46 protein-coding genes (1 of these 46 running past the window's edge) are annotated in these 57,671 nt (G+C 67.1%); 21 read left to right on the top strand and 25 right to left on the bottom strand.

Going from position 1 to position 57,671, the window contains the following annotated elements; genetic code table 11:
- Window positions 1–985, top strand: partial view of an Ig-like domain-containing protein gene (locus D187_RS45045; RefSeq protein ID WP_002628361.1) — the 3' end only. 1,178 nt of this gene lie to the left of the window's left edge; the window shows 985 of its 2,163 coding nt (coding positions 1,179–2,163); its start codon lies beyond the left edge, outside the window; the stop codon is at window positions 983–985.
- 98 nt (window positions 986–1,083) lie between these two features.
- Here the strand turns inward: D187_RS45045 and D187_RS45040 are convergent, their stop codons facing one another.
- Window positions 1,084–3,831: a choice-of-anchor A family protein gene (locus D187_RS45040; protein ID WP_245591992.1), complete on the bottom strand. Its 2,748-nt coding sequence runs from the start codon at window positions 3,829–3,831 to the stop codon at window positions 1,084–1,086.
- Between the two features lie 533 nt (window positions 3,832–4,364).
- Here D187_RS45040 and D187_RS57305 point away from each other — a divergent pair.
- From D187_RS57305 to solA, 3 genes are all read left to right on the top strand, one after another.
- Window positions 4,365–5,177, top strand: coding sequence for a hypothetical protein (locus D187_RS57305; RefSeq protein ID WP_211241656.1), 813 nt, complete (start codon window positions 4,365–4,367; stop codon window positions 5,175–5,177).
- A gap of 293 nt (window positions 5,178–5,470) precedes the next feature.
- Entirely contained in the window at window positions 5,471–5,893 is a 423-nt protein-coding gene (locus tag D187_RS45030) for an iron chaperone (RefSeq protein ID WP_002628364.1), read from the top strand.
- Window positions 5,894–5,944: 51 nt separating this feature from the next.
- On the top strand, window positions 5,945–7,066 hold the full coding sequence (solA, locus tag D187_RS45025; protein ID WP_020918711.1) for an N-methyl-L-tryptophan oxidase: 1,122 nt from the start codon (window positions 5,945–5,947) through the stop codon (window positions 7,064–7,066).
- A gap of 12 nt (window positions 7,067–7,078) precedes the next feature.
- Here solA and D187_RS45020 read toward each other — a convergent pair whose 3' ends face one another.
- On the bottom strand, window positions 7,079–7,525 hold the full coding sequence (locus D187_RS45020) for a hypothetical protein (protein ID WP_002628366.1): 447 nt from the start codon (window positions 7,523–7,525) through the stop codon (window positions 7,079–7,081).
- A gap of 218 nt (window positions 7,526–7,743) precedes the next feature.
- On the opposite strand from D187_RS45020, the gene D187_RS45015 reads away from it, so the two are divergent.
- From D187_RS45015 to D187_RS45005, 3 genes are all read left to right on the top strand, one after another.
- Window positions 7,744–8,964: a cytochrome P450 gene (locus D187_RS45015; protein ID WP_002628368.1), complete on the top strand. Its 1,221-nt coding sequence runs from the start codon at window positions 7,744–7,746 to the stop codon at window positions 8,962–8,964.
- Between the two features lie 221 nt (window positions 8,965–9,185).
- The gene (locus tag D187_RS45010; protein ID WP_002628369.1) at window positions 9,186–10,010 is read left to right on the top strand and encodes a TrmB family transcriptional regulator; all 825 of its coding nucleotides are present in this window, start codon (window positions 9,186–9,188) and stop codon (window positions 10,008–10,010) included.
- Between the two features lie 20 nt (window positions 10,011–10,030).
- Window positions 10,031–10,552, top strand: coding sequence for a GNAT family N-acetyltransferase (locus D187_RS45005; protein ID WP_076606352.1), 522 nt, complete (start codon window positions 10,031–10,033; stop codon window positions 10,550–10,552).
- A gap of 13 nt (window positions 10,553–10,565) precedes the next feature.
- Here the strand turns inward: D187_RS45005 and D187_RS45000 are convergent, their stop codons facing one another.
- The 3 genes from D187_RS45000 to D187_RS44990 all read right to left on the bottom strand — a co-directional run bounded on the left by D187_RS45000 (window position 10,566) and on the right by D187_RS44990 (window position 13,946).
- Window positions 10,566–12,356: a carbohydrate-binding protein gene (locus tag D187_RS45000; protein ID WP_043434976.1), complete on the bottom strand. Its 1,791-nt coding sequence runs from the start codon at window positions 12,354–12,356 to the stop codon at window positions 10,566–10,568.
- Between the two features lie 161 nt (window positions 12,357–12,517).
- On the bottom strand, window positions 12,518–13,099 hold the full coding sequence (locus tag D187_RS44995) for a regulatory protein RecX (RefSeq protein ID WP_002628372.1): 582 nt from the start codon (window positions 13,097–13,099) through the stop codon (window positions 12,518–12,520).
- Window positions 13,100–13,166: 67 nt separating this feature from the next.
- The gene (locus tag D187_RS44990; protein ID WP_002628373.1) at window positions 13,167–13,946 is read right to left on the bottom strand and encodes an N-acyl homoserine lactonase family protein; all 780 of its coding nucleotides are present in this window, start codon (window positions 13,944–13,946) and stop codon (window positions 13,167–13,169) included.
- 197 nt (window positions 13,947–14,143) lie between these two features.
- Between D187_RS44990 and D187_RS44985 the strand changes: the two genes are divergently transcribed.
- On the top strand, window positions 14,144–14,959 hold the full coding sequence (locus tag D187_RS44985; RefSeq protein ID WP_002628374.1) for an SDR family NAD(P)-dependent oxidoreductase: 816 nt from the start codon (window positions 14,144–14,146) through the stop codon (window positions 14,957–14,959).
- 44 nt (window positions 14,960–15,003) lie between these two features.
- On the opposite strand, the gene D187_RS44980 is transcribed toward D187_RS44985, so the two are convergent.
- Entirely contained in the window at window positions 15,004–15,636 is a 633-nt protein-coding gene (locus tag D187_RS44980) for a TetR/AcrR family transcriptional regulator (protein ID WP_002628375.1), read from the bottom strand.
- A 66-nt stretch (window positions 15,637–15,702) separates the two neighbouring features.
- Here D187_RS44980 and D187_RS44975 point away from each other — a divergent pair, with 66 nt between their 5' ends.
- Entirely contained in the window at window positions 15,703–16,443 is a 741-nt protein-coding gene (locus tag D187_RS44975) for an SDR family NAD(P)-dependent oxidoreductase (protein WP_002628376.1), read from the top strand.
- A gap of 137 nt (window positions 16,444–16,580) precedes the next feature.
- Entirely contained in the window at window positions 16,581–17,843 is a 1,263-nt protein-coding gene (gene guaD, locus D187_RS44970; RefSeq protein WP_043434972.1) for a guanine deaminase, read from the top strand.
- 65 nt (window positions 17,844–17,908) lie between these two features.
- On the opposite strand, the gene guaB is transcribed toward guaD, so the two are convergent.
- Complete coding sequence (gene guaB, locus D187_RS44965; RefSeq protein WP_002628378.1) at window positions 17,909–19,372, bottom strand: IMP dehydrogenase; 1,464 nt, start codon at window positions 19,370–19,372, stop codon at window positions 17,909–17,911.
- A gap of 330 nt (window positions 19,373–19,702) precedes the next feature.
- On the opposite strand from guaB, the gene D187_RS51350 reads away from it, so the two are divergent.
- Together D187_RS51350 and D187_RS44955 are read left to right on the top strand one after the other, a co-directional pair.
- Complete coding sequence (locus D187_RS51350) at window positions 19,703–20,650, top strand: methyltransferase domain-containing protein (RefSeq protein ID WP_076606350.1); 948 nt, start codon at window positions 19,703–19,705, stop codon at window positions 20,648–20,650.
- Between the two features lie 125 nt (window positions 20,651–20,775).
- Window positions 20,776–22,020 carry an MFS transporter gene (locus D187_RS44955; protein WP_002628380.1) on the top strand — a complete coding sequence of 415 codons (1,245 nt, stop codon included), beginning with the start codon at window positions 20,776–20,778 and terminating at the stop codon, window positions 22,018–22,020.
- A gap of 66 nt (window positions 22,021–22,086) precedes the next feature.
- Here D187_RS44955 and D187_RS44950 read toward each other — a convergent pair whose 3' ends face one another.
- From D187_RS44950 to D187_RS44920, 7 genes are all read right to left on the bottom strand, one after another.
- Window positions 22,087–23,460, bottom strand: coding sequence for an STM4012 family radical SAM protein (locus D187_RS44950; protein ID WP_002628381.1), 1,374 nt, complete (start codon window positions 23,458–23,460; stop codon window positions 22,087–22,089).
- 519 nt (window positions 23,461–23,979) lie between these two features.
- A complete protein-coding gene (locus D187_RS44945) occupies window positions 23,980–25,647 on the bottom strand; it encodes a CocE/NonD family hydrolase (RefSeq protein ID WP_162159764.1) in 1,668 nt (555 codons plus the stop codon).
- 218 nt (window positions 25,648–25,865) lie between these two features.
- The gene (locus D187_RS56600) at window positions 25,866–27,887 is read right to left on the bottom strand and encodes a hypothetical protein (protein ID WP_002628383.1); all 2,022 of its coding nucleotides are present in this window, start codon (window positions 27,885–27,887) and stop codon (window positions 25,866–25,868) included.
- Between the two features lie 55 nt (window positions 27,888–27,942).
- Window positions 27,943–30,876: a TonB-dependent receptor gene (locus D187_RS44935; RefSeq protein ID WP_002628384.1), complete on the bottom strand. Its 2,934-nt coding sequence runs from the start codon at window positions 30,874–30,876 to the stop codon at window positions 27,943–27,945.
- A 212-nt stretch (window positions 30,877–31,088) separates the two neighbouring features.
- Window positions 31,089–32,633 (bottom strand): aldehyde dehydrogenase family protein, encoded by a 1,545-nt coding sequence (locus D187_RS44930; protein WP_002628385.1) that lies wholly within the window; start codon window positions 32,631–32,633, stop codon window positions 31,089–31,091.
- Between the two features lie 236 nt (window positions 32,634–32,869).
- A complete protein-coding gene (aroQ, locus tag D187_RS44925; RefSeq protein WP_002628386.1) occupies window positions 32,870–33,322 on the bottom strand; it encodes a type II 3-dehydroquinate dehydratase in 453 nt (150 codons plus the stop codon).
- Window positions 33,323–33,409: 87 nt separating this feature from the next.
- Entirely contained in the window at window positions 33,410–33,904 is a 495-nt protein-coding gene (locus tag D187_RS44920) for a MarR family transcriptional regulator (RefSeq protein WP_051256818.1), read from the bottom strand.
- 80 nt (window positions 33,905–33,984) lie between these two features.
- Here D187_RS44920 and D187_RS44915 point away from each other — a divergent pair, with 80 nt between their 5' ends.
- On the top strand, window positions 33,985–34,383 hold the full coding sequence (locus D187_RS44915) for a nuclear transport factor 2 family protein (protein ID WP_002628389.1): 399 nt from the start codon (window positions 33,985–33,987) through the stop codon (window positions 34,381–34,383).
- A gap of 65 nt (window positions 34,384–34,448) precedes the next feature.
- Here the strand turns inward: D187_RS44915 and D187_RS44910 are convergent, their stop codons facing one another.
- Window positions 34,449–36,719, bottom strand: coding sequence for a site-specific recombinase (locus D187_RS44910; RefSeq protein WP_081714100.1), 2,271 nt, complete (start codon window positions 36,717–36,719; stop codon window positions 34,449–34,451).
- A 509-nt stretch (window positions 36,720–37,228) separates the two neighbouring features.
- Here D187_RS44910 and D187_RS44905 point away from each other — a divergent pair.
- Complete coding sequence (locus D187_RS44905; protein WP_002628395.1) at window positions 37,229–38,494, top strand: chymotrypsin family serine protease; 1,266 nt, start codon at window positions 37,229–37,231, stop codon at window positions 38,492–38,494.
- 171 nt (window positions 38,495–38,665) lie between these two features.
- Here D187_RS44905 and D187_RS56110 read toward each other — a convergent pair whose 3' ends face one another.
- On the bottom strand, window positions 38,666–38,839 hold the full coding sequence (locus D187_RS56110) for a hypothetical protein (protein WP_155894028.1): 174 nt from the start codon (window positions 38,837–38,839) through the stop codon (window positions 38,666–38,668).
- A 109-nt stretch (window positions 38,840–38,948) separates the two neighbouring features.
- On the opposite strand from D187_RS56110, the gene D187_RS44900 reads away from it, so the two are divergent.
- Complete coding sequence (locus D187_RS44900) at window positions 38,949–40,856, top strand: M4 family metallopeptidase (RefSeq protein WP_002628397.1); 1,908 nt, start codon at window positions 38,949–38,951, stop codon at window positions 40,854–40,856.
- Between the two features lie 81 nt (window positions 40,857–40,937).
- On the opposite strand, the gene D187_RS44895 is transcribed toward D187_RS44900, so the two are convergent.
- The gene (locus D187_RS44895; RefSeq protein ID WP_020918710.1) at window positions 40,938–41,651 is read right to left on the bottom strand and encodes an alpha/beta hydrolase; all 714 of its coding nucleotides are present in this window, start codon (window positions 41,649–41,651) and stop codon (window positions 40,938–40,940) included.
- A gap of 333 nt (window positions 41,652–41,984) precedes the next feature.
- Here D187_RS44895 and D187_RS44890 point away from each other — a divergent pair, with 333 nt between their 5' ends.
- The gene (locus D187_RS44890) at window positions 41,985–42,266 is read left to right on the top strand and encodes a hypothetical protein (RefSeq protein WP_002628401.1); all 282 of its coding nucleotides are present in this window, start codon (window positions 41,985–41,987) and stop codon (window positions 42,264–42,266) included.
- Between the two features lie 227 nt (window positions 42,267–42,493).
- Window positions 42,494–43,141: an isochorismate family cysteine hydrolase YcaC gene (gene ycaC / locus D187_RS44885; protein WP_002628403.1), complete on the top strand. Its 648-nt coding sequence runs from the start codon at window positions 42,494–42,496 to the stop codon at window positions 43,139–43,141.
- Between the two features lie 15 nt (window positions 43,142–43,156).
- On the opposite strand, the gene D187_RS44880 is transcribed toward ycaC, so the two are convergent.
- The 4 genes from D187_RS44880 to D187_RS44865 are packed head-to-tail and all read right to left on the bottom strand — an operon-like array spanning window position 43,157 to window position 46,099.
- Entirely contained in the window at window positions 43,157–43,732 is a 576-nt protein-coding gene (locus D187_RS44880; RefSeq protein ID WP_002628405.1) for a biotin transporter BioY, read from the bottom strand.
- Complete coding sequence (locus D187_RS44875; protein ID WP_002628406.1) at window positions 43,729–44,340, bottom strand: energy-coupling factor transporter transmembrane component T family protein; 612 nt, start codon at window positions 44,338–44,340, stop codon at window positions 43,729–43,731. Before D187_RS44875 ends, D187_RS44880 begins: the two co-directional genes overlap by 4 nt.
- On the bottom strand, window positions 44,337–45,032 hold the full coding sequence (locus D187_RS44870; RefSeq protein WP_002628407.1) for an energy-coupling factor ABC transporter ATP-binding protein: 696 nt from the start codon (window positions 45,030–45,032) through the stop codon (window positions 44,337–44,339). The genes D187_RS44875 and D187_RS44870 overlap by 4 nt, the downstream gene beginning before the upstream one ends.
- A 44-nt stretch (window positions 45,033–45,076) precedes the next feature.
- Window positions 45,077–46,099: an NADP-dependent oxidoreductase gene (locus D187_RS44865; protein ID WP_002628408.1), complete on the bottom strand. Its 1,023-nt coding sequence runs from the start codon at window positions 46,097–46,099 to the stop codon at window positions 45,077–45,079.
- A 291-nt stretch (window positions 46,100–46,390) separates the two neighbouring features.
- On the opposite strand from D187_RS44865, the gene D187_RS44860 reads away from it, so the two are divergent.
- The 3 genes from D187_RS44860 to D187_RS44850 are packed head-to-tail and all read left to right on the top strand — an operon-like array spanning window position 46,391 to window position 50,110.
- Window positions 46,391–48,565: a PAS domain-containing protein gene (locus D187_RS44860; protein WP_002628409.1), complete on the top strand. Its 2,175-nt coding sequence runs from the start codon at window positions 46,391–46,393 to the stop codon at window positions 48,563–48,565.
- A 12-nt stretch (window positions 48,566–48,577) separates the two neighbouring features.
- On the top strand, window positions 48,578–48,898 hold the full coding sequence (locus D187_RS44855; RefSeq protein WP_002628410.1) for a DMT family transporter: 321 nt from the start codon (window positions 48,578–48,580) through the stop codon (window positions 48,896–48,898).
- A gap of 27 nt (window positions 48,899–48,925) precedes the next feature.
- Window positions 48,926–50,110 (top strand): aminotransferase class I/II-fold pyridoxal phosphate-dependent enzyme, encoded by a 1,185-nt coding sequence (locus D187_RS44850; protein WP_002628411.1) that lies wholly within the window; start codon window positions 48,926–48,928, stop codon window positions 50,108–50,110.
- Here D187_RS44850 and D187_RS44845 read toward each other — a convergent pair.
- The 3 genes from D187_RS44845 to D187_RS44835 form a co-directional block, all read right to left on the bottom strand.
- Entirely contained in the window at window positions 50,095–50,565 is a 471-nt protein-coding gene (locus tag D187_RS44845; protein ID WP_002628412.1) for a MaoC family dehydratase, read from the bottom strand. The two genes, D187_RS44850 and D187_RS44845, sit on opposite strands and share 16 nt — an antisense overlap.
- Before the next feature lie 54 nt (window positions 50,566–50,619).
- A complete protein-coding gene (locus D187_RS44840) occupies window positions 50,620–52,863 on the bottom strand; it encodes a sensor histidine kinase (RefSeq protein ID WP_002628413.1) in 2,244 nt (747 codons plus the stop codon).
- Between the two features lie 85 nt (window positions 52,864–52,948).
- Window positions 52,949–55,702: a beta-propeller fold lactonase family protein gene (locus tag D187_RS44835; protein ID WP_002628414.1), complete on the bottom strand. Its 2,754-nt coding sequence runs from the start codon at window positions 55,700–55,702 to the stop codon at window positions 52,949–52,951.
- 206 nt (window positions 55,703–55,908) lie between these two features.
- Between D187_RS44835 and D187_RS44830 the strand changes: the two genes are divergently transcribed.
- Complete coding sequence (locus D187_RS44830; RefSeq protein WP_002628415.1) at window positions 55,909–56,508, top strand: hypothetical protein; 600 nt, start codon at window positions 55,909–55,911, stop codon at window positions 56,506–56,508.
- A 6-nt stretch (window positions 56,509–56,514) separates the two neighbouring features.
- Here D187_RS44830 and D187_RS44825 read toward each other — a convergent pair whose 3' ends face one another.
- Entirely contained in the window at window positions 56,515–56,889 is a 375-nt protein-coding gene (locus D187_RS44825) for a YccF domain-containing protein (RefSeq protein WP_043435028.1), read from the bottom strand.
- Between the last annotated feature and the right edge of the window lie 782 nt (window positions 56,890–57,671).

Genomic DNA, 57,671 nt, shown 5'->3' with positions numbered 1-57,671 from the left:
CCACTTCTCGAACACCACGGGCTCCTCCTACGTGGTGCGCTTCTCCGGCACGCAGGCGAAGCTGTACGGCTCGGCGGCCCCGCACCACGGCATCGCCTCGGTGTCGGTGGACAACGGCACGGCGGTGGACGTGGACTTCTATTCCACCTCCCGCCAGGAGCAGAAGCTGCTGTGGACCAGCCCCGTGCTGAGCGCGGGCTCCCATACCCTCAAGGTCACCGTCTCCGGCCGCAAGAACGCCAGCTCGTCCGGATACGTCATCACCGCGGATCGCGTGGACCTGACGCGAGCGACGCAGGGCGGCGATACCACCGCTCCCAGCGTGACCATCACCCAGCCCACCGGTGGCACCGTGGCCGTGGGCAGCGTGACGGTGCAGGCCTCCGCCAGCGACAACGTGGGCGTGGCGAAGGTGGAGCTGTGGGTGGACGGGGCGAAGCTGGCCGAGGATGGTTCCTCGCCCTACGCCTTCACCTGGAGCGCTACCGCGGGCCAGCACACGCTGGTGGCCAAGGCGGTGGATGCCGCCGGCAACGTGGGCACGAGCGCCACCGTCACGGTGACGGCCTCTCAGCAGAGCGTGGTGGTGCAGCTCAATGACAGCGTGGTGGGCACGGGCCAGGAGCAGTTCGAGTACACCGGCACCTGGGAGGAGGGCACTGGCACCGGCAAGTTCCAGGGCGATGACCACTTCTCGAACACCACGGGCTCCTCCTATGTGGTGCGCTTCTCCGGCACGCAGGCGAAGCTGTACGGCTCGGCGGCCTCGCACCACGGCATCGCCTCGGTGTCGGTGGACAACGGCACGGCGGTGGACGTGGACTTCTATTCCGCCACCCGCCAGGAGCAGAAGCTGCTGTGGACCAGCCCCGTGCTGAGCGCGGGCTCCCATACCCTCAAGGTCACCGTCTCCGGCCGCAAGAACGCCAGCTCGTCCGGATACGTCATCACCGCGGACCGCGTGGACCTCACGGTGCTCCGCTAGGCTCCCCCGAGTACGCCCTTGCCGCGAACCATGCTGCAACACTTGCCAGGATGCTCGCGGGAAGGGCTACACGGAAGGTGCTGGGCACCGTGCGAGGCTCAGGGACAGAGCTGGTGATCTTGCAGGGGGTTGATGTGACCCTCGGCATCACCCGTCAGGGACAGGGCATAGATGCCACCATCCCAAGCGCCATCATTGAACGTGACCCGCGCGTTGGGCGCCAGCACCGTGCCCTGGATTCCAATGCTGCTGGCATCGATGCTCGTCGCATCCACGAAGTTGAAGAGCACGCGGTGCAGATCGATGCCGCCGCTGAAGAGCATGGCGAACCTGGAAAGGGTCGCCGAGGCGCCGCGGACGTTGACCACGACGAAGGAGCCAGCCGGTGCGTGGAGTTCGAAGAGTGTGGCACGGGTGAAGGCGCTGGCGCTCATGTCGAAGACGTTCAAGACGGGGTGGGTGCCGTTCAACATGAGGCCACCCCAGGACTCACGCGACGTACTGCCATTGGCCGGAATGCGGTCGAGCCTCGAGGACAGGTCGCGCAGCTCGTCGAACCGGGTCGCGAAGTCGATGGGCGCGCCCTGGGCCGCGTGGCCTCGGGGGAAGACCACGCTCTGGTTGGTGCTGTAGCCGCCCGCGTACCGGGCGTCACCCCAGACGCCTCCGCGCGAGAGGGTGAGCAGACCGCCCGCGACCAGTGTGTTGGAGATGTCGTTGCCCGGCAATCCCCATCCCACCGAGAAGTTCGTCAGGGTGATGTTGCCACCCGCCGCCACCTTGCCCACGACATCGTGTCCCCCGCTGTAATCCTCGCGCAAGAACAGGTTGTAGTCATTCAGGTCGACGTTCAGGCAGCAGGCGCCCGTCGTGGGCTGGCGGACGACGATATTCGAGGTGGGATGGGAGCAACTCGCTCCCGTGCCGTCGCAGCTTCCGCCACAGACGGAGTCTCCGGCGGCGCACGCGGGACGGTCTCCCACCGGGGCCCCGGTGACCGGCGAACACGTTCCGACCGACCCCGGGACGTTGCAGGCCATGCACTGCTCCGTGCAACTGGTGTTGCAGCAAACCCCATCCACGCAGGAGCCGCTGAGACAGTTAGTCGCGCTCGAGCAGGTGCTCCCCGTGGGAGCTCTGGGCGAGGTGAACAGCGCGGTGAGGACCGTGTCCGCGGTGATGGTGACGTCGCACGGGTTGGCGGAGCCGGTGCAGGCCCCCGTCCATCCGACGAAGGTGTCACCCGGCGCGGCGGTCGCGGTGACACTCACCAGGGTTCCTTCCAGGAATTGCGCGGTCGCCCGGGCGCAGGCCGCGTCGCAGGAGATGGCCGCCGGACTGGTGACCACGAGGCCCGTCCCACTGGAAGCCGGGTCCTTGCTCACGGTGAGCAGATGCAGATTCCCGATCGAGTCCGTGTCGACGCCCTGGTTGTTGGTGCTGTCGTTGTCGATGACTCCCTCGGGGACGGTGACGGAGGCCAGGTTGGAGAGGCGGCCAGTTCCGGAACCGCTGACGACGGTCGCGCTCAAGCTGAAGATGGCCTTGCCGTTGACCGGCAGGTGGACCTTCGCATCGATGTCATCCGTGCCCGTCGGCGTGGCGCAGACGCCGCCGTGGGAGGCGGTGCAAGTCCAGGTGGCGGAGGTGAGCTGGGCCGGCAGGGTATCCATGACGTGCGCGTCGTTCACCGCCGCGGGCCCGTGATTGGTGACCTCGATGAGGTATTGAAGGGTCTGGCCCCAACCGGCTGCGGCCACACCATCGCTCTTGGTGATTGCCAGGTCCGCGAACACCATACCCTGGGTGATGAGCGTCTCGACCAGGGGCCCGAGGAGGGCAGAAGTCCTGTCATCCCGGACCGTGTAGTTGCCGTTGCTCACGGTCCCCGTGGCTCCCGGATCGATCCGCACGGTCAGTTGGAAGGTCGTGCTCGCGGCGGGATTGAGCGTGCCCAGGTCGCAGGAGACCGTGCCCTGAGCACCCACCGCGGGGACCGTGCAGACTGCGCCCGGCGCATTGAGTCCCACGAAGGTGGTATTCGCCGGCAGGGGCTGGTCGACGATGACATGGGTCGCCGTGTCCGGACCCGAATTGCTCACCAGATAGGTATAGGTCAAGGCGTCGCCAGCATTGGCTTGAGAGGGTGCACTCGCGGAGATCGACAGCCCGGGGAGGAAGGCGCCAAACCCATCCACATAGACGTGGCCGAAGTGGCCTCCTTGTGAACACCCGGCGGCGACGACCGTGAGTTCTAGCTGATCTCCGACGTCGATGTCCGCGGCATTGGGAGCGAAATCGAAGATTTTCCAGTCTGTATAGAGCACCTGGCTCGAGGGGTCCGTCTTCCACGGGACACCGGGTTGGTTCGAGTATTCGAACTTCGAGAACAATTGTTTGTTCCTCGTGGTGTTGTGCACCACGACGTAGAAGTAGGGCTGATCACGGGCCAGGTGCCCGGGATCCTCGAAGACCGGCGCGAGCGCGAAGCGGAGGTGGAATTTCCCATCCGCCGGATCGATGTCTGAATTGGTGATCCGGAAGGTCTGGCTCAAGCTGTTGGTGTTGTTGCTCGAGCCGTTTTGATTGACCACCGCCGCCCACTGTCCGTAGCGCGGGTAGCGGAGGGTCGACCCGGCACTGAGGCCCACCGGGATCTGCGTTTCCGGCGCCCCATTCACCGCGAAGGTCAGGTGGGCTCCCGTACCCAGGAGACTCAAATCGGAAAGGCTGGTGGGCGGGACGGCGCTCAGGCCTGGGTTGTAATGGGTGCCCACGGTCCAGTTGCTCAGGTCGCCATTCTCGAAATCGCCATTGCCCACCAGCGGCGCTCGGGTCTGGCCCACCGAGTGTTTTGGGGGAGACCGCTCCTTCTGCTCATCGAGGCGGGTCGTGCACCCCCAATGCAGCAAGCCGAGCGCGAAAACGAAAAAGACAGGTCTGACGACGGAATGGGTTCTTCGCGGTATCATGTGGATGTCTCCTGCTCTTTCGAGCGAGAGCTGGGTGGGGTTGGACTCTATGTATGTAGAGCGTCCCGTGTAATGTGTACCTAGACCGCGGGGTGTATGAGAGCGTTGATATCCGTCGCATTGGCTGTGCCGCGGGCCGAGGGGAGGGGATGCCGTGACAGGCCGTGACAGGTCGTGACTTCATGCAGTCTCTGTTCATGGGATTGTGCCAATCGTCAGACAAGATCGGGCTCAGGGGGACGCGTCGGTCACCGCGCTTTCCACGACGAAGTCGGACGCCCATGGCTTGACCTGGTGATCGTCATTTGATCTGATTGCGGCGCCACCGCCCGGCGCCGCCGAAGCATCAGGTCGGTTTGAGCCAGACGTGGCATACGTCCCGGTCAGTTCACATGGAGGAGAATGAGATGCGAGTCCGAAAGTTTGGTCTAAACGCCGTCTGCGCTTTGATTGTCTACGTGTTCATGGTGCCCTGCTGGGCTGCGGGCATCCCCTCGGGCCAGACGCGTTCGTTGACAGACGCCCTCGGTAGCGAGGGCGCCGAACATGACGTGCGTCAACTTCTGGGTAACCACCACGACGCGTTCGTCGAAAACTTCACGGCCACCGCAAGCCCCGTTCTCCTGAAGGACGGCGGCATCTTCCTGGACGGCTGGCGGGTCGGCCATCCCGGGCAACATGCGGCGGCATTCGTTCACTATGCCGACGGCCGGACCTATGCCGCGTATTTCGACGCGAAGCGCGGCAATGTCATCTACTTCGGTGACCTGGGCGGTCGGACTCATCCTGCCATCGCAGTATGGGCACTGCGTTTCGGCCCGCCTGTGGACGTCATCCTGGAGGCGAACCCGGCGGCCAGGGCACCTGCCAACCTGCCGCAGGTCACCGCGGGTACCCCGAGCCCCAGCGACCAGGTGGAGCTGCGAAAGGTAGCCGCTTCGATCTGGAACGCGTCGCTGGCAGCCAGCTGGGATATGAATGCCGAGGTGGGCGACATCCTGGGAACCGTGACCTACGAAATCATGGAGTGCTCGGCGGCGTTCAGCCTGGTGCCCAAACCGGTGGGTTGGGTTCCGGGATGGTCCTACGTGGCCAAGAGCGTGCAATCGATCGTGGCTTACGTCACCGGTGTCTCGAAGGACCGGCAATACAAGGCATGCGTCAATTCCGCCGCGCTGAACTGGCGAAGCGCGATTGAGTTGGCTTCCGCCGGCATCTGACGGGCCATGCTGGAGCTGCTCGCCATTTCGTGGGATCCTGCTTGATGGCGACCCCTTGGGGGTCCATGCGACCTTGCTCCCGCTGGTCTGCGCTCGGCTCGAGTACACCTCGCGCCGAGCGTGTGTGCCTACGCCGCTTTTGTGGCGGAGCAGACGAGATGTGCCAGACGCATCTGCTGAATCCCGCGAGTAGCGCCGCGGATGGCACACGTGCTATCGCTCGAGGGTCTCAGCCTTCGCCTCGATGAGCAGGGCCAAGCCATCGAGCAGCCGAGCCAGTCCGAAATGACGGCGTGGCTGAAAGAAGGAAGACATGTACGGTTCCTACAACGACCCGCGCGGCGCGCTTCCGGCCGGGAAAGGACGAGCAGGCGCCCAAGTCCTCGACCATCGACGACTACATCGCCTCGTTCCCCGAGGACGTGCAGGTCATCCTCAAGAAGGTGCGCAAGTCCATCCGCAAGGTGCTGCCCAAGGCGGAAGAGAAGATCAAGTACGGGATGCCCGCGCTCATGCTCGACGAGCGGCACGCCGTGTATTTCGCGGCCTGGAAGCGCCACATCGGGCTCTATCCCATCTACCGCTCCGACGACCCGATCGAGGAGGCGCTCGAGCCCTATCGCGACGCCAAGGACACGATCAAGTTCCCCCTCAACGCACCCATCCCGTACGCCCTCATCGAGCGGATCGTCGCCCACGTCGCGAAGCGGCGATGAAGCTCGATCAGCCCCTCCCGGGAGGCCGCGGGCTGGGGCAGGATGCCCGGTATGGCACGGATCGCCGTACTGGGAGCGGGCGGAGTGGGCAGCGCGGTGGCGCGGTTCCTTGCTCGCGAGGGACACGCCGTCACCGTCGTGGAGCAATTCACGCCCGACCATGATCAGGGCAGCTCGTATGGCTCCTCGCGCATCATCCGCAAGACGTACCCGGATGGTTTCTACACGTCACTGATGGGCGAGGCCTACCCGCTCTGGGCAGAGCTGGAGCGCGAGGCGGGGGAGAAGCTCTTCGCGCGCACGGGCGGCCTGTTCTTCGCCCCGGAGGGACACCCGGACCTGAGCGCCATCCGCCGGGCGCTCGCGGACAACCAGGTTTCCTTCGAGGAGTTGGATCCCACCGCGTGCGCGCGGAAGTTCCCCGGCTTCCGGCTGCGGGAAGGGGAGGCGGGGGTGTTCGAGCCCGAGGCGGGCTTCCTCCGGGCCTCCGCGTGCGTGCGCGCGCAGCTCCGCCTCGCGTCGGCGCATGGGGCCCAGGTGCGCGCGGGCACGCGTGTGGAGGCCCTCGAGCCCCGGGCGCGCGGCGTCGCCCTCGTGCTCGCGGGGGGCGAGGTGCTCGAGTTCGACCGGGTGGTGGTCTGCGCGGGGCCCTGGACGGCCCGCCTGCTGGCGAGGGTGGTGCCGCTGCCGTTCACGGTGACGCGGCAGGTGTACTGTCACTTCGAGCCGACGGAGCCGCTCGCGCGCTTCAGCGCGGATCGCTTCCCGGTGTGGATCGACTTCGGCACGAACTTCTACGGCTTCCCACACGACGAACACCTGCCCGGCGTGAAGGTGGCGCTGCATGAGCCGGGTTCGTCCACCGAGCCCCACCGGGTGGACCGGGAAGTTCACGAGTCGGACCGAGAGCCCCTGCGCCGGGCCTGCGCGGAGCACTTGCCCGGGCTGTCGCCGCGCGTGGCGTTCGAGAAGGTGTGCCTCTACACGATGACGCCGGACCACGACTTCGTGGTGGACAGGCTGCCCGGAGAGCCCCGGGTGACGGTGGTGGGGGGACTGAGCGGACACGGCTTCAAGTTCACCGTGCTGCTCGGCCGGATCGCGGCCTGGATGGCCACGGACCAGCGGGTGCCCTGGGATCTGTCGCGCTTCGCCCTGGCCCGCTTCGTGTGAGCCCGCGGGCGGTTACGGGGCCTTCTTCTCGGGAGTTGGAGCGGGGGCCTTCGCCGAGGTGGCGTCCACGCTGATGAGGTGCCGCTCGTTGCCGACGATCTTGTAGGAGACGCGGACCTCGTCACCTTCCTTCAACTCGGAGATGGTCGCGGGCCGGGCGTCCTTGACGATCTTGGACTGCGCGTCCGCCTTGAGGCGGTCCATCTTGCGGTTGGCCTTGCTGGGGATCCGGATTGACAGGCTGTCACCCGACACGGATTCGACCTTCCCCATCACCTCCTGCGTCTTGGCGTCGGACTTGCCCGCCATCTGGCTGTCTTGCGCCTTGTTCTCCGTCCCCGTCGTCTGTTGCTGCATCTGGGCCGCGCCCGACTCCTGCGGCGCGTTCTTCGCCTCCGCCGCCGGGTAGCCCACTGCCACTCCGAGCACCGCCACCGCCGTCACCATCAGCTTGCGCATGTGTCCTCCCTTTCGAGCAACCACCGCATGAGGGTTTGCCAGTCATGCGGAGGGATGTCTTTCGCGCTCGAGGGTGATGCGGAGGTTCCGGGTGAACAGTTCGCCGGGCCGCTCGGCGGGCGGGGAACCATCCATGCGGTCAATAAGATTTGACCGTATGGAAAAACTTCCTCCTCTTCACGCTTTACCCGAACTGCCCCTGGATGGAGACTTCCGCCATGACGACGACCACCGCTTCCACGCTTCCGACCTACGATCTGTTCACGCCGGAGATGATGGCGAACCCGATGCCCACGCTGCATCGGATCCGCGCCGAGAATCCGTTGATCTGGAGCCCCCAGCTCAATGCCTATGTGCTCACGCGCTACGCGGACATCCTCGCGGCGTTGAAGGACCGGCGCCTGGCCTCCTCCAACATGGCGAACTGGATGGATCTGCTGACTCCGGAGCAGCAGCAGGAGTTGCTCCCGGTGCGCCAGTCCATCCAGCTGTGGATGGGCCACACCAACGAGCAGGATCACCTGCGCTTCCAGCTCCTGCTCAAGCGCTACTTCACGCCCGGCACCGTGGATGCGCTTCGCCCGCGCGTGCGGCAGATCACCGAGGAGCTGCTCGACGCGGTCGAGTCGCGGGGCCGCATGGATGTGGTGGAGGCGTTGGCGTATCCGCTGCCCGCCAACGTCATCGCCGAGATGTTGGGCATGCCCACGCGCGACCGGGAGAAGCTGCAGGCGTGGTCGCGTGACATCACCGCGCTCTTCGGGCGCTCGGACATCCACCAGTTGCGCCGCTCCCAGCGCAGCGTCCTGGAGATGCAGGACTACCTGCGTCCCCTGCTCGAGGAGCGCCGCCGCGAGCCCCGTGAGGATCTCATCAGCGTGCTGCTGGCCGCCTCGAAGGAGGGCACCCTGAGCGAGGAGGAGATCGTGTCCAACTGCGTGCTCCTGCTCTTCGCCGGGCACGAGACGACCGCCAACCTCATCGCCAACGGCCTGGTGATGCTCTTCGAGCACCCCGACCAGTTCGAGCTCCTCAAGGCGCGGCCGGAGCTGATGGCCACGGCGGTGGAGGAGATGATGCGCTGCGATGGTCCCGCGAGCATCATCTCCCGGGTGAGCACGGAGCCGGTGGAGGTGTGTGGCCGCTCCTTCCCGGCGGGCAAGACCTTCTACCTGGCCCTGGGGGCGGGCAACCGTGACCCGGAGGTGTTCCCGGATCCGGACCGCTTCGACATCACCCGCAAGCCCAACCGGCACCTGGGCTTCGGCATGGGGTCCTTCTACTGCCTGGGCGCGGCGCTGGCGCGCATGGAAGCGGATGAGTGCTTCCGCATCCTGCTGCGCCGCTTCCCGAACACCCGGCCCGCCTACGAGAAGCCCGACTGGCAGTCGGGGGCGCCCCTGTCCCACAACCTGAAGACCCTCCAGGTGCGGTTCTAGGCGCGTGTGGGAGTCACGCGGCTCGGCCTCGCGGGTCGTGCCGCGCGCCCTTCGGGCGTTGCCGCCACTCACGTGAGAGCAGGCCCCCTGCCTGGGCGCAGCCTGGGGGCGCTTGCTCCGCCCACGTTGACACCACTGATGAGTGGTGTTACTTGGAATGACACCACTGAGCAGTGGTGTTGAGTCGGGGAAGTCGGCGACAACGTCCGGGAGCGACAGCGGTGAAGACAGGGACAGAGGCGGAGGCTTCGAGTACGGACCTGGCGGGCCTCGGGCTCAACGCCTACGAGAGTGGCGTCTACCTCGCGTTGCTCTCTCGGAGCGGCCAGGGCTCCACGGAGCTCGCCGAGCGGGCGAAGGTGCCGCGGCAGCGCATCTACGACGTGCTGCGCTCGCTGGAGGCCAAGGGCCTGTGCGTCGCGCGTGACACCACCCCGCGCACGTTCTTCCCCACGGATCCGGCGACGGCCCTGCCCGCGCTCAGCGCGAAGCGAGCCATGGAGCTCGAGCGCGAGCGCGAGCGGACGGCCGCGGTGGCCCTGGCGCTGGCGGCGCAACTCGGCCCCCTGTTCCAGTCGGGAAAGGGGGAGAACGATCCGCTGCAGTACGTCGAGGCCCTGGCCGATCCCTCGCGCATCGCCGCGCAGGCCATCGCCCTCGCGAGCGCGGCGAAGCACCACGTCCACTCGCTCATCAAGCGCCCCCTCATCCTCTCCTCGGAGCAGAACCGCCGCTTCCTGCAGGTCCCGCTCGAGCGCGGCGTGCGCTACCGCGCGCTCTACGAGCGAGAGGCCCTGGACGATCCGGAACTGCGCGAGTGGATGGGCACGCTGAGCAAGAAGGGGCAGCGGATCCGGATCGTCCACACCCTGCCGGTGAAGATGCAGGTCTTCGACGACGAGGTCGCGCTGCTCTCGATGCAGGACCCGGTGGGCGGTCCGCCCAGCTTCACCGCCGTCGCCCTGCGCCACCGAGGCGCCGTCGCCCTGCTGAACCTCGCCTTCGAGCGGCTCTGGGACGAGGGCACCCCCTACGAGGACCTATGACCCCCATGGGAGATGAGCACATGAGCACCGAGCACATGAGTACCGCGTACGTGGGAACCGAGTATGTCGAGGGCTACCGGCCGGGCCTCCTGGGCCGGATCGCCGAGTTGCACGGCATCTACTACGCCAAGGCCTGGGGCTCGGGCGCCGAGTTCGAGGGAATGATGGCGCAGGAGCTGCGCGAGTTCCTCGCGCACTATCAGGCCGGCCGCGACCTCCTGTTGACGGCCCACCTCGACGGTCGGCTCGTCGGTTCCATCGCCGTCGCGGGCTCGAAGACGGATCAGCCGGGGGCGCGCCTGCGCTGGGTCATCGTCGAAGAGGCGTACCACGGCCGGGGCATTGGCAAGGAGCTCGTGCGGCGCGCGCTGGAGTTCTGCCGTGCCGCGGGCTTCTCGCGCGTCTATCTCTGGACGGTCGAGGGGCTGCCACAGTCGCTTGGGCTCTACCTGAGCGCGGGCTTCCGCATCGTCGACCGCCTTCCCGACGACCGCTACAGCGTTCCGCTCGTGAACCTGCTGTTGGAGCGCGACCTGCCCTGAAGGGTGGAGGGACTCAGGGCGCGGGCCGGTAGCCCTGGAGGACGGAGGCGTCCGCGGGGTTGAAGGCGTCCGCGGGGTCTCCCATCCAGTCGGCACGGGGGGCCCGGAGCGGCACCGGGGTCGCGGTGGCCCCATCGCACAGCCGGCTGTTGACCCACTCCAGGGTGGTGCCGCCCTCCTTGGAGGCCACGCTTCCACAGGCCGTGGCGTCCGTGGCGATCGAGTTCACGATCTTCACGCGCGCCGCGGGGGTGGAGTTGTTCTCGAGCAAGATCTCACTGCCCGCGTTCGCGTAGAACGTGGAGTCGTACACCTCCACGTAGCCCTGGGACCACAGGCCCGCGGTCGAGTAGCCGTCGTGCTTCTGGGCGAACGCGCTCAACACGTTGTTCAACGTCGTGGGCTGGGCGCTGTCATTCCAGAGGCGGAAGTTGCGCTTGTTGCGCAGCGCCACGCAGTTCTCGTAGTAGGCCGCCTGGGACTTGTCATCCCAGCCACCGTCGGTGTTGTCGAGCGCGGCCGAGTTCAAGAAGGAGATGCCGAAGGCCGAGCGCTCCAACGAGAAGCCGTCCCCGTTCTGGTAGTCGCCCGTGGACGTGGTCGTGAACGTGTTGTTCCGGGCGGTGACGCGGTTGAACACCACGTCATGGGTGGGCAGGGTGGGATCCGCGGGATTCTCGATGGAGACGCCGAAGGGGTAGGCTTCCGTCGGCCAGGAGGGATCGCCCAGCGTGGCATCCGCGAGGAAGTCCTCCACGAGCAGGTTGGACACGTCCTCGATGAAGCGGATTCCGCGCTTGGTGTACTTCCGGGCGTCGGACCGCGACACCCTCGAGTCCGAGACGTGGCTCAAGGCGAGACCTTCCCGAATCTGGCTCAGGTGCAGCTCGCTCAACTGGAGGTGGGACGAGGTGTCGGCCCGGACGCCGTAGTAGTAGTTCTCGGCGCTCAGCCGCTCGATGTCCCAGTAGTGCGCGCCCGTGAACCGCAGGAACGCATGGCTCTTGCCGGAGGCTCCCGGATTGGCCGGATTCCACAGCCCCTTGAAGACGGGCAACCCCTGACCCAGGTCCACGCCCACCACCTTCTTGTGCAGCGTGTCCGTTCCGCTCGTCGTGAGCGAGAAGGAGAAGGGCGTACTGCTCTGGTAGACGCCTCCCGCCACGTACAGCGTGTCCCCGGGCTGGAGCGTCTGGTTCAGGGTGGCCTGGAGTTGATCCGCCGAGAACGCCTGGCTCCAACTGGACCCATCCTTGGCGCCAGCACCCGAGCGGCTCAGGTAGAAGGCCCGGCCGACGAGCCGCGCCGAGCTGAGCTGCCTCACGTAGAGATCCCCTCCGACGAAAGCCAGGCGCAGCACGTGCGTGCCCTGGGGGATGTCGATGGGTACCGGCACCTTGTAGCTCTGGAATGTCCCGTGGCCGCCCGTGGCCGGAAGGGTGACGGGGACTTCGTTTGCTCCGTCCCAGCCGATGCGGACCTCTCCCGTGCCGCTCGGAAGCGAGTAGGAGAGGGCCAACTCGTAGCGTCCGCCCTGCGCCACGTTGACCGTGTACTCCAGCCATTCACCCGGAGAAGCGCGGACCTCGTAGGTACCCGAGCCCCGGATGCCGATGTCCACCGCCTCGTTCGGCCGGTAATACGCAGGGGAATTGACCGCGTCGGAGTCGTGATAGGCCACGCCTTCTCCGCCCTGGTCGAAGTCCTGGGCCTTGATGACTCCTGGAAAGCCATTGGCTCCAAACGGCGTCTGGCTCTGCGCGACGCTCGTCGCCCCGGACAGACACAGACACAGGGCAAGCAAGCGGGGGCGGGCCCCCGGAGGAACGCTCCTCGAGACGAACGGCATGGAAGACCCTTTCACACCCCGTGAAATCCAGGAACTCCGCGACAGAATACCGCTCCCGTATTAAACGGAGTACCATGATTTCTAGTTGAAAGGGAATTTTCTTGTACAGACGTCTTCTAGGAGGGAGGGGGAAGCTCGTCCGCGGAGCCGTCGATGATCTTCTTCGCCATGGCGAAGGAGAAGCCCGCGCGGGCCATGGCGGCGAGATCCCGCTGCCGGTTGTCCGGCCGGGTCTTCAGGTCGCGCCGGAAGGGGCCCAGCCGCTTCTTGCGCGCCCAGATGAGCGCGGCCGCCTCCTCGGACACCTCCGCGGAGGCCTCGGCCACCTTCTGTGCGACGACCTCCTTGGCCACGCCCTTGAGCTTGAGCTTCTGGGCGATCACCCGGGCACTGCGGCCCGAGGCGCGCAGCGAATGGGCCTTCGTCTCCGCGTAGGCCTGATCGTTGACGAGCCCGTTGCGCACGAGCTTCTCCACGAGCGCGTTCACCCAACCGAGCGCCTCGGTGCGCTCGCCGCCGTGGAAGCGCAGGGACCTGTCCACCCTGCGCATGAGCACGGTCTTGAGCTGGCTCACCGTGGCCGAGTACCGCTTGAGGTAGTGCAGCGCGGCGTTCTCCAGGTAGCGCGGAGACACCTTCCGGGGCTGCTTGCGCTTCTCCTGGAGCTGGCCTCGCTCTCTTCCCGTCGGCTCATCCATGAGAGGGGATGTAACACCCGGGTCCGACCCTGGATATGGCTCGTTCGCCGGGCGACCCGGCGTGCGGCTACTCGTAGAAGTCGGGGGCCCTGGGTCGTGGATGCACGTCGTTGGGGTCATGGAAGAGGACGAGGTCGCCCCCCGTGGCGTCGCGAAGCGCCTTGAGCTTGCGGATGGAGGCGATGCCCTGCGCGGGGTCCGGACATTCTCCCGGAGCCAGCTCCAGCTCGAAGTTCTCCCGCAGGTCTCCCGCGTCGGCGACGAGGATCTTGGTGCCACCGCGGGGCAACTCGACGAGCAGGGATTGATGCCCCGGCATGTGGCCGGCGGTCAGGAGGCCGCGCACGCCGGGCATCAGTTCCCAGTCCCCGTCGACGAGCCGCCACGGCCGTCCGGGCAGCCGCAGATCGTCGTCGAACACGGCCGGGTTGCCATGCGCCCCCATGGCATGCTCGTACTCGCGCCGCTGCATGTAGAGGGCGGCGCGGGTGAAGTGTTTGACATGGCCCGTGTGATCGTAGTGGGTGTGGCTGATGATGACGGCGTGGACGTCCTCCGGGGCGACCCCCAGCCGCGCGAGCTGGGGCAGCAGCTCGTGCTCTGGCAGGACGATGGGGGCCGACACCGAGCCCGGAGCGGTCAGGAAGCGCTCGCGCTGGACGGGATCCTTCAAGCGCGCGGAATCAATCCCCGCATCGAAGAGCACCCATCCGCGCGTCGTCTCCAGCAGGTAGGCACAGACCGGCTCGCACATGAGGAGCGAGGAAGGGGCACCCCGCACGGAGACCGATTTCGGGAGGATCTCGTAGCCGCACAGCAGGATGTAGAGTCGGCGGACGTCGGTCATCGGTCTCTTCCCCGGACTTGCCTTCAAGGGTTGCCCTCCGGGCGCGTGGGCACAAGCGGGGGCCTCCCCGAGGGAAGGCAGACGGCCGGCCAACCGCCCCCGCGTCCTCGCGCCTCTGGGGACTCTCGCTTGTCCGCGCCTGTCGGTGACCCAACATTGAGCGCGCTGCATGACACCCTGACAATGGAGAGAAGGCCATGGCCAAAGTCGACAAGGCGGGGACTCGTCCCCTGGCGGTCGTGACGGGCGCCTCGAGTGGAATCGGCTACGAACTCGCCAGACAGTTCGCCCAGAATGGATTCGACCTGCTGGTCGCCTCACAGGGCGCGGGCATCGTGGAGGCCGCGCGGGCCTTCGAGGAACTGGGTGCCCGGGTGTGGAGCGTGCAGGCGGACCTCGCCCAGTACGAGGGCGTGGAGACGCTGTACGCGCGGATCCAGGAAGTGGGCCGTCCGGTGGAGGCGATCGCCATCAACGCCGGAGTGGGGGTGGGCGGTGACTTCGTCCGGGACACGGACCTGAAGGCGGAACTCAACCTCATCAACCTCAACATCACGTCCTCGGTGCACCTGGCCAAGCGCGTGCTCAAGGACATGGTGGCGCGGGGCGCGGGCCGCGTCCTGTTCACCTCGTCCATCGCCGCCGTCATGCCGGGCCCGTTCGAGGCCGTGTATGCCGCCTCCAAGTCCTTCCTGCTGTCGTTCTCCGAGGCCCTGCGCAACGAGCTCAAGGACACCGGCGTGACGATCACGGCGCTCATGCCGGGCCCGACCGAAACCAACTTCTTCCACCGCGCCGACATGGACGACACGCGCGTCGGCACGGAGAAGAAGGACAGCGCGGAGCTCGTCGCGCGTCAGGGGTTCGAGGCCTTGATGGCGGGCGAGGACAAGGTGGTCGCGGGCTCGGTGAAGAACAAGGCGATGGCGGCGGCGGCCTCGGTGTTGCCTCAGCCCGCCTCGGCGCAGCTTCACCGGGGCCTGTCGGAGCCGGGTTCGGGCCGCCGTCACTGAGTCCCCGAAGAGGGGGCGCTGACGGGGAGCGAGCCGGGTGGAGCCTATCGGCTCGCTTCCGTCACGGTCTTCCACGCCTTCATGGCGAGCCGAGCCGAGGCCCGCAGGTCCTCGCGAGTCGCACCATCACGGGCCTGGATGGACATCGCCTGCTGGACGCCCGCGTAGAACCGCGCGATGTGCTGCGGCTCCACGTCGCGTGAAAGCTCTCCTTCGGCCATGGCCCGCTCGAGGCGCTCGCGGATGCGCTGGAGGGTATGGGCGCGTAGTTCCACGAGGAGCGCCTTCAGTTCGGCGTGCCCCTCATCCCCCGCGGAGGCCAGCGTCACCATGCATCCCAGGGGTTTTCCACGCCTGGGCAGGACCTCGGCGGAGCTGAGCAGCAAGGCCTCGATCGCCTCGCGCGCGGTCGGAGCCTCGGAGAACCCGCCCCAGACGAAGGGACCAAGCGTCTCCTGGTACTGGCGGATGGCCGCCTCATAGAGGGCTTCCTTGCCGCCGAACGCCGCGTAGAGGCTGGGCGAGTTGATCCCCATGGCGGCGCACAGCTCCGAGATGGACGTCGCGGTGTAGCCCTTGCGCCAGAACAGCTCCATGGCGGCGCACAGCGCCGCCTCCCGGTCGAACTCTCTTGGGCGGCCCCGCTTGGGCGCCTTCTTTTCTGTAGTGGTCGGCACAGAAGCCTCTTGACGTTCGTACCTTCGCCGAGCATTTTGTGTCGACCATCACAAAAAGGGAACACCATGTCGAAGCTTGCTGGCAAGAAGGCGCTCGTCACCGGGGGCAGTCGAGGAATCGGTGCGGCGATCGTGCGAAGGCTCGCGGCGGAGGGTGCGGACATTGCCTTCACCTATCAGCGCTCGGCCGAGACAGCCCAGGCGCTCGCGCGAGAGATCGAGGGGCTCGGGAGGAAGGTCATCGCGCTCCAGGCCGACAGTGCTGATCCCGCGGCTGTTCAGCATTCCGTCTCGGCGACGGTCGAACGGTTGGGCGGTCTGGACATCCTCGTCAACAACGCGGGCATCGCCCGGGGGGGTCCGCTCGAGCAGATGACGCTCGAGGACATCGACGCGCTCTTGAACGTGAACATCCGGGCGGTCGTGTTGGCCACGCGGGCGGCGATCCCGCACCTGCCTCGCGGCGGTCGCATCATCAACATCGGCAGCAATCTCGCCGAGCGCGTGGCCTACGGTGGCGTCTCGGTGTACTCCATGACCAAATCGGCGTTGATTGCGCTGACCAAGGGCGTGTCGCGGGAGCTGGGACCACGGGGGATCGCCGTGACCCTGGTCAACCCAGGCTCGACCGACACGGACATGAACCCGGCGCAAGGACCGAGAGCCGAGATGCAGCGCGGGCTCATCTCCTTGGGCCACTATGGCAAGCCAGAGGACATCGCGGCCGCGGTCGCGTTCCTCGCCGGGCCGGACGCCGCTCATGTGACGGGTACCAGCCTCACGATCGATGGGGGACAGAACGCCTGAACCAGGCGTCCTGGACAGCGGGGGCCGGGGCGCGGAACTCGAGGATGTCTCCGCGCACAGCCGCATGCCGATCCCTGCTTGGCGCCCGTCATTCTGGAGCATAATGAATGCCGAGCCACCATCCAGGAGTCACGCTCTTGTCGGAACCCACACTTCGCACCCTGCGCGGCCGTCTTCTCTGTCCCGAGCAAAACAATGCACGCTTCGAGCTGGTTCCAGATGCGTTGATTGAACTGGATGCGCATGGACTCATCCAGTCGGTACGGGCCGCCCCCAGCGACTGCCGCATCCCGGAAACGCACCCCGGGGCTGTTCTCCTGCCTGGCTTCATCGATACGCACATCCATTTTCCGCAGACGCGGATGCTCGGCAGCGCCAGTGGCCCATTGCTGCAGTGGCTGGAGCGGTCGGTGTTTCCAGAGGAGGCGCGCTTTGCTGAGCGGGCCTACGCCGAGCAGGTGGCAAGAGAGTTCTGTGATGCCCTGATCGCCCAGGGCACCACCTGCGCCGCCATCTTCAGTTCCAGCCACTTCGATGCCACGGATGCGCTGTTCGCCGAGCTGGATCGGCGCGGCCTGCGAGGCCTCACCGGATTGACCCTGATGGACAGGTCCGCTCCGGCGATGCTGCTGCAGGAACCGGCCGCCGCCCTGGAAGCCTGCTCCGTCCTGATCGACCGCTGGCACGGCCGCGACAAGAACCGGCTCCGCTTTTGCGTGACGCCTCGATTCGGGCTGAGCTGTACCCCGGAGTTGCTGCGGGGGGCCGCCCGGCTGGCCGAGCGCCACGGGCTGTGGATTCAAACCCACCTGGCGGAAAACCGGGAGGAGTTGCACGCCACGGCGGCGGCCTTTCCCGCCTCGACCGACTACCTGGGCGTGTACGAGGATCACGGCCTGGTGGGCAACCACTCCCTGTTCGCCCATTGTGTGTGGCTGTCGGAAGGAGAGTGGGATCGAATGGCGCGCCACGACGCCGTCGTCGCGCACTGCCCGGACAGCAACTTCTTCCTGAACAGCGGATGCATGCCGCTGCGGCAAGCGATCCACCGGGGTATCCGGGTGGGCCTGGCCACGGACATGGGGGCTGGGCGGACCTTCTCGATGCGTCGGGTGGCGGCGAGCGCATATGACGCGGCGCTCATCCTCCAGGCACCGGTGTCACCGGAGGCACTGCTGTGGCGCGCCACCACCGGAGGAGCGATCGCGCTGGGGCTGGGTGCACAGGTGGGGCGGATCGCCCCTGGCTACGAGGCGGACCTGGTGGCGCTGAACGTCCCCGCGCACGTAGGGCCAGAGGGACTGTTCGACGCGTTGTTGTTCCAACATGACGCGGGGCCCGTGCGCGCCACCTACGTCCGGGGCCAACGCTTGACGCCGACCCACCGGAGCGAGGATTAGCAGGAGAAGGAGGCAGCGACCGGCCTGCCTCCATTCCCCGCCTGGGTGAGTACACTCCGCGTGCCCTACAGCGGGGTGTAGTTCGGGGACTCCTTGGTGATCTGCACGTCGTGCGGGTGACTCTCGCGGACGCCGGAGCTCGTGATGCGGATGAAGCGCCCGTTCTTGCGCAACTCCTCGATGTTGCGGGTGCCGCAGTAACCCATGCCAGCGCGCAGACCGCCCACGAGCTGGAAGATGGTGTCCGAGACAGGGCCGCGTGACGGCACGCGGCCTTCAATGCCCTCGGGCACCAGCTTGGGGCCCTTCTCCTGGAAGTAGCGATCCGGAGAACCATCCCGCATGGCTCCCAGGGAGCCCATCGCCCGGTACACCTTGAAGGAGCGGCCCTGGTAGATCTCCGTGTCGCCCGGCGATTCATCCGTTCCGGCGAAGACCGAGCCCATCATCACCACATGGGCGCCCGCCGCCAGGGCCTTGACGATGTCTCCGCTGTAGCGCACACCGCCGTCGGCGATCACCGGCACGCCATACTGGCTGGCGGCGCGGGTGCTCTCATAGACAGCCGTGATCTGGGGCACGCCGATGCCCGCCACCATGCGGGTGGTGCAAATCGAGCCAGGGCCCATGCCGACGCGGATCGCGTCCGCGCCCGCCTCGCACATGTCTCGCGCCCCGTCATAGGTTGACACGTTGCCGCCAATCACCTGCAGCTTGGCATGTCTGCGCTTGATGCCAGACACCGTCGACAGCACGCCCTGTGACTGACCGTGGGCACTGTCCACGACCACCACATCCACTCCGGCCTCCACCAGCGCGTCCACCCGCTCCATGTACTGGGGCGTCGCTCCGACGGCGGCCGCCACCAGCAGACGGCCCCGGGCGTCCTTGGCCGCATTCGGATACTTGCGGACCTTCTCGATGTCCTTGATGGTGATCAGCCCCTTGAGCATGCCGCGCGAGTCCACCAAGGGCAGCTTTTCCACCTTGTGCTTGCGCAGGATGTCCTTGGCCTGCTCCAGGGTCGTGCCCTCGGGGGCCGTGACGAGATGCTCCTTCGTCATGACGGCGGAGATCGGCTGATCCCAGTTCTCCTCGAACCGCACGTCCCGGTTCGTGATGATGCCCACCAGCAACCCGTTGCGATCCACCACGGGCACACCGGAGATGTGGTACTGGCCCATCAGCTCCTGCGCCTTGCGGATGGCATCCTCCGGATTGCACGAGATGGGATCCCGGATGACGCCGTTCTCGGAACGCTTGACCTGGCTGACCAGGTGGGCTTGCCGCTTCACGTCCATTGACTTGTGCAGGACTCCAATGCCACCCTCACGCGCCAGGGTGATCGCCATCCGGGCCTCGGTCACGGTGTCCATCGGCGAGGAGACGAGCGGGATGCTCAGGCGGATCTCCCGGGTCAGCAGCGTGCTCACATCGCAATCGCGCGGCAGCACATCCGACTTCGCTGGCAACAAGAGAACGTCGTCGAACGTCAACGCCTCTGGACCGAACTTCTGGTCGAAGTCCACCGATTCACCTCCGAAAAGTAGGGTTCAACATTCCGACGTACCACCCACCACACGTGGTGAGTCGAGCAGCCACGGTCGGCCTTTTAGAGGATGCCGACTGACTCGTCCAAGGACACCGGGAACACCATTATAAATCAAACAGATATCCGATGTGAAAAAATTTAAATTGACAGGTGCCCCTGAGACTCCGAGTGTTCATGATTCGACCCTGAGTCGCGGGCGTTCGTCGCCAAGGCCCCGATGAGCGCCCTGCGCCGGTGGACCTGGAGAGCTTCCCGAGTCGGAGCGGAAGAGATACACTGCCCGTCCTTTTTCAGGAGCCACCGTTAAATGTCAGACCATCGTGAGAAGACTTCCGCTGAGGGGGAGCGCTATTGGGAGGTCGGGTACGGCAATCCCAACGTTTCCACCATGGGAGGGCCCAGCTCTGAAGTGATCGAGGTGGCGGCCGCTCTTCAGCCGGGGGCCAACGTGCTCGACCTGGGCTGCGGAGAGGGGCGCAACTCCCTCTATCTCGCCACCCAGGGATTCAAGGTCACCGCGGTGGATTTGTCAAAGAACGCCATCGCCAAGCTCAATCACATGAGCGAGCGTGCGGGCGTCGCGGTCAAGACAATCGTCACGGATCTGATGGATCTGGAGTTCACCGAGGAGTACGACGCCATCCTGGCGCATGGGCTGCCCGCGTGGATGAAGCGGGAGGACTGGCAGACGCTGTTCGCGCGTGCCAGGGAAAAGACCCGGCCCGGTGGGTTCAACATGAGCTCCGCCAAGTACTTCACCCCCGAGTACCCGGAGGCGGAGGCGTTCAGGAATAGCGGGTTCCCCCATTCGGTGGGCCCCCTGGAACTCAAGCACTTCTACTCGGACTGGGAGATCGTCCGGTATGACCGCTATGTCAAGTGGGAGCGCCACCCCGGGGCGCCAACCCACCCCTATCCCATGGACAAGTTGGTGGCGCGCAAGCCGGGCAACCCCTCCGCGCCCCCCGCCAGGATCCAGCTCGTTCCCATCAAGGACAGACAGCTGCCCGAGGAGATCCTCTCCAAGCTGGAAGTGGGCATGAGCCTCGAGAAGGTGCTTGGCCTGTGCGGCGAGCCGGATGCGGTGGAAACCTTCGTTGCGGAAGGCCTGCAGTACGGCGTCTTCACCCGGGAATCGGCGGGCGGATACAAGATCCACTTCTACTTCTTCGGAAGGACCATGCTCGAGTTCGTTGATGGGCGGATGCGGTCACGCAACGACTATTTGTCGGAGCCCATGCGCATCCATTACTGAGCCCGCGGGGCAGGGGCCGCGGGGCCACTTCCCCGGGAGGGGCCCGGGCTCCTCCCGGGGGCTGCTCCTCCACCACGCGACGGGTCACGCATTGCATCCCGGGGAAGATGATGATACGTGGGGCCATGCAGCCCTCGCACTCCGCCTCGTCACTTCTTGGTAGTAATCGCAACTACCGCAACCTGTTCATCGCGCATACGCTCAGCGTACTGGGTGACTGGTTCAACCAGTTCTCCCTCCTCGCCATTGTCTACCTGAAGACCGGCTCGAGCGCCTACGTGGGACTCACCCTGGTCTCCAGCGCCCTGCCTGCCCTGTTGCTCGGTCCGTTCATCGGGGCGTTGGTGGATCGGAGTGATTGCCGCCGGGTGATGATCATCAGTGACATCGCCCGAGTCGTGCTCGCCGCCACGTTCATCCTCACGGTCGACTGGATGTGGTCCATCTACCCATTGCTGGCATTGATGTCTCTCTTCGAGACGGCCTTCTCCACGGCGCGCAACGCCATCATGCCGAGCGTCGTAGAAAAGCCGCAGCTTCCCATCGCCAATGTCCTGATGAACGTGGCGCGAGGCATGATGGCCTCGGTGGGCGCTGCCCTGGGGCCGATCATCACGGGCTTCATCGGTCAGAACGGCGCGTTCTGGCTGAACTCCGCGTCGTTCGCGCTGTCCGCGCTGCTCATCTCGCGGATCGTCCTGAATGCCCCGGCGCAGGCCCACTCCCGCCGCTGGTCGCGGGCGGACCTGCTCGCGGGGTACAAGTATGTGCTGTCCAACCCGATCGTCCTGGGCGTGTTCATCACGGGGGTTGCCTGGTCCCTTCTGGGCGGAGCCTACTACGTGCTGCTCACCGTCTACGGCGCCGGGGTGCTCAAGGGCGGCTCCTCTGGCATTGGCGTGATGTACGGCGCACAGGGCTTCGGCTCGGTGGTGGGCGGACTGCTGGTCCTGCGCTTCCTCGTGCATGACGAGGTGCGTGCCATCCGCCTCTTCTCCTGGGGAAAGATCGCCCAGGTGGTGGTGTTCTTCGGCTTCTTGTTCGCTGGAGAGCTATGGACGGGTGCTGCCTTGATCCTGCTGATGCGGACCATTGGCGGACTGCTGACGCCCTACGACACGACGTTGATCCAGGCGTACACCCCCCATGAGTTGCTGGGTAAGGTGTTCGCGGCGCGCAGCACCTTCGTGGAGTTCGCCACGCAGCTGTGCACCTTCATCTTCGGCGTCTGGCTCTCGTTCTACAATGAACCCCGCATCACCGGGGCTGTCTTTGGCATGGGCTCGCTGGTGCTGGCCGTTACCGGGTACGTCATCCTCAACTCCCGGGCCTCGCGCAACATGGCCGCCCAGAGGTTGGAACCAGGCTAGGCGGCAACCCCGGCTCCGGGCGGCGACTCGAACTGTCTCCGAGCGCCCCCGGAACCCGGGCACGAATTACTTGGCCTGGTACTCGCGCTCCATGCGCAGCATGCGCTCGGAGAAGAACAGGCTGGCCAACAGGCTGCTGAACTTGAAGCCCAGATCCGTCAGGCTGATGGTCCCGGTGCTGGAGACACGGATGCAGCCCAACTTCTCCATCGCCTCCAACTCCTCCGGGAAGTCCTGACGCAGCGGACGGCCGAAGCGCTGCTCGTAGGCGGGCATGCTCAGGTTGCTGAGCGTGAGGTTCAACACCACGAAGCGGCGCCGCTGCTCCTCTTCGTCCAGGACGATGCCCTGCTCGATGGCGAAATCATCGCCGAAGTCGGTCTTGATGAACTCCTCGATGATATGGTTGGCCTCGGCGCGGCCCACGGCGTAGTCGGTGCTGTAGTGGTAGCGGCCCACGTAGCTGCGAGCGCCCGTACCGATGCCGATCAGCGGGACGCCCTTGAAGTCCAGGCTCTCCTGCAGGTACGCCTCCTGCCCGCTCAAGAGCGTGAAGCGGGTGAACGACTCCTGGCGGTAGCCAAGATCGCGCAGCTTCGCCACGTTCTCGTCGTAGATGTTGTACTTCGCCTCATCGGTGAAGAAGGCCTCCTCGCTCTGGTCCAGTTGTTTCTTGATGTGGGTCAGCGGCCGGGCCACGACCGGATACAGGGAGAGCGTGGTCGGCCTGAACTCGAGAACCTGATCCAAGCTCTGCTTCCAGGTCTCCCGCGTCTGACCGGTCAGGCCATAGATGAGGTCGAGGTTCATGTGATCGAACCGGGCCCTGATGTTGCGAATGGCCTCGACCGCGGTCTCCACGGGGTACGGCCGGCCGGAGTGCGCCAGTTCCCGCGGATGCATGCTCTGCAAGCCCATGCTGATGCGATTCACCCCGGCGGCCTTCAGGCAATCCAGGGTCTCGGGCGTCATGCTGTCCGGGGCGCCCTCGACGCTGATCTCCGCATTGTCCGCCACCTTGGGGAAGTGACGACGCAAGGTCGAGAAAATCCGCTCGAACTGGGCCTGCGTCAGCATCGTTGGTGTGCCACCCCCAAAGTAGATGGAGCTCACCTGCCGCCCGCTAGCGAGCCCGCCATACATCGCGAGCTGCTGACAGACCTTGTCGATGTACCGGTCGATCAGCGTGGGATCATGCCGGGTGGTCAGGAAGAGCGTGCAGTACGTGCACCGGTACCGGCAGAAGGGAATGTGTAGGTAGATATTGACTTCACCCTCCCGCGGCTCGTCCGCCCAAACCTCCTTGATGGGAATGGGCCGCTCGAAGTTCCGATACGTGCGCTTCGACGGGTAGCCGTACACATAATTGGGAAGCACATAGGTGTTGATGCCTTGCGCCAATCGCTCGTGCACGGTGTCGGGTGCTTTCTGCGCTTGCATTGCAAATTCCTCCCTGGAACATCGTTGGGGTCCGATGGTTCGATGTCCGATGATTACAGTCCAGGCTCGCCTGTTCAAGAGCGAAAACCCGCAAATCGAGGCCGGGACATGGTCCGCTTGTCCCAAACTGCTGGATGAAGGCCCCCTCGTCTGCGTCATGGCGGTGTCTCCAGTTCGCCATGGTTCCGCTCATTGACCTGGCCTTGAGCACGGATTGCAGCCCACATCCCATGGATTTGAATAAAAGTAAACCTCTCTTGACAAGGAACTTATGATAGGGCAGGCCCCGTTCACCCAACCGCCAAGACAACCGAGCAGGCAGGAGCTCGAGCGAGGGGCTGGTGCGAGATGTCCAGTGACAGGTCAGCGGGGAGGGGTGACGGACCGCTGAATGACGTTGCCAGACACGCTGAACAAGGGGTGTCGCCAGGAGACGAAGCGCGTCAGTTGGAGCTGCGGCCCGCGAGAGCTGGCTGTCGAAGGCGATGAACAGGCCGCCCTGGAAAGAGATGACTCCCCTCAATGCACGGAAGCGGTGGGCGCTTCGGCCTGGAACTCCACCGGCAGCAGGAGCCTCGACGCCTCCTCCCTTCCACCGAGCTCCACTGTCTGCGCGGCCACCACGGACGACGTCTCCTCGTACCAGGGGCGCGCGGTGTTCAGGTGCGCCGACAGCATGGGGTAGTTCGACGAGGACACCCAGAGCCCGAGCCGGTGTCCCTTCGCCAGCACCCAGGAGGTGGGAAGGAAGTCGATCTCCACCTCGCGCTCGCTGCCGGGTGCGTACGCCATGGGCGCTGGCGTGTCCGCCAAAGGCAGACGCAGGGTCGCCGCTCCGTCGGTGACATGCAGCGCGCGCCCCTTCTCGTCCACGTCGACGAGCTTGGCGACGAAGGCGGTGTCCTCCGCGCTCGAGCGCACGCGAAGACGCAGCCGCGCACGGCCGGCGATGCGCATCTCGGACTGCGCCGGAGGGGCGACGAAGCGCAGCACGTCCTGCCTCGCACAGGGCCAGGTCTGCACCACGGGCCCTGGCGTGATTCCCTGGCGGCCCAACATGGCGAAGGCCAGCCCGCGGGCTCCTCCCTCGCTCCTCCAGGGCTGGGCGGGATCATAGCGGTAGGACAGCGAGGCGGGCATGACCGGTGACTGGCCGCTCAATGACGCCGAGGAACACGCCCCGGGCGCCCCCGCGGCCGGTGCCGTGTCCAGGAAGAGCACCTGCTCCCGGGTCGCCGGAGGCCACGTGGGCAGGACTCGTGAACCGGTATCCCCATGACCAGCGACGACCACGCGGCCCGCCTCATATGGCAGGGGTATGCCTTGGAGCGCATGGCGCAGCCACGGGATGGTGAACGCCCACTGGTTCATGTCGTCCTGGATGCCGGGGGTCTTCACGTCCCCGCTCTGCATGCCCAGGTGGTTCCACGGTCCCAGCACCATCACGCTCCGCTCGCGCGAGGCGAGTGACTCCCAGGTCCGAAGCGTCGCCGGTAGGAAGGGATCGTCGAAGCCACCGACGAGGAGCATCGGAGGAACTCCGGGCCGCTCTGGCATCCGCCGCAAGGCCACGTTCTCTGGCCGCTGCCACAGAGCGCCTCCGGGCTCCAACGCCTTCAACCACTCCCGGTAGAAGGGAAGCGGCGCGCCGAAGGTGGCGACGTCGGCCTCGATGTGTGGGCGGTGCTCGAGCATCATCCGGTAGGCCTCCCCCGGAGAGCGGTTCCCGCGACGGCCCGGCATGTAGGCCGCCCAGGCCGTCAACAGCTCATGCGGGAGCAGCCCCCGCGCGGAGACCACCTCCCGCAGGTCCGTGCCGAAGATGGAAACGACCACCGTCTTCACCTCGACGGGCAGCTCCCCCGCGGCGGCGGCGAGCGCCGTGCCCCCGAGGTACGACATGCCAAAGAGCGCGATGTTGCCGTCGACGAAGGGCTGCCTCACGAGCCAGCGCAGGGTGTCCTCGCCATCGGCGACCTCGTTCACCACCGGCCACCACTCGCCGCCACTGGCCATCCGTCCCCGCACGTCCTGCAGCACGCAGCCCAGGCCGTAGCGGACGAACAGATCACAACTCAGCTCGATGAAGGGGCCCAGATCGTAGGGGTTGCGGATGAGCACCCCGGGAGCGCGCTCCACGCCCTCCGGCAGGAGGATGCGCGTGGACAGCTCCACACCATCCCGCATGCGCACGGCCTCCGTCCGCCAGGAGCCCGGCCGATGGGTGAAGGCCGGGAGTGAGTTGGAGTTCCGCCGGTCTTCCTGGATGGCGTTGCGCACCAGGCCACAGCCGACCGTGCCGCAGCCCAAGAGAAGGACGAATAGCTGGCACCAGGATGAGCGAACACTCCACATGCGTCGAGGATATCCGCGAATACTTCCGAACTTCGAGCGCCGCGCATGCGTCAGCCCGTGCTGACCTCCTCGGCCACGCCCGGTCGTTTGCAGCCGGGCTTCATGCAGAGCTCCACTGCGACCCGGGATTTGGGGAGCTGAAGTCCAAGCGCGTGGGGCCAGAGGTGGAGCAGCGCCGAGGGGTGTTTGCACCTCACGCCGATCTGGAGCTGCTCCGGATCCTCGTAGAGGCCAGCGTAGCCACCCAGTTTGACGGACCGGGGCTCGAGCAGCCCGTTCTGCTCGAGAAACAGACGGTAGCGCTTCTCGTCGAAGCCCTTCTTCACGAGCTTCCGCGCCTCGTGGACATCCGGATAGTCCACGAAGTGCGGGGGTGCTTTCGTGCCCTTGGGGGCGCCCGCTTCCACGCGGACCTGAAGCTTGTCGGACGTGGGTTCCTCGCGAGCACATGCTTCACACTCGTAGATGCGGACCGTCCGAGCACCGAGCGTCTTGCCCAGCGTGGGGATGCGCAGCTCCGCTTTCGGTGCGATGGACGCACCGCACTCCGGGCAGCGCACCTTGGGCGTCTTCACCCGGTGGACGTCGATCGCCCAGGCGTCATGTCCCTCGAGCTCCCTCGGCGCAGCCACCTTCTCCTCGCGAAAGCGGGAGAGCCCCGCTGGAAGCCCAGTCTTCGCGACCTCTTTCAGCGCGCGCTCGAGTTCCTCATCCGGGAGCGGCCACAGCTGCAACTTTCGCCCCTCCTCCTTCCACGCGAGTACCTGCTGGGCGAGCCAGCCGAGTCCCTCGGGAGCGGGCTTCTTCCCGTCCGCCTTCGCCGCTCGCTGAAGGAGGGAAGAGAGGGCGTCCGCGAGGCTTCGACGCTCCACCAGTCGGAGCACATCCAGCCAGCGGCCGAGCCCGACGTTGGAGGAGAGCCCTTCCTTCTCGGCCCGAGCGAGCAGCGCGCGCTTGCGGCTCGCGGGCACGCGCTCGGGTGCCGTGCGAAGGACGGCTCGGAGTTCCCACTCCTCGGTCCCCACAGGCGCCTTGCCCGCCACCGCGAGCAGGACGTTCATCCGAGGGCCGAGGGTCGCGAGATCCACACGTTTCTCGCCCGCCGCGGCAGCCGCGGTGAACCAGCCAGGCTGGGTGAGCTCCACGTCACACAGGGCCCTGAGGGTGTCTTCCCGTTCGGCCACGAGCCGCTCCAGCGTCGGGCGATCCGCGTCTTGTGCCCGTTCCATCGCATGCTCCACCCACTCGCGAAGGTCCTTGCCGCGACCCAGCGGAAACTTCCGGGGCCAGCTCGAGACATCCGCGAAGAGCGTCTTGCGCCGTTCGAACTCCTCGGGGGAGAGCAGGGTGATGCCCACGTCGCGGAGGATCCCGGGCGCTCCCAGTGCCTGCTTCGCGTTCTGGGGATGCAACTCGGCGAGGCCCCCGAAGCTGTCTTCCGGATCCGGATAGAGCCCCAGCTCGTGGAGCCTTTTCCGCGCGGAGGGAATCGCCTCTTGCCAGTTCCGGGGAAGCGCATCCGCGCGGAGGGGCTCCTTGAAGCTTCGTCCGCAGGAACCGCAGCGCGTGGCCGTACGCTGGACCTGCGCGCCGCAGCCGCATTCGAGCCCCCGCTCAGCGGGTGCTTTTGATGGCATGGACGCGAGTTTCTTCGCCTCCTCGCGCAGCCCCTTCTGGATGAAGCGGTAGTCGGCCTGGACGTGCGTGGCCTCGGGCTCGGCCTCGACGAACTTCTTCCGCTTGCCGTCCCACACCTGGCACGCGAAGGCATTGCCCTCCAGGGGGAAGCGGGCCCACTCCGCGTGCGCGCCTTTCGCCGCCGCGGCCGCGGCGAGGCCCTCTACCCGTGCGGCAATGGACTCGATGTCACTCGCCACCACCACGCCTTGCAGCTCCACGAACCAGTCGCTCAAGGCGGCCACCTGGAAAGCGGGTCGCTCCTTGAGCGCTTCGAGGTGCTCCCCGACGGATTGCCCATCCTCGAGCTTCAGCTTCGGCCAGGCCTTGCGCGCCGAGCGTCCAGGCTTGGTGAAGTTCAGCCGCGCCGCGATGCCTTCGTACGCCGTCGCCATGGTCCCTCCAGGAAGAAGAGGGCCACCGCGTCCAGAACTGGAGGTCCCGTCCTCTTCAGAAACTGTAGCCTATGCCGAACTGAACGCTGCGCGGCGGCCCCACCAGGCTCGTGGGCTTCCCGAAATTCGGGTTCGCGGGCTCTGTCCCCGGTGGAATGAACCCGTCGTATCCGCCGAAGTTCCTGGTGTTGAGGAGGTTGAAGCACTCGGCGAAGGCGCTGATCCGGTGGCCCCCCTTGGCGAGCGTGAAGTCCTTGGCCAGTCGGACATCCACCTGGCTGAACTGGAGGAGGCCCTGCGCCCGGCCTCCATTCGTGAGCAGCACGAACTCGGTGGGATCGTAGCCCCTGGACGCATCGGCGATGGTGTAGGGCAAGCCGCTTCCCAGGGTGATCAGCGTGGACAGCTTGAAGTCCAGGGGCAGTCCCACGATGCCGGAGAGCACGAGCCGATGGCGCTCGTCATTCCAGGTGGGGGTGATGGGGCTGTCCTTGACGGTCGGATAGTCGAAGTTGAATTCCGACCCACGCTCCCGAGCGACTCCCAAGGTGTAGGCCAGGGAGGCCCCCCACTGAAAGCCCCCCGCCGAGAGCTCGCTCGAATAGGGCTTCTCCGCCGAGACCTGCACGCTGCTGTAGTCGGCGGTCCGGTCGTCGACCGAGATCATGACGGTGCCGAATCCGCCCGGCACGGGGAGGTAGTCGCGGGTGCCTGTCGACAGGCGGTTGGCGGGATAGAAGCCGATGCCATTCTGGCTACGGATGTGCGTGACCGTCACCGAGGTGTTGATCGGGCCCACCTGTTGCCGGACGCCCGCGCTGAACTGGTCGCTGAACTGCGGTTTGGTGTCGTTCTCGAGCAGGTAGATCTCCGGGGCGGGAGCCACGCCGCTGCTGATCAGCGAATTGAGACCCTCCCGGCTCAGGTACTCGGGCCGCCAGGCGATGGTCGGCTGCCCGTTGCGGGGGGCGCCGTCCGCCGAGAAATAGAACGTGCGGACCTGGTACTGAAGGCGGAGCCGCTCGTCCACGCCGGTGTTGAACAGGGTGCGATCGTAGTAGCGCCCGGCGCCGGCGAAGAGAACCGTGTGGCCGTTGCCCATCACGTCGAAGGCCGCGCCGAGCCGCGGCTGCACCGCGCCCAGGAAGACAGGGCGCTGCTTGCCGTTGGTCAGGTAGTTCTCGACGGGGAAGAAGCCGGGCCCATTCGTCCGCGCGACAGTGTCGGCGAGTTCCTCCACCGCCGCGCGGACCTCCGCGGGCGTCACGTAGTCGTTGTTCAGGGGGTTGGTCTCGATATCCCACCGGAGGCCCACGTTCAGGGTCAGCCTCTTGGCGATCTCCCAATCGTCCTGGAGGTACACACCCACCTGCGTGTTGTTGGCCGCCGCCCTCGGGTCACCGACGCCATAGGCGGCTTCGGCCGGGAAGTCGTAGCTGAGGCCGTTCTCGGCATCCTGACGGAAGCGGAACACGGGGTTGCCGGACTGCGTGCGCTCGATCTGGTAGTGCTGGAAGGAGAGCTTGGCGCCCGCCTTCACCACGTGCTGGCCGGCCCAATCGAAGTTCGCGAACGTCGTGTCGTTGCGCAACGTGAAGGCCTGCTGGCGGATGTCCTGGCTGGTATCGCGGCCGCCGATCCGGATGACGCCCTCGTAGTCCTGCCCGACCGCGCCAGAGTACGTGGCGGTCGGGTGCCAGCGCGAGTCGAGGTACTGAAGCGTGGCCTCGTTCGTCAGCGAGCCCAGCCGCAGCTGATGCCGGGCCGTGGCGGTGAGGACATCGTTGCGCACGTCCTCGGCGCTCTCGAAGCTCAACTGGCCACCGAAGTTGCGGACGTCGGTCTCCCGTCTGAGGCTGGCGCTGACATCCAGGGTCTGGTTGTCCGCCGGCCTCCAGGTCAGCTTCCCGAAGCCGAGGTGCTCCCGGAAGGGGCTGGTGAAGCTGCCCTGGAACTGGCCGAACCGGCTCAGGTTCTCCTCCGTCGGATTGCCGAGCGTCACCACGTTCACGCGGTTCTGCACGTTGCCTTCATAGGTCGCGAAGAAGTGCAGCTTGTCCTTCACCACGGGGCCCCCCAACGCCGCTCCGAACTGGGAGCGAAGCTCCTCGGGCCGCACCAGCTCGCCACGCTGCACGGCGAAGTAATCCCGCGCCATCAACGCCTGGTTCTGGAAGTTGAAGAGGAGGTCACCATGGAATTCGTTGCCGCCCGAGCGCGTGATGGCGGAGATGATCGCGGAGTTGGCCTGCTCGTACTCGGCCTTGTAGTTCTGCGTGATCACGCGGAACCCGCTGACCGCGAGCTGGGGGAAGGGGTTTCCGCGGCTCGAGTCCTGACCGACCAACCCGCCTTGGATGACGTTGTTCTTGAGACTCACGCCATCCACGAACACGTTGGTGCTGCTCGCCGCGAGCGCGCCAGACGAGAAGTTCTTGTTGAACTCATCGTTGGAGACGCGAACGCCCGGCGCGAGGGCCGCGAAGTTGAGGAAGTTGCGGTTGCTCTGGGGCAGGTTCGCGATCTGTTCGCGGCTGACGTTGGTGGCGACCTCGGAGGTCGAACTCTCGGGGGTCTTGCCCTGGACGAACAGGGTCTCGCCCTGGCCGAGATCCAGTGCCGTCTCCTCCTCGACGTTGATGTTCAGGTCCACCGTCTGGCCGACCTGGACGGTGACCGTCCGATAGGTTTCCTTGCCGTCGGGCTGGGTGACGGTGATGACATACTCACCGGGCGCCAGGCCGGTCAGGAAGAAAGAGCCATCCGTGCGCGCGATCCCCTTCGTCGCGAAGCCGTTCTGGGTGTTCACCGCGAGCACGGTCACGCCGGTGGCCGGCCCGCGGAGCGCACTGAGGCCGACCCGGATGGCCGCTGTCGTCCTCTGCGCGAGCGCTGGCGTGGCCGTGAGCAGGGCGGCGAGTCCCAACACGCTCCAGATGCGCATGACTCGCGACACCCGCGCACTGGAGACGCGAGCATTGCGAGCCATGTCCTTGATGCTGTCCTCTGAGTGGTCCCGCGAGATTCTGGTCATTCTGCTGCGCCATCTAGACTCATCCCCGCTTTGTGTAAACGGCTTCACGGTGAGGAATCTCCCCTCAGGGTGACGCAGTGTGAGTTTTGACGCAGTGTGCTCAACTTGGGACCCCTAGGAGCTGTGCCTGCGCCGGCACGAGGCCGGGGCGCGGGCCCGGCGAACCGCTACCGCTTCTCCGGTAGCAGGGTGTAGTCAGGGAAGTTGCCGAAGGGGCGCTCGCCAGGAGGGCCCTGCGTCACGGCCTGCACGAGGTAGGCGCCTCCCACGAAGCAGCCCTGCCAGGACTGGCCGATGCCGCCGAAGGACTCCTCCCGGTCGCCGCGGGAGCGGGTGGTGTTGTGGCCCACCTTGAAGGCGCGCAGCTCGGAGGCGATGCGCCGGGCCGTCTCGGGCTCATCGCAGGCGAGTGAGGCCACGAGCGCTCCGTTGGAGACGTTCATTTCCGTGACGAGCTCCTCCTCCGTGTCCACGACGACGATGGAGTCCACCGGGCCGAACGGCTCGTTGTGATAGAGGCGACAGTTCCTCGGCACGTGGAGGAAGGCGCAGGGACCGAGGTAGGCCGACACGTCCTGGTCCGGCAGGAACAGGTCCGGCTCCAGTCGGCCCTTGTACAGGGGAACGGCTCCCTTGGCCTCGGCCTCGCTCATCATGGCGTGCAGCTCCTCGACCTTGCGGCTGTTGATGAGCGGACCGAAGTCCACCGAGGGGGGCTGTGCCGTCCGCGTCTCCCCGAGCAACGGGTGGCCCACCTTCAGTGACGTGAGCACCGGCAGGTACATCTCGAGGAAGCGGGGCACCAGGCCGCGCTCCACCACGAACCGCGGGTAGGCCGTGCAGCGCTGCTTGCCATACTCGAAGCCCTTCTTGAGCTGCTTCGCCAGTTGATTCCAGTCACTGAAGCGCCAGATGCCGTAGGTGTTGACCCCCTCCATCTCCAGCATGTAGCGCTTCTTGCGATCATAGAGGCTCGCGGCGATGTCGCGCCCGTTGACCTTGCCACCCACGAAGGACAGGCAGGCGATGTGGGGGTCTCGCACCAGGGCCTCGCTGAGCTTGCCTCCCGAGCCGCTCACGAACGACATCGGGAGCCCGCAGCGGCGGGCGAAGGCCATCGCGAGGGTGAGGGCCAGGAGGCCCCCATCCGTGGGTGACTTGGCGATGACGGCGTTGCCCGCGAGCACCTGGACCAGCGTGGCGTGCATCAACACCGACATGGGGTAGTTCCACGAGGCGATGTTGGAGATGAGCCCGAGCGGCTCGCGGCCCGCCATCATCGACTCGATGTTCTCCATGTACCACTTCACGCCGGAGATGCACCGCTCCACGCTGACGCGCGACTGGGGCACGGGCTTGCCGATCTCCCACGTGAGAAGCAGGGCGAGCAGCTCATGGTTCTCGCGCAGCAGGTCCAGACAGGCGCTCACACGCTCCTTGCGCGTGTCGAGGTCCACCCGGGCCCACTCCTCGGCCTCCTCGGCGGCGGAGGCCACCGCGTGCGTGGCGGTGGTCAGGTCGATCATGGGCAGCAATCCCAGCTGGGAGCCGTCCACCGGAGAGAGATAGGGCTTGCCGTGGCCCGGATTGCCCCACTCGCGAGCAATCAGGTTGAGCACGCGGCCCTGGCTGTCGAATGCCTCGGGTGCGAGCGCGCGCAGGCGAGACAGCAGGAGGGACCACTCAGCGGAAGCAATCAAGGACTTGGGCACAGGGCACCTCCAGGACGCGGCACGATCAAGACGAATGGCTTCACGCACAGTCCGACGTCGTGCGTCAGAGTTGTGACGTGTGTGCGTGCGTCGCAAGGCACCCCCATGGACGATGGCGGACGGGGTCCGTCACGAGGGGAGGGGCGGCCTCGCATGCCGTGCTCGAGGGGACCGGCCAGGGTGGCGGATGTGTTCTCGGTCGCGCGTGGACCCGATCGCTCGAGTGTGGGGCCGCTTCAGGCGAGGCGCCCGTTCTGCTCGAGGTGACTCACCAGTCCCATCAACCCCAGCACATAGCTCTGCTTTCCAAACCCGCCGACCTGTCCGATACACACGGGCGCGATCACCGTGTGGCCGCGGAAATCCTCTCGGGCGTGGATGTTGGACAGGTGGACCTCGACGGTGGGCAGGGCCACCGCGCTCAAGGCATCTCGGAGGGCGATGCTGTAGTGGGTGAGGCCTCCCGGGTTGATGAGGATGCCCCGGGCGGTCTCCAGCGCCCCCTGGATCTTGTCGATGAGGGCGCCCTCGTGGTTGCTCTGGAAGAACTCCAGCTCGACCGAGTGCCGCCGTGCGGCCTCCGTCAGCACGTGGTTGATCTCCGCCAGGGTGTCCGAGCCGTAGATGTCCCGCTCCCGTCTTCCGAGCAGGTTCAGGTTCGGACCATGGATGACCAGGATTCGCGCCACGGTGTCTCCTTCTCGAGGACCCGTGGGTGCCGTACTACGGAGACACCGGGAGGAACCATTGCCCCTGGGGCGGAGGGACTCGTCCGCTCAGCGGGGCGAGCGGACCTTCCGGGCACGCACGGCTTGCGTGCCCCCGAGGGAGTCGAGCGCGCTCGCCAGGAGCTTCCGGGCCTCCTCCACCGCGCGGCTCCCATGGTCCCGTCGCAGACGCTCCTCGAGCCCGGCCCGCGCCGCACGACTCTTGTCGACGGCGGCCTGTCCACGTGAGGACAGGCGCACCCGCCGCACGCGCGCGTCCTCGGACCGCGTCTCCTCGACGTAGCCCAGCTTCTCGAGCTCGGCGATCGTCTTCGACGCGGCCTGCTGGGTCACCTCGAGCAGCGCCGCGAGCTCGCTGATCGATCGGGCACCTCCCAGCAGGTGCTGGAAGACGAACCCATGCGCCTGGCGCAGGCCCGTGAAGCCCGCCGCGTGAATCTCCTCGAGCACGAGGTCGTTCACCCTCATCCCCACGAAGAGGGCGAGGTGTCCCAGATCCAGGGACTCGGGCTGCACGGGGGCGGCTTCCTGGCGGCGTGACATGGGAAGACCCTTGCATCCACAACCCAGGTTGTGCAATCTGGGTTGTACAACCTGGGTTGTGAAAACGAAGGGAGAACACCATGTCCACGACGAATCTCGACTTCGCGCGCCGCTACCTCCGTGCCATCGAGGAGGGGGCGACCGGAGAGGCGCTGAGCGCCTTCTTCCACCCCGAGGTGACGCAGCGGGAGTACCCCAACCGGCTCGTCCCCCAGGGAGCGACGAGGGACTTGAGGGCCCTGCTCGAGGCGGCGGAACGGGGCCAGAAGGTGGTGTCCGCCCAGCGCTACGAGGTGAAGAACGCGTTGGCGCTGGGGGACCAGGTGGCCCTCGAGCTCGAATGGAGCGGCACGCTCGAGGTGCCGGTGGGCTCGCTGCCAGCGGGAGGCACGATGCGCGCCTCGTTCGCCGTGTTCCTCACCTTCCGCGACCACCGCATCTCCTCGCAGCACAACTACGACTGCTTCGAGCCGTTCTGAGTGTCCACGGAGTCATGGGCCGCGCGCGCTCCGGGAGGAACTGGCCGGAGTGGCGCGCTCGCGGCTCAATGGCCTGTCGCGGTGGAACCCGAGCCGTCCGGCGGGGCCGGCTCCCGGGCGAGCAGCGCCGGCAGCTCGTGCCCCTCATGCCCCGCGCCGTGCTTGCCGGAGAGGGTGCGCGTGCGCTCCGCGGAGCGCACGCTGTAGCGCGAGGAGGGCGGTTGCGCCGGCAAGAGCGGGGGCCGGGGCGGGAGGATGAAGTCGGAGAGCGAGCGGATGCCCCCCGTGAGGACCGCGCACGCCAGGCGCAGGAAGCCCACCGGGGCGAGTCCTCGTGCATGCACCGCCGCGGAGAGGCCCAGGGAGAAGCTCACGGTCAGGTTGAACACTCCGACCAGGAGGATGCCCGTCACCGCCCAGAGGAAGGCCGGCTCCAAGAGCCGCTCGGCACCCAGCGTCACGCCGGCGAAGGCGAGCGTGCCGGCACTGAGCGTGACGTGCCGCACGTCCAGCGGCAGGCCGAAGAAGCGGCACACCGCGGGGGTCATGCCCAGCAGCAGGCCGAGGCTGACATTGGCGCCCAGGCCGCACGCGTGGTGCGCGATGGCCCTGCCCAGCCGCTGGGCCCGGGCCTCGCCCAGCCAGGCGCGCAGCCCGTGGTGGCGCGCGAGTGCCTCGGGCAGGCGCCGGTAGTGCACCCAGTTCTCCAGCCAGCCGCCGAAGACGCTCGAGCACCACAACAGCACGCCCGTGAAGGCGGCGTAGAGGAGCGTGGCGCTCTTGAACGGGTGGAGCGAGCGCACCACGTACTCCGCCTCGTGCACCTCCAGCAGGGGCCGGCCCCGGATCGCCTGGAGCACCCCCCCCAGGAGGGTGACGGTGGTCACCACCGCGCCGAGGTTGCCGAAGACCGCGGCCAGCTGGGAGCGGGTGATGCAGGCGAGCTGCCTCACCAGGCTGTGCATCTCCTTGTCGCCCGCCTTCACGTCCATGGAGGCCGCCAGGGCGGCGGCGGTCATGGAAGGCTGCTTGGTGGCCAGGGCGAAGCCGAGCAACTGGATGAGAAGGAAGCAGACCGCGTAGTTGGTGGCGGCGGCCAGCCCCTCGAAGAAGAGCGGCAGCGCCGCGAAGGTGATGGCCAGCTTGAGCGCGGCGGTGCCCGCGGTGAGCAATCCTCCGCCCGCCGCCGCGCTCACCATCCGGTGGTACTCGTCCTGGGTGGTGGTGATGTAGTGACGGCCCACCTTGCCCGTGTGCTCGAAGATGCGCCGCGCGATGCTGCGCACACCGCTGCGGAAGAGCTCCACCACGCCGCGCTCCCGTGTGTGAGCCTGGAGCAGGGAAGAGAGCAGCCGGGTGGCGGCGCGGGGCAGGGAGCGGGGAGCCTCGGGGGCGAGCAGCCAGAGCAACGACTCCAGCCGATCGATCGTGTGGCCCAGTTGCTCGAGCCGGTAGACGAGATCGAAACACACCGCGTGTTCATCCATGTGGCACAGCACCTGCCGCGTGGCGGCCCGGCAGCCGGCGATGGCCTCGGCGCAGGCCCTCCGTCTGCTTTCCACCGTGGAGGATTCCGCGCCCGCTCGTACCGCCATGCGCAGCGCCTCGCACGCGCGCGGCAGGTGGACGAAGGGAGACAGCTCGAGGGACGCGGGAGCGAGCCGCGACAGCACGTCGCTCGCCAGCCCGCGGGCACTCACGCGCGCGGCGAGGATGACCACCGCGTCCTCCACCGCCGCCTTCAACGGAGCGAAGGACTCCGCCCCCAACAGGGAGCAGAGGGCCTCCACGTGCTCCTCGGACAGCTCGTCCAGCCAGGCTTGCCCCTTCTCACCCGGGAGCAGGTTCCACACCAGGGGTGCCAGGTCCCGCTCGTCCGGTGCGAGGGGCAGCAGCCGTTGTCCGAGCCGCGTCAGGGCGTCCTCCATGAGGCCCCGGCCCGCGGACAGGCCCGGCTCGGTGAGCAGCCGCAGCATCGACGTCTCCGAGAGGACCGAGGCGAAGACACCGCGTACGGCTTTGCTCCACGCGGAGGACTCACCGAGCACCTCCAACAACAACCGCAGACGTGCCGAACCGGCGGACTCCACGGGGGCCAGCCGGCCGCGCCGTGGCGGCGTGGCGCCTGGAGCCTGGAGCCAGCCAGCCAGCTCCTCCATCCAGGCCATGCGCGTCGCGAGCGGTGCCTGGGGACGGGCAGACGTCAGCAGCGCATGCAACTCGCGCAACCTTTGATTCGTCTCGGGGCTGCTCGAGTAGTGGGCGAGCAATTGCTCCACCGACGGCGAGGTGAGAACAGACGCGGGGGTCGAGGTGTGAACGGGATATGCGAGCATTGTGGGTTTTGAACTCTGTCATTGGATCAACAGAATGTGAAACAGCGCGCTCGTGCCTGCCTGTTGTCCGGACGTTCTTGGCCGCGAATGAGCTTGTCCCGGTGACGTGGGCGGTAGAGTTCCGCTATCAACCTCCGGGGTGAAGCTCCCAACTGGCGATCCAATGACTGGCCGCGTCCTGAACCGCCATCAGCCAGGCGATGGCCTCGCCCAGATCGTTGTAGAACACCCGGTAGTTTCCCGCGCCAAAGGCAAGCCGGGAGAGATAGGCGGCGCACCCACAGACAGAGCATCTGGGAAGGGCTCCTCGCCGTCCGTTGCATGTCAGGGGGTCGCTGTAGTCTCCGCCACGCCTCGCAAGGCGCGGGGCTGCGTCCGGGAAGGATGTATTCAAAGACATGAAAAGTCTGTCTGTGCGACAATGGGCGCGGCAAGAGCAGTGCGCGGCGAAACCAAGACAATTCGAGGATGGGTGTCACGGGCGCCACTCGTCCCCAAGGAGAGAGCACATGTCGAAGCAAGGAATCCTTCGCGTGGCGGTGTCGGGTGCCACGCTGTGGTGGGTGGGTTGTGGTGACGTGCCCGAGCGGGCGGAGGAGGTGGTGCCAGTCTCCCGGGCGGTAGCGACGCGGGCGGAGGTGCCCTCCAGTCCACTGCGGCTGCGGACGCTGGATGACGCGTTGCTCGAGGTGGATGCCGCGGTCCCCGGCTTCGGAGGCATGTACTACGACGAAAAGGGTCAGCTCGTCGTGCGCCTGGTTCATGCTTCCGCGGCTCCAGCCGCCTCGCGGGCCATCGCCGCGGTGTTCGGGCAGGAGAAGATCCCGGCGGGGGGGGTGGTGACGGAGCCAGCGACCCGCACCTTCGCCCAGCTCAAGGCGCTGCACGCGCGCATCACCCCCAGCGTACTGTCCCAGGCCGGTGTCGTGCTCACGGACGTGGATGAGAAGACGAATCGCGTCGCCATTGGCATCGAGCGGGCCGAGGTGCGCTCGGGCATCGAGAAGGTCATCGAGCGGTTGGGAGTGGCGCGCGACGCCATCGACATCGTCGAGGTGGGCCCCATCCTCCCAACGAACGTGCAGGGTGGCTGGCGGCCCATCAACGGAGGAATCCAGATCGAGACGCCCGGCAAGTACTGCACGCTCGGCTTCCCCGCGCTCCAGGGCGGCACGCTCGGCTTCGTCACCAACTCGCACTGCACCCAGACGCAGGGCGGCGTCGAGTCCACACCCGCCTATCAGGCCGTCTATCCGGACCTGGCGGGCGTGGAGACCACCGATCCCGTCTACGGCGGGGGGGGCAACTGCCCCGCGGGGCGCATCTGCCGCGACAGTGACAGCGCCTTCTTCAGCGCCAGTACCACCGTCAACCCGCTCGTGGCGATGACGCCCGGCGCCTTCAACCTGTCCATCTCCAGCTGGCTGGAGGTGCCCGGCAAGGTGCTCTATCCCTCGCAGGGACAGGTCGTCTACAAGACGGGCCGCTCCAGTGGCACCACGAGCGGCACCATCCAGTGGGCGTGCGCCACCGTCAACTCGGGCGGTACGCCACACACCTACTTCTGCAACTACATCGCCACCAGCCCCCAGCAGAACGGAGCGCCGGGTGACAGTGGCTCGCCGGTGTACTTCCTGTCCGGAAACACCGCCCAGTTGACGGGTCTGATGTGGGGCTCGGGCGCCGAGCCGTGGAACTTCGCGTTCGCCCCGCTGGGCTCCATCCAGAACGAGCTGGGCATCGTTCCCTACTGCCAGGGCTTCGTGGGCTGCTGAGTGCCAGCCGCGGGCCGGGGACTCCCGCGGAGTCTCCGGCCCCGTATGCACTCGCCTGTCTGGGCACGGCCGTTGTCCGCGGAGCGCGGGTTGTGATGAAGCGAGTCAGTCGAGCGCACACGGACTGCGCGCGTAATGGTTGCATTGACAATCAATGCATGTATAATCGAATCACCGGGCGTCTGGGTCAAACCAGACTTCATTTTCCGAGGGACTGTCTGAATCGAGGACAGTCGTGGTGAACTGGCGGAAATATTTGGAATCAGGCTGTTTTTCGCCACGGATGCAAAATTCCCATACATCTTGGATCAGGGCTGGTGAGACATCCATGCTCCACTCCGCCATGGGGAATAACCCTCATGGCAGGGATTCCAATGAGTTATGGGTTGGCCCGATAACTGCTTATGTGTCCTGCGTCCAACAGCACCCCGCCGTTGGACAGGAGGACCGCCCCTTGGTTCGCACCCGATTCCTTGCCGCCGCGCTGCTCGCCCTTCCCCTCGCCGCCTGCGAGGTCGACAACTCGCAGCTGCCCGACGGCGCCCAGAAGTTCGACGAGGCCGCTGAGTCCCTCGGCGATGTGCAGGCCTCGCTCGCGGCACTGCCCTCCGCCAGGGTCGTCGGCGCGGAGAATGACTTTCCCTTCATGATCAGCGGCAAGCTGGGCACCGCCAGTAGCGCCGTGCAGGGACTCGCGGTACGTGACGCGCACAGCCGTGTGAGCGGCGCGCTGCCTGGCATTGCCGCCGTGTTCCGTTTGAATGCCTCGGATCTCGTGGCGAAGCGCTCGCGTGTGGACGAGCAGGGCGTCACCCACATCCGCTACGGCCAGATGATGAATGGCCTGCGGGTGGTGAACGAGGAGCTGCTCCTCCACGTGGCGCCGGACGGCACCATCACCAGCGCCAACGGGACGGCGCGCGGCGGGGAAATCGTCTCCTCCAAGCCGGGCATCTCCGCGGAGGCCGCCGGGTTCGCCGCCGTGAACAACACCGAGGGCAGCCACCTGTCCGCCGGGCGCGCCGAGCTGGTGTACGTGCGCTCCGAGGGCAAGCTGCGTCTGGCCTACGAAGTGGCGCTCAAGGGCGAGGGCCGTGAGCTGCCCATCGACGAGCTGACCTACGTGGACGCGTACCAGGGCACCATCCTGCGGCGCGATTCGAAGATCCACACCGCGCTCAACCGCAAGCTGTACTCGGCCAACAACGGCAGCAGCACCCCGGGTACGCTCAAGCGCTCCGAGGGCCAGGCGGCCATCGGCGACACCCACGTCGATCAGAACTACGACAAGCTGGGTGGCACCTACGATTGCTACAAGAACAACTTCGGCCGCGACTCGTACAACAACGCGGGCGCCACGCTCATCAGCACGGTGCACTACAGCACCAACTACGTGAACGCCTACTGGAACGGCACCCAGATGGTGTACGGCGACGGCAACGGCGTGGACTCCGGCATGCTCGGTCTGTCCGCGGACGTGACCACGCACGAGCTCACCCACGCGGTGACCTCGAGCGAGTCCAACCTGACGTACTCGGGTGAGTCCGGCGGCCTCAACGAGGCGATGAGCGACATCTTCGGTGCGTACTGCGAGAGCTACGCCTCGGGCACCTGGGCCACCACCAACGCGGTGTTCATGGTGGGCGACGACATCTGGACCCCGGCCACCGCGGGTGACGCGCTCCGCTACATGTACGACCCGTTCAAGGACGGCGTCTCGCTGGACTACTGGACCAGCACCGCGGGCAGCAAGGACGTGCACTACAGCTCCGGTATCGCCAACCTGGCCTTCACGCTGCTCTCCCGCGGCGGCACGCACCCGCGCGGCAAGTCCACCACGGTGGTCCCGGCCATCGGCGTGCAGAAGGCCGGCGCCATCTTCTACAAGGCCAACGTGGACCTGATGACGCCCAGCACCACCTTCGCCCAGGCGAAGACGTACACCGAGCAGGCCGCCACGGCGCTCGGCTACTCCACGGCGGACGTCGCGGCCGTGACGGCGGCCTGGACGGCGGTGGGCGTGGGTGCCTCGGTGCCTCCCCCGGCGGCCACCGCGCTGACCAACGGCGTGGCGAAGACCGGCCTCTCGGGCGCCTCGGGCTCGTCGACGTACTACTACCTGGACGTTCCGGCCAGCAGGGCGTCGACCTTCGTCCTCAGCGGCGGCACGGGTGACGCGGACATGTACGTGAAGGCGGGCTCCACGCCGACCACGTCCTCGTACGACTGCCGTCCGTACCTGTCCGGCAACAACGAGACGTGCAACATCACGGCGAAGACCGCAGCCACCCGCATCTACGTGATGCTGAACGGGTACACCTCGTACTCGAGCACCTCGCTCAAGGGCTCCTACACGCCCTGAGTCTGGCTCCGGCCCGGGCGGGGGAGGGAGCCTTCTTCGAGGCATCCTCCCGCCGCCCGGTGTCGTGCGGTGGCGGACCCTTCACCGGGCGGTGAACCAGGCCAGCGCCTCGCTGGCGATGTCCTCTGGCACGGTGTGGGGTCCGTCGAACTCGCGGTAGAGCACCGTGTAGCCCGCTCCCTGCACTCGCGGGACGATGCGCCGGCTGCACGGCCCGATGCGCAGCACCTCGTCCTTCACCCCGTGGGAGATGAAGATCCGGGGCTCGCCACGCTGCGCCGCCGGGGCGATGAAGCCCGGTGAGAACGCCACCACGTGGGTGAACAAGTCCCCATTGGTGAGGCCCAGGGACAGTGCATACGACGCGCCATCGGAGAAGCCCTCGAGGGCGATGTGCCTCGGGTCCACCGCGTAGCGCTCGAAGACATACGCCAGCGCCCGGTCGATGAAGGCCACGTCCTGCCCGTAGTTGTCCTCGGCGATGATGTCCCACGTCGGGCCCCGGGACTCCGGCGCGAGCAGCAGGACCCCCGCCTCGTCCGCGAGCTTCTGCCAGGGACTCAATGCGTGGCGCCCGTTGCCTCCCGCGCCGTGCAGCATCACCACCAGGGGCACGGGCCGATCCTCCCGGTACTCCTTGGGCACGTAGAGGAGCCCATCGCGCCTGGCGCCGAGCTCCAGCGGCCTCAGGCCCCGCTCGGGCGCCTCGAGCGTGGGCGGATGGGGGCGTGCGCGCAGCTGGCCGGTCTTCGTTTCGTCGGGCGGGGCTTGCGCCCGCGTTTCATTGCTTGCCATGTCCTTCGATTCCTTCGCGGAGCTGACTCCACATGCGAGCAGCAGCACGGCTCCGGCTCCGCCCATCCAGGCGAAGACGGCCCGAGTCCCTCTCCGCGCACTACGGATAGGGGGTTCATGTCGTCCCTGTCTTCGTCAGGCCGTCCGGCGCGAAGGTCCGTGAGAGCGGGTCCCCGCCTCACCGGCGCCACCTGAACCCTGGGCAACACCTCCGGCCCCGCGCCTTCCTCCCGCGCGAAAGGGGCTCGCTGGTCGGGGAGGCGGCCGGACGAGCGGAGCACTGGATGACATGCGCGGGGGGCGGACCGCACCTTGGAGCAGGAGGTTTTCACAATGGCCGACGAGCCCATCGAGAGGCAGCACCAGCGCGAGCGGGAGCAGGAGCGCCAGCGGTTGCGCGAGCAGGAGGAGAAGGATTTGAAGGTGGAGGCCAGCCGGGGGTCGCGCCCACTGGAGGGCTTCGCGGGGGGACACACCACGTGGACGGGTGCGCAGGACGACCAGGCCGCCGCGCGGGTGCACGCGGGAGACGCCGAGGAGTCCTGGCGGGCCAGTGAGCGTCAAGCGCGTCTGGAGCCCGAGCCCGAACGTCGCGACGAAGACGAGGATGCGTAGGGGCGGGATGGGGTGAGGGTGTCACCGCATTGTCCCGTGCATGGGACAGTGTGTGCAGGGGTTCCGTCTTATGGGTGAAGTGTTCGAGATGTATATCCACTTCACCGGTCGCTGACCGGGGGGCCAGTCCAGCGGGCCAGCCCCTCTCCATCGGGGTTTCGTACACCCCGCCCAACCCTTTCGTTGACGCCATCACCGCGCATCAAGCGCACACAGAGGACAAGACCATGAGCAAGCCCTACAGCCGTCTCGACATCAACAACGCGGCGGTTCTGCTGGTGGACCATCAGGCCGGTCTGCTGTCGCTGGTCCGTGATTTCAGCCCGGACCAGTTCAAGAACAACGTGCTCGCCCTGGCCGACCTCGCGGCCTACTTCAAGCTTCCCACCATCCTGACGACCAGCTTCGAGGACGGCCCCAACGGTCCGCTGATGCCGGAGCTGAAGGAGAAGTTCCCCAAGGCGCCCTTCATTCCGCGCCCCGGGCAGATCAACGCCTGGGACAACGAGGACTTCGTCAAGGCGGTGAAGGCCACCGGGCGCAAGCAGCTCATCATCGCGGGCGTGGTGACGGAGGTCTGCGTCGCCTTCCCGACGCTGTCGGCCATCGCGGAGGGCTTCGAGGTGTTCGTCGTGACCGATGCCTCCGGGACGTTCAACGAGGTGGTGCGCCACTCCGCGTGGAACCGGATGTCCGAGGCGGGCGCGCAGCTCATGACGTGGTTCGGCGTCGCCTGTGAGCTGCACCGCGACTGGCGCCGGGACGTCGAGGGTCTGGGGACCCTGTTCTCCAACCACATCCCCGACTACCGCAACCTGATCACCAGCTACAACACGTTCAAGGCGGTCAATACCGCGCCCAAGGCCATGCCTTGAGGAGGACGCCCGGAGTCAGGGCCGGGGAGCGGGTGGCTCGGCGGCCCTACGCGGCTGGATCAGGGGCCAGGCCCGCTTGAGGGTCACGGCGGTGGAGGCGGCGAAGGCCGCCTTCACGCAGTCCCCGGGGAGGAAGAGCAGGGAGCCCCACGCGGCCTTGGGAAGCGGCAGCCCCGCGGAGGCCGCCAGCCAGGGGATGCCCACGGCGTAGATGACGCCGATTCCCCCCAGCACGTTGATGGCGAAGGCGAGCGGCACGGACAGCCGGTGCCAGGCGCGCTCGGTGAGCCAGCCGATGACGAAGGCCGCGGGGATGAAGCCCACGAAGAAGCCGCCCGTGGGTCCCGGGTAGACGGCGAGCCCGCCATGGCCTCCGGAGAGCAGGGGCAGCCCCGCGGCCACGAGCAGGTGGAAGAGCAGCAGGGACAGGCCCGCCTTGCGTGCTCCCAGCGTGGAGCCGGCGAGCATCACGCCCAGCGTCTGCGCGGTGATGGGCACCGGGATGACGGGCAGGGCCAGGGGGGGCAGGAGCCCCAGCGCGGCCACGAGGGCGGCGAACAGGGCGACATGGACGAGATCTCGGGTCTTCACGGAGGCTCCTCGGCGTCGAAGCCGCGCGCGTCGATGGCCTCGGCGAGCGCGTCGGCGGTGCGCAGGGTCTTGACGAGCAGGGGGACGAGCACGGCGAGGGGGTGGTGCTCCAGGCCGCGCGCGCGCTGGGCCTCGCGCACCTCGTGCACCCAGGTGGCCACCAGGGGGATGAAGCGCAGGGTGAGAGCGAGCAGCAGGCCCAGGCGCGCGGGACTCACTCCGAAGCGGGCCAGGGGCCGCAGGGCACGCTGGAGTGTGTCGAGCTGATCCGAGGCGCGCGTCGTGAGGGAGACGAGCATCGCGAGCAGCACCAGCACCGCGAGCCGCAGCACGGCCCGGGTGGCGGTGTCCCAGCCGGACAGCACCCCCTGCAGCAGGAAGAGCGGCAGGAGCACCCAGGCGGACAGGGGGAGCACGAAGGCGAGCTCGCGCGGGCCCAGTCGCGCGAGCGCGTAGAGGCCGAGGGTGGTAGCGAGCGCCGTGGCGAGCACGGGTGGCGAGGAGAAGAGCAGCAGGGCGATGGCCGCCCCGAGCAGGCCGAGCATCTTGGCGCCCGCGGGGGTGGCATGCACGGGGGAGGCGCGGTGGACGTAGAGGCCGAGGCTCACGCCATGCTCCGCACGTAGGCGTCGAGGGCGGTGGCGGGCACGTCGTCGTGGACGACCCGGCCCTCGTCGAAGACGAGCACACGCTCGAAGTCGCGCAGCAGCTCCAGATCATGGGAGACGACGATGGTCGTCTGGGGCAGCTCGTGGATGGCCTGGGCGAAGCGGCGCCGGTTGCGCAGGTCCAGCAGCGTGGTGGGCTCGTCGAAGACGATGTAGCGCGGCGCCATGACGAGCACGCCGGACAGGGCGAGCAACTGCTTCTGGCCGCCACTGAGCAGGTGGGCCGGATGGTGGCGCAGCGCCTCCAGGTCGTAGCGGCGCAGGGCGGTGGTGACGCGCTCGGCGATGTCGGTGGGGGACAGCTTCAGGTTCTTCAGCCCGAAGGCGAGATCCTCCTCGACGGTGGGCAGGACGATCTGATGGTCCGGATTCTGGAAGACGAAGCCCACCTGGCGGCGCACGGCGCGCGCGTGCGTGCGGGTGTCGAGCCCGTCCACGAGCACGCGGCCGCGCTCGGGCACCAGCAGGCCATTGAGCAGCCGCGCGAAGGTGCTCTTGCCGGAGCCGTTGCCGCCCACCACGCCGATGCGGCGCTCGGACAGGGTGAGGTCGAGGCCCCGGAGGACGGGGCGCTCGCCGAAGTGGTGGTGGACGGCATGAAGCTGGATCATCGCGGCGACGGAAGGCCGCACTCTATAGCGCCTTTTGGGCGCCAGGAGGGGATGAGGCAGGGGGTTCAGGTGGGCGAGGAGGCGAGCCGCACGACCATCTTGCCCGTGTTCTGCCCGCGCAGCAGGCCGATGAAGGCCTCGGGAGCCTGCTCGATGCCGTCCACCACGGTCTCCTCCAGGGACACCTTGCCCTCGCGCAGCCAGCCGGACATGTCGCGCAGGAAGGTGGGGAACTGGTCGCGGTGGTCGGAGACGATGAAGCCGCGCAGCGTCAGGCGCCTGCTCACGGCGAGAAAGAGGTTGCGCGGGCCGGGAGGGGGAGTGGTGGCGTTGTACTGGGAGATGGCGCCGCACAGGGCGATGCGCCCGAAGTTGTTCATCTTCCCGATGGCCGCCTCGAGCTGCTCGCCGCCCACGTTGTCGAAGTAGATGTCGATGCCCTCGGGGCAGGTGCGCTCCAGGGCCTCGGCGGTGGGCCCGGACTTGTAGTTGAAAGCCTCGTCGAACCCGAGCTTCTCGCGCAGGTGCTTCACCTTCTCGTCCGAGCCGGCGCTGCCCACCACGCGGCAGCCCTTGAGCCTGGCGATCTGCCCGACGAGCCCGCCCACCGCTCCCGCCGCGGCGGACACGAACACCGTCTCCCCCTTCACGGGCTTGCCGATGTCGAGCAGGCCCACGTAGGCCGTGTGGCCTGGCATGCCGAGCACCCCGAGGTAGGCCTGGAGCGGCGCCAGCTTGGGGTCCACCTTGGCGTAGCCCTTCGCGTCGCCCACGTTGTACTCACGCCAGCCGCCATTGCCGACGACGAAGTCGCCTTCCTTGAAGTCGGGCGAGCGCGAGCGCAGCACCTCGCCCACGGCGCCTCCATCCAGGGCCTGTCCGAGCTGGAAGGGCGGAACGTAGGACTTCGCGTCGTTCATCCGGCCCCGCATGTACGGGTCCACGGACATGAAGTGGTTGCGCACCAGGAGCTGACCCTCCGCGGGCTCGGGGAGGCTCACCTCCGTCAGCTCGAAGTTGGCCCGCGTGGGCTCGCCCTGGGGGCGGGACTTCAAGCGAATCTCTCGTCCCTTGTACGCCTTGGTCATTGCTGTTCCTCCCTGTGTGGGTTTCCGTCCGCGTGCCCGATGCCTCGTCCGGGACGCGGGCGGTTGGATGCCCCACGGCGTGGGATGCCTCGCGGAAATGCCACTCAAGTGAGCAGTAGTGGGCAGTTGGTGGCAGGAGGGATGCCTGTGCGCCCCGCGTCATTGCATGTTCCAGACTTGAACCGTCCATCAGGTGCGCTGAGGTCGAGTGCCGGTGGAGCGTCTTGGTGAAGGGTCGAACCCGTGACTTCACGCTGCTCGCCGCTCACTCTGGGTGTAGCCTCTCTAGAAATGCCGGTGGACGAGCGCCAACGCCTCGAAGCCCTGACTCGCTCGGGGCTTCTCGATACTGCTCCCGAGCCCGATTTCGACGACATCGTGCGGCTCGCCGCCGAGTCGTGTGGAACGCCCATCGCCCTCATCAGCCTGTTGGACCGGGAGCGGCAGTGGTTCAAGGCGAACGTGGGCCTGGAGGGGGTGGAAGAGACGGATCGGAACATCTCCTTCTGCACCCATGCCATCGAGGGGGAGAGTCTCTTTCTCGTCGAGGACGCGCGGGCGGATGCGCGCTTCGCCACCAACCCGCTCGTCCAGGGGTTTCCCTTCATCCGCTTCTATGCGGGCGCCCCCATCCAGACGGAGGATGGCTACAACCTGGGCACCCTGTGCGTCATTGATCCGCGGCCCCGGACGCTCAGTGACTCCCAGCGTCACATCCTGCTCGGGCTCAAGCGGCAGGTGGAACTGTTGCTGCGCCTGCGCGCCCAGATGCAGAAGATGCGGGAGCACAACGAGGAGCTGGAGCGGACCCAGGAGAAGATGCGCCAGCTCAACGCGACGCTCGAGGCGGAGATGCGCGAGCGCCAGCGCGTCGAGACCCGGCTGCGCGAGAAGCAGGCCCTGCTGCGCAGCATCCTCACCCACATTCCGTACTCGGTGTTCTGGAAGGACCGCAACAGCGCCTACCTGGGCGCCAATCCGCAGTTCGCGCGGGACATGGGCGTGGCGTCTCCCGCGGAGCTCATCGGGAAGACGGACTTCGAGCTGCCCCTGCCGCGCGAGCTGGCCGAGAAGTACCGCCGGGATGATGCCGCGGTGATGGAGTCCGGCGTGCCCAGGCTGTCCTTCGAGGAGCCCCTGCGGCTGCTCGGCGTGACGGAGGATGCCTGGGTGCTCACCAGCAAGGTGCCTCTCAAGAACGAGGATGGCTCCGTGCGGGGCATGGTGGGCATCTACGCCGACATCAGCGAGCGCCGACGCCAGGAGGCGGCGCTGCGCGAGGCCAAGTCGCTGCTGGAGCGCTACGCGGCGAGCCTGGAAGCCCAGGTGCTCGAGGCGCACGAGCGCAACAACTACCTGATGGAGCACTCGGGCGAGGCCGTCTTCATGCTGCATGAGGACGGGCGCGTGCTGCACGTCAACCCCGTGGCGGAGCGGCTGTTGGGCATCTCCGAGGAGCGTCTGCGGGGCACGGTGCTCGAATCGCTATGCCTGGAGAACGAGCGCGAGACCCTGCGCCAGGCCCTGAGGGATCTGCTCGCTTTCGGCACGGTGCGCCTGGAGAACCAGGGCCTGCGCTCGGCCTCGGGAGAGCGCGTGGTGCTGAGCATCACCGCCTCGCTCCAGGTGACGGGAACGCAGCGGCGGATGCTCCTCGTGGGCCGGGACGTCACCGAGAAATGGCGGCTGGAGCAGCAGTTCATCCAGAACGAGCGGCTCGCGTCCATGGGCGCACTGGCGGCGGGTATCGCCCATGAGATCAACAACCCGACGGCCTACGTGCTCTCCAACCTCACCTATCTCCAGGAGTGCCGTGACGAGCTGGAAGCGACCCTGGCGGCGATGCCGGGGCTGCCGCCGCGCGTGGGGGAGACGCTCACGGAGGTGAAGGACATCCTCGCCGAGTCCCTGACCGGAGGCCGGCGCATCCGGGACATCGTGCGCGACATGCGCTTCTTCTCCCATACGGCGGGCGAGGAGGTGGCGCCCGTGGACCTGCATGCGTGTCTGGACGTCGTGCTGCGCATGGCCCACGCCGAGTTGAAGCACACGGCGCGGGTGGAGAAGCACTACGCGAGCGTGCTGCCGCTCGTCCCCGCCAGCGAGGGCCGGCTGAGCCAGGTCTTCCTCAACCTGGTCATCAACGCCGCGCACGCCATGCGCTCCGGGACGCCGGCGCACAACCTGCTCCGGGTGAGCACCGGGGTGGAGGGAGATTGGGTGCGCATCGACATCGCCGACACCGGCACGGGCATCCCCCCCGAGGTGTTGCCCCACATCTTCGAGCCCTTCTTCACCACCAAGCCCGCGGGCGCGGGCACGGGGCTTGGGCTGTCCATCAGCCAGTCCATCATCCAGAAGATGGGGGGAGAGATCCGGGTGCGCAGCGAGCTGGGCCGGGGCACCACCTTCGTCCTGCTCCTGCCGGTGAATGGCCGGGGCACGAGCGAGCCCGCACACGACTGAGAGGGAGGCCGGGTGTCCGCCAGGAACATGGTGTTGCTGCTCTTCACGGCCGTCTGCTTCGCGGGGGGCGGCATCTTCATGAAGCTCTCGGAGGGGGTCTCCCGCCCCCTGCCGACGCTGGCCTTCCTGGGGCTCTTCGTGCTGGGGGCGGTGCTCCAGGCGCTCGCGCTGCGCCAGGCGGACCTGGGCGTCGTGTACGTGGCGGTGCTCGGACTGGAGGCGGCCCTGACGCTCGTCTTCAGCGTGGCGCTCTTCCACGAGGGCCTGTCACCCAGGCGGCTGCTGGCCGTGCTGCTCATCCTCTGCGGCGTGGCGTTGCTGCGCGGTGACTAGGGGGCGTGGTAGAGGGGCGCCCGTCCCATGTCCGAGCACAAACCCCTGCGTCTGCGCCAGCTCTCCGCTTCCGTCTTCTCCACCATGGACGAGGCGCGCCAGCGCAAGCTCGCCACTGGCGCCGACGTCCTCAACCTGTCCATCGGCAGTCCGGATCTGCCTCCCGCTCCCCATGTCATCGAGGCCCTCGCGCGGGCGGTGCGGGAGCCGGGCCATTACGGCTACCCGCTCAAGGATCTACCGGCCTTCCGGGAGGCGGTGGCGTTCGCCTATCAGCGCCGCTTCGGCGTGACGTTGGATCCTGGCACCGAGGTGCTGGGGTTGACCGGTTCGCAGGAGGGCCTGGCCCACCTCACCCAGGCGTTCACGGATCCCGGAGATCTCGTGCTGGTGCCGGATCCGGGCTACCCCATCTACACGGCGGGGCCCGTGCTGGCGGGGGCGCGGCTGCATCCGGTGCCCTTGAAGGCCGAGCACGGCCACCTGCCGGACCTGGAGGCGCTGCCGGAGGACGTCAAGCGGCGTGCCCGGCTGTTGCTGCTCAACTACCCGAGCAACCCGCTCGCGGCCATCGTCCAGCCGGGGTTCTTCGAGAAGGTGGTGGCCTTCGCGCGCCGCTACGGCACGGTGGTGTTGCATGACGCGGCCTACAGCGAGCTGGCCTTCGACGGGTACCGGCCGCCGAGCTTCCTGGAGACGCCGGGCGCGCGGGAGGTGGGCCTGGAGTTCAACTCCCTGTCCAAGACGTACAACCTGGCGGGAGCGCGCATCGCGTACGCGGTGGGCAACGCGCGGCTGCTGGGTCTGCTCGCGGAGGTGAAGGCCCACCTGGACTATGGGCTGTTCCGTCCCATCCAACTGGCCGCGGTGGCCGCCCTGACGGGGCCGCAGGAAAGCGTGGTCGAGCTGGCGGCCACCTACCAGCGGCGCCGGGACGTGCTGGTGGACGGGCTCGTGCGCGTGGGCTGGGACGTCCCCAAGCCCCGGGCCACCATGTTCTGCTGGGCACCCATCCCCCGGGGATTCGAGTCCAGTCTCGCCTTCTCCATGGCTCTGCTGGAGCGGACGGGGGTCACCGTGGTGCCCGGCAGTGGCTTTGGCGCGATGGGCGAGGGCTATGTGCGGCTCGCCCTCGTGCAAGGCGAGGAGCGCCTGGCGGAGGCCGTCGAGCGGGTGGCGCGCTCGGGCCTGCTGGCTCACGCGAGCATGTAGCGGTAGAGCACCTCGGCGACGCAGGCCGGCTTGGGCTCGCCCTCGATCTCGATGGTGGCGATCAGCAGGGCTTCGACCCCCTTGGGCAGCTCCTTGATCTCCTTCAATTCGAGCGCCAGCCGGTAGCGGGCGCCGGACTTGAGGGGGGCGGGGAAGCGCACCTTGTTGAGGCCGTAGTTGAGTACGAGCGAGAAGCCACGCACCTCGAGGGCCTCGAAGATCAGGCCGGCGATGCGCGAGACGGTGTAGTAGCCATGGGCCACGGGCACGCCGAAGGGCGACTCGCGCGCGCAGCGCTCGCGGTCCAGGTGGATCCACTGCAAGTCACCCGTGGCCTCGGCGAAGCGCGCGATCTCCGCGTCCGTGAGCGTCTTCCACTCGGAGTTGCCGAGCTTGCGTCCCACCGCCGCTCGCAGCGCTTCGAGTCCCTCGATGATGATGGTCTTGTCCGACATGGGTCGTGATCCCTTTCCGTGCACTCGGGTGGATACAAAGCAGAGATGGACGCTTCAGGCACCGCTATTTTCTTTAGGAGTGTCCTGGCGTCCGGTTTGCGGTTGGAGGGGCAGATCGAGGATGAACGTGGCCCCCTGAGCGGGTCCGTCGCTGCGAGCCAGCAGCGAGCCGCCCATTTCCTGGGCCGCCAAGGCGCTGGAGTGCAGGCCGAAGCCGTGTCCGCCCTCGCGAGTGGTGAAGCCATGTTGGAAGATTCGCGTGAGCATCTCGGACGGGATTCCCACCCCATTGTCCTGCACGGAGAGCTGGATCCGCTCGGCGTTGGGGCGTTGCAGTCGCACGGTCACACACCGCTCCTGCTCGGGTACGGACTCCACGGCGTACTTGGCGTTGCTGATGAGGTTGACGAGGATCATCAACACCTTGTGCTTCTCGGTCACCACCGGGGGGAGCGCTTCGAACTGGCGTTCCACCCGGACGGAATGCCGGCCGAGCGCGGCATCGTTGATGCGCAGGGCATCCTCCACCAACTCCGCCAGGTCGACCGGCTCGTAGATGTGCTGGGGATTCCGGGCGTACTGCTGCTGCAACTTGACGATGGCGCCGATGTGCTCGGTGTACCGGTTGACGTCGTTGAGCAGGGCATGGATTTCCTGACGCTCCTCCTGCATGTGCTTGCCCAGCTGGCTGAGGAAGGGCAGTACGCTGCGGCCGCGCTCGTCCTGGGTGAGGAAGGTCGCGAGGTCTTCCTGATGCGCCTGGAACAGGCCCACCACGCGCTCCACGCTCTCGAGCTTCAGCCCCGCGAGCCGCTCACGGGCCATCAGCGCCGAGGTGTGCACGCTGTTGAGCACGTTGCCCACGTTGTGCAGGACGTTGGTGGCGACCTCGGCCCGGCCCACCTGCCGCGCGGTGTCGACCAGTTGCCGATGGACGGCCTGGAGCTCCCGGGTGCGCGACTCCACGCGCTGTTCCAGCCCCTCGTTGGCCTGCCGCAAGGCCTCCTCTCGCCGTTGGAGCTCACTGGCCATGCGCTGGAACGCGTGCGCGAGCCGCCCCAGCTCGTCGCTGCGGGAGAGATCCAACCCGACCTGGAAGTCACCGCCCGCCAGCTGGTCGGTGGCCTGGGTGAAGGCCAACAGGGGGCGGGAGATCTGCTGCTTGAGCACCCAGTACATGATGCCGAGCTCCAGGAGCAGCGACAGCACGCCGAACGCCAGGATGTAGCGCGCCACGCCCAGGGCGGTCGAGGAGACGGCGTGTTCGGGCAGGATCGTCACGAAGATCCACCCGGGCCCCTTGAGCGGGGCCGTGGCGGCGTACTCATTGGATTCGGGCAGGCGCTTGATGAGCTGCTCGGGCGAGCGTCGGATGGCCTCCAGGATGGACTTCACGTGCTTCTGGTACGGGGCGGGGTTGAACTCGGCGAGCGAGACGCCTGACGCGCCGGTGTTCATCTTCATCGCGGGGTGGGCGAGCAGTTCCCCATTGTCGCGCAGGAGCATGTTGTAGGCGCTCGGCAGATGCTCGTTGATGGTGCGCTCGAGCAACTGTTCGATGAGGATGTCGTGGGTGAGGGTCGCGGTGTGCTGGCCGTCCAGATCGACGGGCGTGGAGGCGGAGACGGTCCACGTGTGGGCGACGGGGTCCGCGATGATGCCGGTCCAGACGGTCTGGCGGAGTGGATCCTTCTCGGGCGTGCTGAGGGCGTAGAAATCGAACTCGTTGACGTTGAACGAGGGCGTGGCGTCATGGCACCAGGTGGGCTGGGCTGGCCAGTAGAGCACCACCGCGCCGCCGGGAAACGAGATGTACGTGTCCGTGAAGCGCACGTGGAAGGCGGGACCGTACTGCGAGAGCACGTCGTAGGCGGCCAGGAGCGAGCGCTGCAACCGCGCGTCGACGTTCAATCCCTGGGGGATGAAGAGACAGGGCATCCGGGTGCCATCGAAGCCCTCGAGCCGGCTGCGGGTCGACCCATCGGGCAACTGGACGAACAGCCGGTCGAACGGCGCGCGGGGATCCTCCTGGCGCCAGAAGCGCACCCGCTCCTCGAAGACCTGCTTGAGCAGGGCGTGGTTGTCCTGGGCGAGCACGAAGATGGCCTGTTCGCGCTGCACGCGCTCGAGAACGCCGCGCTCCAGTTGGACGAGCGTTTCGGTGCGCAGGGCATTGAAGATGTGGAGGTAGCTGAAGAAGGTGGTCAGCGCGATGATGATCGCGATGCGCACGCCCATGTGGATGAGCGTCGAGCGGGCCAGGGAGGAGGGCGGGGGAGCGGAGGGGGGCGGGGGCATGGAAGAGGATGGGCGTTACCCCCAGGGGGGTGCATCTGCGGGGAGTCGCGCCGGGCTTCGGGGCCCGGCGGCTCCTGGACGTGGCTTAGGGCTCGTCGCCGTCGAGAACCCCATTGAGGTTCCGGTCAATCCCGATGCGCTGCCCAGCGCCGGGAGGGACACAGGTATAGGTGAGGGCGCCACGGGTGATGGAGACGAGCTGGCGGAGGGCTGCTTCGGAGAGCGGAGGCAGGGCCGCGTGGTCGGGCTTGAACCCGCCGTTGCGCAGGTAGAGGAAGCCCACGGGCCTGGAGGCCAGTTGTCCCTTGGCGACCAGATCGCACTCCCCCACATGGGCGCGCGCCATCAGCAAGTGGAGGCGGGCGAGCGCCTCGGCCGGGGAGGCATCCGTGAGGGTCACCTGCTGGCCGACGATGGGAGCGAGGTTGCTCTCGAAGGCGAGCATGTACAGCTCCATGTTCGCCTTGGCGGCGAGCCCCTCGGGCGTGTTGGGGATGCCGGCGGGGTTGTCGGGGCTGCGGTCGAAGCCGCTGTTGAAGCGGAACAGGGTGGGGATGGCGCCATCGCTGTTGAAGCCGAAGCCGCGGATCTGATCTCCGAGGAAGGGATCCGCGGGCTGGAGACCGAAGGGGAAGCCGGCGCCGAACATGCCGACGCGCTGGTACATGTTGCGCAGGTGGGGCACCTTGGGGAACAGCGGCTCGGCGTCGAAGGACGAGCTGCCGTTGGTGCCGAAGAAGCCGGCGAAGGCGCCTTCCTGGGGGTTGGCGGTGGGGTCGAGCTGGTGGCAGCTGCCGCACGGACCATGGAAGAAGCTGGTGGTGTCGAAGAAGAAGTCGCTTCCCGCCTGCTGCTGGGGGGTGAGGGAGTTGTCCAGGTTGCGGACGGGGTTGGGCGGGTAGGTGATTTGGAGGACGAAGTCGGACAACTGCTGCATCTCCGCCGGGGTGAGCTGGGCGGAGCGTCCGAGCAGATCCATGAAGGAGGGGTTGAACTTCTTGAAGGCCGCGGCCTCATCGAGCGCACCGCTGTTGGGTTGGGCGTTGGGGGTGTCGTTGCCGCCGGTACGGTCGCCGCGCCAGTGCATGGGCCCGTGGTTGGCCATGCCGCGCAGGCTCTGGGTGAGCAGGGGGCCCTTGAGCGGATGGAAGCCAGGATCCTGACCAAAGGTGGGGTCGGTGCCGAACTCAGGCAGCACGGGCACGATGGGGTTGGGGTTGTTGGCCACGGCGGCATCCGGGTTGCCGAGGTCCCAGGCGAGGCTGTCGAAGTCGCCGAAGATGTGGCAGCTCGCGCAGGACGAGTCGCCGTGGCTGGAGCTCCTCCTGGCGTCGTAGAGGAAGGGGCGGCCGGCCACCACGCTCGGCGGCTCGGGGTTGAACATGGGCAGGTGGGCGATTTCCTGCTTCGTGGCGGTGTTGACGACGGAGATGGCGTTGTCGAAGCGCGTCAGCACGTACATGCGCCCGCGAGCCTCATCGAGCACCAGTCCCGTGGGGCCGCCGCCGCTCAAGGGGATCTGGTTGGTGGTGCCAGGCACGAAGGTGTCGGCCTCGAGCGCGGCGGTGGAGTAGACGCCGATTTTCGAGGAACCGAACGCGGCCACGTACAGGGTGGTGCCGTTGGAGCTCACCGCCATGCCGAGCGGCTGGGCGAGGCTCTTGTCGTTCTCGGCGTTGGGAAGGGCGGCGCAGCAGGCGGCGTAGTTGATGTGCTTGTTGAGGTGCCTGGGCGCGACGCCCGAGGAGCCGAGCACCGAGATGCGGCTCTCGTGCAGGTGGCCCCGCAGGCTGCTGCCGGCGAAGGTGCCCGGCCCCTCGAAGCGCAGATCATTCCGGGCCTCGGTGTTGCTCACGTACACCTTGCCGCTCACCGGGTTGACGGCCATGTTGAACAGGATGGTGCCCACGCCGGAGTAGAAGCCGGACGAGCCCGCGAGCTGCGCCGGAGGATTGGCGGTGGCATCGATGACGAACACGTCCTTGTCCGGCAGGGAGAAGCGCACCTTGTCGGTCCAGGAGCGGTTGAGCACGTCGCGCCAGTTCGTGCCGTCGAACTTCACGAGCACGGAGACCTCGGGCCCCCGCAGCCCCTGGAAGTTGACGTTGGGGCCGGGAACACCGCCCACCGCCTCACCGCCATTGGGCACGAGGCTCTCATGAATGACCGAGCTGCGGTTGCCCGAGTGGAAGACAGCGGCGTAGACGCGCGAGCCATCGGGCGTCACCGCGAGCGCGCGGGGCGTGTCACCGAAGAGGGTGAGGATCGAGAGCGGGTCGCCACCGAGCGATGCACCTGTCCTGTTGGCATCGAAGACCCAGACATCGGCCCGGCCGATGCCCGGCGTGGTCAGCCGAGGGTCGAAGGGCACGTTCTGACCGCGGTGGGCGGCGGTGATGAAGGCGCGGCTCCTGCCCGGTCCGGCGAAGACGATGTCGCGAGGCTCGTCACCGACGAGCAGGGTCCGTACCACGGCGCCGTGGGTGTTCCTGTCGTCGAGCCGCACGATGCTCACGCTGTCGGACAGGTGGTTGACGACCCAGACCTCTTCATCGCTCCGGGCGGCGACCGCGACCGGCTCGAGGCCGACGGGAATCGACACGAGTGGCACGAGACCCGATGACTTGAGCTGGAAGACCTCGAGGCGGTTGTCGGGGGTATTGACGGCGTAGAGGAACCGGCCGCTGGGTGACAAGGCGAGGGGTCGCACCTGCCCGCTCTCGAAGAGGGTGAATGGCGCGGCGGAGGCCGCGGTGCTCGCCGCCATGAGCAGGAGCCACGTCACGGCGAGGGCTGCTTGCGACACGACAAGAGGAACAGCCTTGATGCGAGCTACCATGCGGCCACCTCGCGGGGGTCGAACCGTAGGATTTCGGGGACAGTGAAAAGACGAAGATACACTGATTCACCGAGCGCTCGATTCCATGGCGGGTCAGCGGGGGGAGAGTGAAGCGCCTTGAGCCGGTGGTCGCTGTGCCCTAATGATGAAGGCCGTCGCGGCTTCGAAGGACCTTCCCCACGAGACGTTCGACCCACGAGCGCACCATGCATCGCACCGTGCTGAGCATCTTCTTTTTACTGTGGGTCCTGTCGCCGGGGATGGCGCGAGCGGAGGACGACGTCCTGACGCGGTTCCGGGATTGGTTCTCGGGCATTGGCAAGCCGAAGCCCCCGGTGGAAGAGGACCTGGGGGCGCGCAATACCTTCACCATCAATCCCCTGGCGCTCTCGCACTCACAACTTGGGATCGAGTACGAGCGGGCCTTTGGCCGCGGCTTCTCGTTGTACGTGGCGCCGGAGTTCGCCTACGGCCGCACACCGGAAACCTGGAGTCTGGGTTTGTCGGGGACCCTGGGTATCCGGCTCTTCGTGTTGGGCACTGCGCCGAGTGGCATCTACTTCGGCCCCGAGCTGAGCGCGAACTACCAACTTCGCTCCCAGGATCGGGTGCGACGCAGGGGGATTGGAGTGGGGCTGGGCGGGAGCGTGGGCTGGACGCTGGTGTTGTTCAATCGGTTCACGCTCGCCGCGGGCTTCTCGGCCCAGTACCGATCCATTCCCGACCTGGAGTCCCCGGCGGGGGAGGGTGCACTCCGGGTGGAGATCGTGCCCACGCCTCGTCTGGCATTCGGCGTGGCGTTCTGAGGCCACTCACGCGTCGCGCACGAGCTTGCCGAAGGGGGCGAGGGCGAGCAGGGCGAGCTTCACGTGCTGGATGGCGAAGGGGATTCCGATGAGGGTCACGGCGAGCCCCAGGGCGAGCCCGATGTGACTCAAGAAGATCCACACGCCAGCGACGACGATCCAGAAGACGTTGAGCACACAGCCCAGGGGGCTGGCGCCTGGCACGTCGACGATGTCCTTGCCGAAGGGGAACAAGCCGAGTCCGGCGAGCTTGAAGCACTGCACCCCAAAGGGGATGCCGACGATGGTGAGGCAGAGCAGTAGCCCACCGAGTAGGTACTCGAGCGCGATGATGAATCCACCACCGAGTACGACCCACAGGAGATTGAGGAGCAGTCGCATGGAGTGGGAGCTTATCGCGTGGGTGTACACGGGGCGATGGTGGCGCACATGGACGCGCGAGCCCTGCAAGCGCTCGTTTCCATGCCTGCAGCGAGGATGAGCCCGGAACGGTCGAGATGCTGTGTTCCCCAACCTCCTTTCCAATGCGCGGGTGGAGTTGACTCCCCGAACGAAGGTGTTAGAAATCTCAGCCCCTCGGCAAGGCGACATCGCGCAAGCGACATCGCGGTGACGACTGGGAGAGAAGGGCGAAATAGAGAGTCGACGAAGCAGTGTTGACTCGAGACGCGGCGGTGGTAGAAGCCGCGTCCCCTCGAACAGGAAGGCGAAACCGCGCTGGCGGTGGGACACCTGGACGAGAAAGACGAAATACCGAGTCGACGAAGGGATGTTGACTCAAGACGCGGCGGTGGTAGAAGCCGCGCTCCCACGAACCGGACGAAGTCGCGCAGGCGACCGAAGGCGGAGAGCGGGGATGAAGGAGTCGACGAAGGTGGTTGACTCCCCTGGGACGAGGCGATAGAAGCCGCGCCCCCTCGGACGGAAAGGCGAAACCGCACTGGCGGTGGGAACCTCTGGCCGAGCGAAGCACAACAGAGCGAAATAAGAAGTCGACGAAGCGGGGTTGACTCGAAACGCGGTGGTGGTAGAAGCCGCCTCCCCCGAAGCGAAGTTGTCACGCAGGTGACAAACAAGCGGCGGGCGGGAAAAAACGAGTCGACGAAGCGAGTTGACACGACGGGCGGAACGGCAGTAGGTTCCGCGCCCCCACGGAAGAGAAA

The organism is Cystobacter fuscus DSM 2262, assembly GCF_000335475.2.
Classification (GTDB): domain Bacteria; phylum Myxococcota; class Myxococcia; order Myxococcales; family Myxococcaceae; genus Cystobacter; species Cystobacter fuscus.
The sequence above is the reverse complement of the archived record's forward strand: the minus strand, read 5'-3'. Positions and strand labels throughout refer to the sequence as shown.

Coding starts and splice junctions, on each gene's coding strand:
- D187_RS57305 (WP_211241656.1), top strand. CDS start 4,365: ATGCGAGTCCGAAAGTTTGGTCTAAACGCCGTCTGCGCTTTGATTGTC.
- solA (WP_020918711.1), top strand. CDS start 5,945: ATGGCACGGATCGCCGTACTGGGAGCGGGCGGAGTGGGCAGCGCGGTG.
- D187_RS45020 (WP_002628366.1), bottom strand. CDS start 7,525: ATGCGCAAGCTGATGGTGACGGCGGTGGCGGTGCTCGGAGTGGCAGTG.
- D187_RS45015 (WP_002628368.1), top strand. CDS start 7,744: ATGACGACGACCACCGCTTCCACGCTTCCGACCTACGATCTGTTCACG.
- D187_RS45005 (WP_076606352.1), top strand. CDS start 10,031: ATGAGCACCGAGCACATGAGTACCGCGTACGTGGGAACCGAGTATGTC.
- D187_RS44995 (WP_002628372.1), bottom strand. CDS start 13,099: ATGGATGAGCCGACGGGAAGAGAGCGAGGCCAGCTCCAGGAGAAGCGC.
- D187_RS44990 (WP_002628373.1), bottom strand. CDS start 13,946: ATGACCGACGTCCGCCGACTCTACATCCTGCTGTGCGGCTACGAGATC.
- D187_RS44985 (WP_002628374.1), top strand. CDS start 14,144: ATGGCCAAAGTCGACAAGGCGGGGACTCGTCCCCTGGCGGTCGTGACG.
- D187_RS44975 (WP_002628376.1), top strand. CDS start 15,703: ATGTCGAAGCTTGCTGGCAAGAAGGCGCTCGTCACCGGGGGCAGTCGA.
- D187_RS51350 (WP_076606350.1), top strand. CDS start 19,703: ATGTCAGACCATCGTGAGAAGACTTCCGCTGAGGGGGAGCGCTATTGG.
- D187_RS44955 (WP_002628380.1), top strand. CDS start 20,776: ATGCAGCCCTCGCACTCCGCCTCGTCACTTCTTGGTAGTAATCGCAAC.
- D187_RS44950 (WP_002628381.1), bottom strand. CDS start 23,460: ATGCAAGCGCAGAAAGCACCCGACACCGTGCACGAGCGATTGGCGCAA.
- D187_RS44945 (WP_162159764.1), bottom strand. CDS start 25,647: ATGCGGGATGGTGTGGAGCTGTCCACGCGCATCCTCCTGCCGGAGGGC.
- D187_RS56600 (WP_002628383.1), bottom strand. CDS start 27,887: ATGGCGACGGCGTACGAAGGCATCGCGGCGCGGCTGAACTTCACCAAG.
- D187_RS44935 (WP_002628384.1), bottom strand. CDS start 30,876: ATGGCTCGCAATGCTCGCGTCTCCAGTGCGCGGGTGTCGCGAGTCATG.
- D187_RS44920 (WP_051256818.1), bottom strand. CDS start 33,904: ATGTCACGCCGCCAGGAAGCCGCCCCCGTGCAGCCCGAGTCCCTGGAT.
- D187_RS44915 (WP_002628389.1), top strand. CDS start 33,985: ATGTCCACGACGAATCTCGACTTCGCGCGCCGCTACCTCCGTGCCATC.
- D187_RS44910 (WP_081714100.1), bottom strand. CDS start 36,719: ATGCTCGCATATCCCGTTCACACCTCGACCCCCGCGTCTGTTCTCACC.
- D187_RS44905 (WP_002628395.1), top strand. CDS start 37,229: ATGTCGAAGCAAGGAATCCTTCGCGTGGCGGTGTCGGGTGCCACGCTG.
- D187_RS56110 (WP_155894028.1), bottom strand. CDS start 38,839: ATGGCGGAGTGGAGCATGGATGTCTCACCAGCCCTGATCCAAGATGTA.
- D187_RS44895 (WP_020918710.1), bottom strand. CDS start 41,651: ATGGCAAGCAATGAAACGCGGGCGCAAGCCCCGCCCGACGAAACGAAG.
- D187_RS44890 (WP_002628401.1), top strand. CDS start 41,985: ATGGCCGACGAGCCCATCGAGAGGCAGCACCAGCGCGAGCGGGAGCAG.
- ycaC (WP_002628403.1), top strand. CDS start 42,494: ATGAGCAAGCCCTACAGCCGTCTCGACATCAACAACGCGGCGGTTCTG.
- D187_RS44865 (WP_002628408.1), bottom strand. CDS start 46,099: ATGACCAAGGCGTACAAGGGACGAGAGATTCGCTTGAAGTCCCGCCCC.
- D187_RS44860 (WP_002628409.1), top strand. CDS start 46,391: ATGCCGGTGGACGAGCGCCAACGCCTCGAAGCCCTGACTCGCTCGGGG.
- D187_RS44850 (WP_002628411.1), top strand. CDS start 48,926: ATGTCCGAGCACAAACCCCTGCGTCTGCGCCAGCTCTCCGCTTCCGTC.
- D187_RS44845 (WP_002628412.1), bottom strand. CDS start 50,565: ATGTCGGACAAGACCATCATCATCGAGGGACTCGAAGCGCTGCGAGCG.
- D187_RS44840 (WP_002628413.1), bottom strand. CDS start 52,863: ATGCCCCCGCCCCCCTCCGCTCCCCCGCCCTCCTCCCTGGCCCGCTCG.
- D187_RS44835 (WP_002628414.1), bottom strand. CDS start 55,702: ATGGTAGCTCGCATCAAGGCTGTTCCTCTTGTCGTGTCGCAAGCAGCC.
- D187_RS44830 (WP_002628415.1), top strand. CDS start 55,909: ATGCATCGCACCGTGCTGAGCATCTTCTTTTTACTGTGGGTCCTGTCG.
- D187_RS44825 (WP_043435028.1), bottom strand. CDS start 56,889: ATGCGACTGCTCCTCAATCTCCTGTGGGTCGTACTCGGTGGTGGATTC.